We start from the raw sequence: 57671 nt of genomic DNA, 5'->3' as shown, positions 1-57671 counted from the left end.
CTCCAAATATATTTTTATCTTGCTTTCTTCTCTTTAAAAACTTCAAAGCAACTTGAGGGAACAAAGCATAACTCAGATAATCTTCTTCTTTCTCTACATATTGTTCCACTTCATCTTTGATATCATCCAAAATTGGATCTAATAAATCAGCTGGTCGGCAAGTAATTGGTTCCTCATCACCAATCGCTAACTCTTTTACCTTAGGATCAATCTCTGCTGGTGGCTTCCCATAATAGCCCTTAACATAAGATTTAACCTCATCAGGAATCACCTTATATCTTTCACCTAATAATACATTAAACACTGACTGTACACCTACAACTTGACTAGTAGGGGTTACTAATGGTGGATAACCTAACTCTTCTCTCACTTTTGGAATTTCATCTAATACATCTTGAATTCTATCTAATGAATCCTGTTCTTCCAACTGAGATACTAAATTAGACATCATTCCTCCTGGTACTTGATGAGAGAAAGTCTGCATATCAGTAATCTTAGTAACTCCACGATCATACCCTCTTTTTCTTCTTACTTGCTCAAAGTAACTATCTATATCAAATAACTGATCTAGCTCAAGTCCAGTATCATATTCTGTATCCTCTAGGATAGCAGTCATTGTCTCTACTGGTGGTTGCGAAGAACCAAAAGCTAAAGATGCAGTAGCAGTATCAACAATATCTACTCCAGCTTCAATTGCTTTTACATAGGTAGGCATTGCTAATCCACCAATATAATGACTATGTAATTGAATCGGTAAATCTATCTCTTCTTTTAATGCTGTTACTAGATCATACGCTTTATATGGTCTCAACAAACCCGCCATATCCTTAATACAGATAGAGTCAGCACCCATCTGCTCTAAAGTAACCGCATTTTCTACATAATGTTCAATCGTATGTACTGGGCTTACTGTATAGGATATAGTTGCTTGTGCATGTTTACCCGTCTCTTTTACTGCCTCCACAGCAGTCCTCATATTTCTGACATCATTCAATGCATCAAAAATTCTAAAAATATCTATTCCATTCTCGGCTGCTTTTTCGACAAATTTTCTGACTACATCATCAGGATAATGCTTATAGCCAACTACATTCTGTGCTCTTAATAACATCTGCAATGGAGTCTTAGTAATGTAATTATTTAATAACCTTAAACGCTCCCATGGATCTTCTTGTAAAAAACGCATGCAGACATCAAAAGTTGCTCCACCCCATACTTCAAAAGAATGATAACCTACTTCATCCATTTTCCCAACTATCGGTAGCATATCTTCAATTCTCATTCTAGTTGCCCATAGGGATTGATGAGCATCTCTTAATGTAGTATCTGTTATCTTAACCTTATTTTTCTTCATTCTTCTCCCTCCTATATTACTCACTTAATTAGATTTCTATAAATAACACACAATTTCCTCTTTTAAAAAAACATATTATTTTAATCAAACTAAAAGAAAAACCCAGGTTCGCGAACAATTCACCTGAGTTAAGCAATAAACTTATCTAATTATTATATATTATTTCTATCTATTTGTCAATTCATTCAGGTTTTTTCTCAATTATAGTCACATTTTCCAAACCAATTCCTGTACTATTAGAAACTATATCTCCTATCTTAGCTACATCCTGTTTTTGTAATCCTTCAGTAGCTATAATCAACTCTATTGAATTGTCATGTAAGAATGCTAAGCCATCATCATAACCTCTTGCTCTAATCATGCTCTCAATTCCCATCTCTTTCTCTATATTATTAGTTATTTTTAATAATCGCTCCTGTGCTTGAACCTTTAATTTATTGTCAGAATTAGGGTTGTTAATCATTTCCCGTAATAGATTAATCTGTTCACTACGAGCTTGATCCCTTTCCATTCTATATTCTACAAAAAAGTTCTGGTCATGACTCTTCTCCTCTGCAACACTAATTGCTAATTCTTCTTCTAGCTTATCAACCTCTTTTAATTGATCTTCACCCATTTCTTCATAATCTGTTGTCTCAATTTCAACTTCTTGCTTTGAAGAAACTTCAGCTAACTGCTCTTCTTCAGGAAGTTGATGAACTACAACAGCAGTTACCATCCCTACCCAAACCATTAACACTAAAAACCAACCAAATTTCTTTTTTAAATCTGATTTACCTATAATCATTATTATTCCCTACCTTCCTTTTGGTAATACAACAATTTTGTGACTAGCCACCCCTAACCCCCTTCTGATTGCCTGCATCAAATCTGCTTTAATATAAGAGTTTTGTGCTCCTTCAGCAACAACCAATACCCCTCTAATTTTAGGCCTAATCTCTTTTTCAACCAATGCTTCCTCTCCACTCCCCTTATTTAAAACAACTATCTCTTCCGTATCATCAGACTCAACTGTATTTCTAACCCCACCAGCATCATCCTCTTCTTTAACCTCTTGACTTGATTGTTGATAATCTCTAGCATATATATATTCTGAACCAGTATCTAATGTAACGTCAACAGCTACTTTTCCTACTCCTTGTACCTGGGATAAGATTGATGCCAATTTTTCTTCTAACTCCCGCTCTAAAGTCAAACCACCTTCAGAACTAGATTGCTGTTGTTCATAATCTTGATTTGAAACTTTAGACTCAGAGAGATCACTACCAAAATCGCCAAGCAACATCAAAAAGACTCCAACTAAGATAAATAAAACTAAGTAGCGAATAAATTTAAGCTGTGATCTACTTAAATTACTATTCAATATTTCTTTCAAGAATGAATTTTCAGATCCCATTTTTATCCTCCTTTATAAACTAATTCAAAGCTTGAATTGTAATTTATTATAAGCATCACCTCAACTGAAAAGCTCTTTAGTCAAGCTTAACTTCAACTTGATCTAAATTGAGACCATAAAAATTAGCAATCAATTCTTCCATGCTTTCTTCTTTCTGATCAAATTTAGGCTCCTTATCATCTTCAGACAAGTCAACATTGACTGGAGTTACTCCTGCTTTTCTACCCTTAATCACCACTTGCTCTAATTCATTTTCTTGATCTAAGGTTAATTCTACTGTAGGTTTAATTTGAAAATTAAATTCTATAAAAGATTCAATCTGCTTACTTAACCTTTGCTTATATTCTCCTTTTACTTGCTCATTTTGATCTCTTCTTAAACTTTCACCATCTTCTACAACTTCTTCAAAGGAAGGTCTTTGAATATTACTTAACTCTAAGCTCAATATCTGCTGAGGATAGCGGGCCAAACTTAAAATCGGATTCAATACTACTAAGATAATAAAAAAACCAATAATTACTTTGACAAACCTTTTCATTTGACCACTAGGCACTAACATTTGAATAAAATTAGCAAACAAGATAACTAAGACAATATTTCTAACCCATTCTCGTAACGGCTCCAATTTTTATCACCTCATCATTACACTAAAGTTAGCTACACCAACCAAGATTATGATTACTACAAAGAACATCAAACCGACTGCTGCTACTGAACCAAAGATTAATAAAAGACTATTTGCTAGCTTATCAAGACAACTGACTATTTTTTGATCACTGACCGGTTGAATAATCGCACCTGCTAATCGATAAATAAATGCCATAGCAATAATCTTAACTACCGATAAAGAACAAAAGATCAAAATAATAATTACACTAAAGACTCCTAAAGCATTCTTAATCAACAATGAACCACCAATAATCATATCTAAAGCACTAGATAAATAACCTCCTACAATTGGAACGAAACTACCTGTTAAGTACTTAGCAGTTCTAATCGTAACCCCATCACTGACTGTGCCAATTGTACCTTGAGTTACTATCGTTGCCATAAAAATAGTCATAACCACTCCTAAAACTCCCATGCTTAACTGTTTGAATAATCCAGCTAAACCTGTCACTTCAAACTCATCAGAAATATTATTGACTATATCCAAAATGGTTGCTAAAAATATTAAAGGAAAGACAACATTTCTAACCAAAGTACTTAAGGCACTGACAATCAAAAAGCTGATTGGATGAAACAAAGCAGCAGAAGTAACATTACCCATACTGACTAATAAAGACAATAGTAATGGTAAGATCGCTTGCATAATATCAACCATATTTGTAATTGCTTCTGTTCCAGTAGCTACTGCAATCTTAAAAGAGTTTAAAGCAATAATTACCAAAACAAGATAGACAATTCCATTAGCTAATTTACTGACCTCTTGTCCAGCAAAATTACCTTGAAAACTCTTTAAAATTGCTACAATCATTGCTAAAATAATCAACTGCCCAAGCAGAGTACTATTAGCTACTATCTCATCAAATAAATAATGCATTAACCCCCTAACAACCTCAAGTGACATACCAGAAATTCCTTCTTGTTGAAAAAGATCAATTATATTTCTAACCTCTAATTCAGGTAAATAATGACCTGCATCGCGGTTTAAATCATTGACTACCTCTTCTAATTCACCTAAATTCAAATTCTTCATTTGTTCTTCTATGATACTATCAGGCTCAATCAACTCACTAGCTATTGCTGGAGTAGAAATTAAAAGTAACAAAGTTAAACAAAGTAACAGAATAAATTTTTTCTTCATTTTCTCACGCCCTTATGGCAAAAGTTGGAGTATTGATTCTAAAATTGAGATCATAATCGGAACCCCTAAGACCATAATCATTATTTTTCCAGCAAATTCTATCTTAGAAGCTATAATATTCTCCCCGGCATCACGACAAATTTGAGCTCCAAATTCGGCTATATAAGCAATTCCAATTACTTTTAAGATTGTATTGACATAAACTAAATCTATATTTGCCTCCTCTGCTAACCTCCGCATTACATCAACAATCACCGCAATTCGATCAACCATCAAAATAAAGATGATTAAACCAACAACCAAACTTAACTGTAAAGCTAACTCTGGCCTATACTGCTTAACTACTATCGTAAATATTGTTCCAATTAGACCTAAGCCTACAACCTGGACAATCTCCATTCTACCCCCCCTCAAAAGCCAAAAATACTCCTCACACTAGTAAATAATTCATCAATTAATTGAATGATGACCATTAGAACAATAATCACCCCTACTAATGTTAACATCTGAGCCTGTTCTTCTTTATTAGCCTGTTTTAAGACCATGTTAAAGACGGAAATTAAAATTCCTAGACCAGCAATTTTAAAGACCAAATCTATATCCATCACTTAACCCCTTTCTTAACCCCAAATCAAGATTTAAAAGATTAAAATTACCACAAACAAACCAACTAACACTCCTAAATATCTCCAAAGTTTAACTTTTTGCTCTTTCTCTTCTACAGCTTGCTGATACAAGTTAGTTAATTTATGCTGGGCCAACCCTAAATGCTTCTGCTGATCTTGGCTTGCTGATTGGCCCAAATTATACCCTAAATTAATCAAAACCTCTTTATCCCTCTCACCCAAAGCTGTTTCAATAAATACTTGATCAATTGCTTCCTGCCATGCCTGTTGAGCAGTAGAACCCGATTCTAATTCTTTTTGTGCAACTGAAAATAACTCAGCAACTGAAGTAGATAAATTAGTAGCAATCTTAGCAAAAGCCTGTGGTAGTGGAGTCAAACCATAACTTATTTCAGTTTCTAGCATCTGTAAAGCTGTCTGCAACTCTTGCAACTCTTTTACTCGCAAAATAAACTGTTTGGCTATCACAAAACCAATTGCACCACTACTCATTATAATTAAGCTAGCTCCTATTAATCTCATCACTAGCCCTCCTTATCTTTTAATGATTTTTTCTATAGTTCCTGGCCCTGCTCTTCCACTTAAGATAATAATCCGTTTAAAAACATCTTCCCGCAACAGTTCTTTTAAATTCAGACGTGACCTAATATCTGCTAAATTGTTACCATGAATCGTTGTAATTACTCTAACTCCTGCATTAAGAGCTTCCCAAACTGCCTTAATATCTTCTTTAGAACCTATCTCATCCGTTACAATTAGATCTGGTGACATCGATCTGATCAATAACATCATCCCTTCAGCCTTAGGAGCTCGATCCAATAAATCTGTTCTCATTCCTAATCTATTCTGAGCTACCCCTTGATATGCACCACCAATCTCTGATCGTTCATCTACAACCCCTACCTTTAATCCCTTGAAGTTCAATTCAGAGACTCCATTACTGATCTGTCTAGTCAAATCTCTAATTAAAGTCGTCTTACCACATCGAGGGGGGGAAATGATTAATGTATTATAAATATCATCATTACCAGCAATAATCTGCCTAATTACTTCATCAGCTGCTCCAATAATTTCCTGGCATAGACGAATATTCAAACCTGAAATATGCTTAATCCGTTTGATTTGATTACTCTCTCTAATCACTTGACCTACTAGCCCGACTCGATGCCCACCTGGTAATGTTAGATAACCGGCCTTTAACTCTTCTTCAACTGTATATAATGAACTAGCTGTCATTAAATTTAGCGTATCTGTAATATCAGATGGAGTTACTTGGTAAGCCTGTCTAATATCTTCTTTGATTAAACCATGTTGATCTATAAATAATTCATCCTGTGTCAATTCTAAGACTAGCGGTTTGTTGGCCCTTAACCGAATCTCTACTAAATCAGTTAGCTTATTATCTGCTAAGTTAGTTAAAATTCTTCTCAACTGAGGAGCTAACACAGGTAAAATATTCTGTTTTAAGATCTTATTAACCTTATTTTTCATAAACAACACCCCTATTATCTAATCCTATTATTTTTATGGTAAATTTATGCAAGTAAAAAAAGAAAGTTGCCAAAAGGCAACTGAGGTTAATTGATATATAGCTTAAGTTTAAGTTCAAGTCTAAGTTTAAGTAAGACCTAAGCCCTTATGCTTTTAACGGTTGGCTTAGACTTAAACTCAACCTTAGACTTAAGCTATTTTGTAATAACGCTTCACTTTATAAGCATAAAAAACCAAGCTAGGTTTTAAACCCAGCTTGGTTGATATTAATTAACTCGCTCTATATATTCACCTGTTCTAGTATCTATTTTCAAAATATCCCCTGCTTCAATAAATAACGGCACTGAAACTTCAGTTCCCGTCTCTAAAGTAACCGTTTTAGAAGCTCCAGAAACAGTATTACCTGCTACTGCTGGAGGAGCATCTGCTACTGCTAACTCAACAAAAACAGGTACATCTACTCCAATTGGATTCCCTTGATATAACTGAATCTCAATATCAGAGTTTTCCTTAATAAACTTGGCGGCTTCCCCAATCTCTTCTTGATCTAAAGTAATCTGCTCATAAGTCTCTTTATCCATAAAGGTGTAATCTGTACCACCTTTATATAAAAATTGATAAGTCCTAGTCTCAATATGAGCTTTATTTACCTTCTCTCCAGCTCTAAATCGTTTATTCATTGTCTGGCCTGTCTCAATATTTTTCAGCTTTGTCTGTAAAAATGCTCCACCTTTCCCTGGTTTAACATGATCATAGTTGACTATTTTATACAAATCTCCATCCAATTCAATCGTTAAACCGGTTCGAAATTCATTAGTCGAAATCACTGATTCATCCTCCTTTATAAGCAATAATAATAATCTCCTTAATTATTATTCAGGATCTTAGCTAAAAAACCTGCAATAACCGACTAAACTACTATTAATTCCTTACTAAATTGATTCAAGATTTGACAACCATCTTCAGTAACAACTACTATATCTTCAATCCGAACTCCACCCCAATCAGGTAAATAAATTCCTGGTTCTACCGTTATTACCATCCCTGCCTCTAAAATTGTATCATCCTTGGGAGAGAATCTCGGCTCTTCATGGATCTCTAATCCAACAGAATGGCCTAATCCATGTCCAAAATAATCTCCATATCCTGCTTCAGTAATAATCTCACGAGCAATCTGATCAACAGCAGATGCTTTAACTCCCGGTTTGATCCCCTTAAGCGATTCCTGCTGAGCTTCCAAGACTGTATGATAAATCTCTTCTTGTTTTTCAGTTGGTTGATCTTTAATGGCTACCGTCCTTGTCATATCAGAGCAATAACCTTGATAAAGACATCCAAAATCAATCGTCAATAAATCACCAGCTTCAATCTTCTTCTCACTTGCTACTCCATGTGGTAGGGCAGAACGTTTACCAGAGGCAACAATAAAATCAAATGACTTTCCTCTTGCTCCTTTCTTTCGCAGTAAATACTCTAACTCAGCAGCAATTTCTCGCTCAATTACCCCTGGTTGTAACCTTGATTGAATTTCAGCAAAAACTTCTTCAGTAATTTGAACTGCTTCCTTTATTTTAGTTACTTCACTTTGCTCCTTCACCCTTCTTAATTCTTTAACCAAACCTTTCGTTGCTCTTAATTCTAGTTCAAATTCATCTTGATACTTTAAGTATTGATCATAAGTCTCATGCTCAGCTTCAAAACCTAACACTTCAATCTGCCGTTCAGTGACTAACTGATTCAACATCTCTAATTTAGAATCCTTAAATTCAATAATTTCATAATCTGTTGTTTCTGCTTGAGCTTGCTCAGTATAACGAAAATCAGTAATTAATAGTGCCTCTTGCTGACTAATCAATAAGCTACCAGCCGTTCCAGTAAATCCACTTAAATATCTCCTGTTAGCTGGATTGTTAACCAATAAGGCATCTAGTTCTTTCTCTGTTAATTTCGCTCTTAATCTTTCAATCCTAGCTTCCATTTAATTAATCACTCCTCACTAAAAACCTAACCTATTAATCTTAATACTTGCTGCAGGGCCAAAATATAACTACCAGCCCCAAAACCTGCAATCTGACCGGTTACAACAGGTGAGATGACTGATTTATGTCTAAATTCTTCTCGTTGATAAATATTACTTAAATGCACTTCAATAATCGGCACCTCAACTGCTGCTAAAGCATCACGAATGGCAATACTATAATGAGTATAGGCAGCAGGGTTGATAATAATTGCTTCTACTTCCTCTGCAATCGATTGCTGGATTCGATCTACTAAGTCCCCTTCACTATTGGACTGGAAGGTTTCTAGCTCAACATCATTCTCAGTGGCAATTTTTTTCAATTCTTCATTAATATCTGCTAAAGTTTGCAGTCCATAAACATCTGGCTCCCGAGTTCCCAATAGATTCAAATTTGGCCCGTGAAGGACTAAAATCATTTTTCATCACCCACCTTTAATTCCTGAGTAACCTCTTTGATTAAATTCTCTTCTAAATCACCAATAATCTCAACTTCTCCAATCTCTTTAGCTAAAATAAATCTAATCACTCCATCCTTAACCTTCTTATCCTTAGTTAAGGCCTGACAGATTTCATCTACTGACCATTGACTAAAAGAGATAGGCAGACCAAAGTTTTCGATCAATCTCTCTTGCCTAATCAGATCTGATTCATCTAACCAACCAATCCGATTAGCCAACTTAGCTGCTCCAACCATGCCAATCGCTACTCCTTCTCCATGACGATAATGCTGATAATGAGTAACCGCTTCTAAAGCATGCCCTAGTGTATGACCATAATTCAAGATTGCCCTTAAACCTCGTTCAGTCTCATCTTGGGCAACTACTGCTGCTTTAATCTGACAGGACAATTTAATTAAATGCTGTAGTGGCTGAGACTCTAAAGCTAAAATCTCCTTATAATTATCCTCTAAAAATGTAAAGAATTCTTCATCCCAGATGACACCATACTTAATAACTTCAGCTAAGCCAGCTTTTAATTCTCGCTCTTCTAAAGTTGATAGCACCTTAATATCTGCTACAACTAACTTAGGCTGATAAAAAGCTCCAATCAAATTCTTTCCTGCCGCATGATTGACTGCTACCTTACCACCAACACTACTATCAACCTGGGCCAACAATGTCGTAGGCACCTGGATAAAGTTAATCCCTCTCATATAAGTAGCCGCAATCAAGCCAGCTATATCACCGACTACTCCACCACCTAAAGCCAAAATTGAAGAGCTACGATCCAATCCAGCTGCTACTGCTTCATCATATAACTGTTGAGCAGTCTCTAATGATTTGTACTCTTCACCATCACCAATCTTAGCCACTTCAACTGTAAAACCAGCTTCTAGTAATGAATCTTTCACTTCCTGACCATATAAGCTATCGACTAAATCATTGGTAATGATCAATACTTTTGAACCTATCTCTAATTCAGTTAAGTAAGCACCTATATCTTTCAATAAGTCTTCCCCAACCTTGATTTGATAACTTCGTGCTCCTAGATCAACCTTTACTTCTTCCATAATCTCCCCCCTTAAAATCAGTGTACAGTTTACGGTTTACAGTTGACAGTTAAAAACATTAAATCGTTAAATTATTAAAGCCAAAACTAGTCTAACCCCTTGAATATATAATTTTTCAGAGTTCTTAAGTTCTTGATCTTGTAACTGTACACTGTACATTGTCAACTGTAAACTATATTGTGGCACTTTAAGTGCCACAATATTATAACTCCAACTGCTCAATTATCTCATCCACAACTTCAAGTAATGATAATCCAGTCGTATCAATCTGGTAAGGCGTACAATCATACTTATCCTTCCGCTCAGCCAACAACTGTTCAATCTTTGCCAATGGATCATCAACTTCTAACAGTGGTCGATTACCATCATGGCTAGTTCGCTTTAATATCTCCTCAGAAGTAGCAGTCAATAAGACTAAAGTCCCATTACTTCTTAAAGCCTCTAGATTCTCTTCTTTCAATACTACTCCTCCACCAGTTGCAATTACCTGCTTATCTTTACTAGCTATCTTTTTGGTAACTTCAGTCTCAACCTCTCTGAAATAATCTTCCCCTGCAGTAGCAAAAATTTGTGGTATCTCTAGACCTTCATACTCAACAATCTCTTGGTCCAAATCAACAAACTTATAACCTATTCGCTCTGCCAGCTTCCTACCTACTGAGCTCTTTCCTGTTCCCATAAATCCAATTAATGCTATATTCATCTTTATCTACCTCTGTTCCAAGATTGCTAAGTAATTATCATAATTCATCTTAGTCTCTTCTAAGCTATCTCCACCAAACTTTTCTAATAATGCTTTAGCCAACTCAACCGCTACTACAGCTTCACCTACAACACTAGCTGCAGGTACAGCAGTTACATCTGAGCGTTCAACACTTGCTTTAAACTCCTCTTTTGTCTCTAAATCAACCGATGATAGTGGTTGATATAATGTAGGAATCGGCTTCATAGCTGCCTTTAAGACAATCTCTTCTCCATTGCTGGTTCCACCTTCTATTCCCCCAGCATTATTTGAATTACGATAAAATCCATCTTGATAACCAATTTCATCGTGGACATTAGATCCATACCTCGCTCCAGCTTCAAAGCCTAAACCAACCTCTACTCCTTTAATAGCTTGAATACTAATCAATGCTTGGGCCAACTTCCCATCCAACTTCCGATCCCAGTGGACATGACTACCCAGACCGACAGGCAAAGCGTTGGCCCTGATTTCAAAGACTCCCCCTAAAGAATTTCCTTCTTCCTTACAGATATCAATCTCTTTGATCATCTCCTCTGTTGCTTGAGAGTCAATACATCTAACTGGAGATTGATCACTCTTATCCTTGATTTCAGAAAAACTGATCTCTTCCTCTTTAAGTTGAGCTTGACCTATTTGTAAGACATGGCTGACTATTTCAATTCCAAATTGCTGTAAAAACTTCTTAGCCACAGCTCCAATTGCTACTCTAACCGCCGTCTCTCTAGCGCTGGCCCGTTCTAAAATATTTCTAATATCAGTTTGATTATACTTTAAGCTACCTGCCAAATCAGCATGACCTGGGCGAGGCTTAGTCACCTTAGGAGCAACTGACTTGACCTTTTCTTCTTTCTTAATCGTTACCTCTTCTTGATCATAACCCGAATTACCAAATGGGGCCAACACCTGCTGCCAATTCTCCCAATCATCATTCTTAATTTGAAAGGTAATCGGACTACCTAATGTCTTTCCACCTCTAATTCCAGATAAAATCTCAATCTGATCAGTTTCTATCTTCATCCTTCCACCACGACCATATCCGCCCTGGCGTCTAGCCAATTCACGATCAATATCTTCCCGTGTCACCTCTAAATTTGCTGGAATACCTTCTAAAATTCCTGTAATTGCTTTCCCATGTGATTCACCTGCTGTCAAGTAACGAATTTTATACTCCTCCTTTTTACATCCAATAAATTTTTAATTAATTTTATCATTCTTTTCCTAAAAAATAAATGATTAATTCTAAAAATCAAAACTATACCGTTCATTATCCTGTTGAAGTATAAGTTGATCAGCAGAAATAGCTTCAACCTTAAAATCAGAAATTAGATCACCGACTTGAACCAACTCACTTTCTCCATTTAAATCTAATAAGACTAAACTTTTTTCTGCTCTACTTACAACTCCTAATACTTCTAGCTCTAACTCAAGTTCACTTCCATCCTTTAACTTAGTTCCTGAGTCATCTTGAGATTCCTCTTTAATTTTCTCTTCACTTTGATAACTAAATTCAGACTCAGACGCTTCTAGTGGATTCAAAAATGGACTCTCTCGCTCTAATTTTTCAATCCCATATAACTGATATAAATCGACTTCCTGTTGATGATTAATCTCTTCCTCATCCAGTTGGGCATCTAATTTGGGTCTACTTCTATCCTTTGTTTCCGTCACTACTTCAACTTCCTCTGAAAAAAAGAGTAAATTGATCCACAGTCCTATTGCCACTAAAACCAATCCAATTAAAACTATCAATTTCTTTGTAGAAGTTTCTTCAACCTCTTTAATTAATCTGGTTGTTAATTTCTCTAACACCTTACTCACCACTTTTTTATTGCAGAGCATAAATAATTAATAATAAATCCATCCTTAATTTATCTTCCTCTGTATCCTTTAACTTTAACTCTTCAATAGTCACTAACCTCTCCTGTTGCTCTAAACTCACAACAAACTCGATTAAATCTCTATAACCCCCAACAAAAGAAGCCTCTAAAGGCAGCTTAACTATCTGTTCATTTGTTAATTTATCATTTGATGTAAAATTAATTAAATTAATTTCAGACTTAGCTACCAGTTCTTCAAGCTTAGTTATAAATTCACTTAAGTTAATCTGAGACGGTAATAGAGTATGATCCTGCTCAACAAAATCACCTTCTTTAAATCGAGCTATTTTTTCTGTTTCTAATTTTAATTGCTGTTGTAAACTAGAAACTTCTCTATAATTGGCCCTAACATAACTTGCAATTCCATAATTAGCTATTAGCAAACCAATTAATAAGATTAAATAGATCTTCTTATTAACTACTAATAACTTCATTCTTTAACCTCTCCTTCAAGCTCTAATAAAATAGTTCCATCTGCTAACCTTTCAGTATCTAACAACTCAACTTGAGCAAAGAAAGGATATTTATTCAATCTACTAATCACTTTAAGTAGTTGTTGATCATCAGTTGCCTTAGCAGTAATTAAAAGCCTTTCTTCTGCAGTGATCACAAATTCTTCAATCCAGATCGAAGCAGGTATAATTAAATTAAGATCAGCAACAATCTGCCCGTAACTTAACAGTTGCTCAGCACCTACCTCTGCAATTACTTGCTGTCTCTGCTCTAGCCTTTCTAATTCAACTAAGGATAGCTCAACACTTTCCTCCTTAGTTTCCTCCAGCTCCTTTTGATATTCAACAACTAAAGAATTGCTATATAGCCCCCAGCCTAATACTGCAACTAATAGACAAGATAAAACAAGCAAGCTAACTCTTTTATACCTGTTATACCTTCTCTCTTTTTTTATCTTCAGCGGTAATAAATCAACCATTTTTTAATCCCCTCATTGCTAAACCTAAACTGACTGCTATTAAGACAAACTTATCACGTAAATAATGGCTAGCAAATCTTTCAGGATCAAAATCAATCATTGCTAGTTCTTTGCCTACCTCTACTTTGAATTGCAATTTCTGTTCTAAAAATTCTTTCAATCCTTTTAATTTTGCTCCTCCACCAGTTAAAATAATTCGTTGTTGAGTATTTTCTTCAAATTTTAATTGGTAATAATCGATCGCCCGTTTTACTTCCTTAAGCAGAGTTATTGAACTATTAGTTATCAATTCTGACTTAAATAAATTTTGCTTCTGTTTAACTCTTCTTGCTTCTCTTAAATTAATACTCTGCTCACTTTTAGCCTTAACTTCCTCAGAAAAATCTCTCCCCCCTACAGATAGAATACGCCTGAATTCAAGTTCACCTTGCTTAAAGACTATGAATTCAGTTTTATTTTTTCCTAAATCGAGCAAAATTAGATCATCCTTTGCTTGCTCTGGGCTAAATAAAATCCTTTGTAAAGCTAACGGCTCAATATCCACAGCCTTGACCTGCAAGCCAGCCCGTTCTATCAAATTAACATAATCTAATACAATCTCTTCCTTAATAGCTACTAACAGTAGTTCAACCTCCGTCTTCTTTTGTTCAATTATATGGTAATCTAAAACAATCTCCTCCCGAGAAAGTGGTAGATGATCTTCAGCTTCCCACTTAACTATCTCTGTTAATTCTTCTGACTCAACTTGTGGCAAGCTTAATTTTTTAACAAATAAATCACTACCTGACATAGCTATCACAACCTCTTGCCCTTGTAAATCATATTCAGTTACAAGCAACTCCAAAGCTTCTTCTAAAGCATCTTCTTCCTTAATTACTCCCTCTTGAATAGCACCTTCGGGTAACTTTTTGATAATACACTCCTGTAACTGAGGGACTTGAGAACCCCTTATTAACTGGGCCAACTTTACTGAATCATCCCCAATATCCAATCCTAACGATAATTTATTATTACTCCTTGACCACACCTTGCTTAACCTCCTAAATCTAAAACTATTCGTTGATTATACTTTTGCTCAGCTTGCTCAAGCTCTATCTCGACCTGCAATAAACCTGCTTCAACCGTAATTAGATCCTCTACTTGCTCATAGGTACCATCACCAATCCCTACCACTTCTTTTAACTCCTCTACCTCTGTATATCTGCCTTCTTGTTGACGATGATCAACTATTTCTTCAGCTGAAGTTTCACCAATCTCAGGTAAAGTCTGCAATACAGTCTGACAGGCAGTATTCAGATTAATCTTACCAGCTGACTCGACTGTGATATAATCCTTAATATCTTGATAGGTCGTCTGGCCGATACCGGTAAGCTTTAAAATCTCTGCTTGATCTTGATAAACACGATTATTAATTATCCTTTCTGCCAATATTTCACCAATCTCTGGTAATGATTCTAACATCTCTTGGCTATGTAGATTTAAATTAACTTGAGCAGCTTGATCTACAATCTCTACTATTTCATAATCAATCTTAACTACTTCATCATATAGTTTACTCTCAATCTTTTCTGTCCCTGCTACAGAAATTGCCGCCAACTCTTCTCTAGTCACTAATTGATTGCTCAACTGCTCTGTTAATTCTTCTATTACTTGATGAGCAGCTACTACTTCTAACCCTTCCTGCCAGTAATCTTCCTGAACCATCTGTCGATAATTAGCAGTAATCTGTAATTCATTAGTTACTAACTGTACAAATAAAGGGATTAAACTTCCGATCACAACCAAAATAACTATAACAAAGATGGTGATATATCCTTGCTCTCCTCTAACCATCGCTTTCACCCAATCTATCTATTGATCACTAGCCCTGTCTGTAACTCTCTTTCTAACTTATCTTTCTTGGCTACTAATTTAATAACTAATAAATCATCAGCCACCAATTCAAATTTCAGATCACTGATTCGATTACTGATCAAATTTAGATCATCATTATGGGCCAACCCTACTTCTGACTTGTAATAAATCTCTTGCTCAGCAAATTGCTGATCATAAAAAGAAATCCTTTGCTGTTCAACAGTAATTATCTGCTTAGCCGACCGTAAATTACTTACTATCTGGTTCATACTGACCCTCAACTCTTGTTGCAATTGCGAGTGTAAGTTACTATTCAGCCAAGTTGTAAGCAAAGTTCTATTGATTCCAATCAAGGCACCAATTAAAATCCCTAAGATTGAAATTACCACCATCATCTCTACTACAGTATAACCATCTTGTTTACTAATTAATCTATTCATTAGAATCAGCCTTCAACCAACCGCGAATTGAATGTCTCTAACTCTACTTTTAATTCATCCTGCCAATAAACTCTAATAAGTACCTGCTTTAAACCCTCTTCAATCTGTTCAACCTCAACTGTATACTGGTATTCACCAGTCTCATCTACTGGTTGATAAGAAGTAGTCTTCAACTCCTCAAATTCTTGCTTTCGCTCTTCTTCTAATTTTAATTGGGCCAACCCAACAGCTTCAGTAATCAGCGAAGTAGTAGCCAACTTTTCTGTAGTACTAGCTACCGTATTAGCTACTGGAATTAACAACACTCCAATGACTACAATCACTATTAGCAACTCAAGTACAGTAAATCCTTCTGTCTCAGACACCACTACACCCCTATTCTAAATTAAGCTCACCAGCATTAGAAGAATAGACTATCTTCCGTGTCCCATAATCCTCTAACTCAAGTTTAACTGCTCCATTATGTCCCGCTAGATTGCCTAATTTCTTAAAGAAGACAGCTCGCTCCGCATTAAAATTTTCCGTTATAAATTCGTTATATTCAGGCAACGTGACTTCTTTAATCGCTACTTTCTCCTCAAGCTCAACCTTTCTTATAACTTGAGGCTCTAACTTTCCTTCAACTACTAAATATTTATTCTCTGTCAGATCAAAGACGACTCCCCACACTTTTTGATTGATAACTGCCTGTTGGCGAGCCCATTTCAAATCACTGACTAATTGATTGATCGTAGTTTCTAATTCAAGATAAGCTAAATAGTTATTGAACTTAGGGCCAACTAAGAGTAACAACCCGCTCACAATTGCACAAACGACTAACAGTTCTACTAAGGTAAACCCCTGCTGTTGATTAATCTTCATTATTTTCTTCAATTAATCCCTTATCACTTTGATAATAATATTGTAATCCATCAATCTTAAATGAAATTTCAAATCCTTCAGTATCATCTAATAAAGAATAGGAAAAATTTTCGATATTTAAATCATCTAATGTAGCTAGATTGATATAATCCTCAATTTCACCATGTAAATCATTATAATCATCCTTATTATCTGGATAATCACCCTCGACCAAATAATGCATCTCTACCGCTTCTGCAATATTCGTAATCTGATTCAAAGCTACCTGCTTTTCTGCTTCTCCTTTAACTCCAGCAACTTGAGGTAGTGCTAAACTACTAAAAATTCCAATGATTGCAATAACGATCATCAATTCAATTAATGTAAACCCTTCATCATTATTAAAAAACTTCTTCATCCTTCTCGCCCCTTTAAAGATAATTAATCAAATTAAAGATAGGTAATAAGATCGATGTAATAACCCCAGCAACAATGACTGATAAGATTAAGATCAATACTGGCTCAGCTAACGAAGTAATTAACTCTAAGTCCGTCTCTAACTCCTGTTCATAATAATCTGCAACCTTAAGCAATACCCCTCCTAGCTGACCAGTCTCCTCTCCAACACTGACCATCTGCAATACCATCTCTGGCAATAGTCCGATACTTTCTAGAGCATTACGAAGACTGCCCCCTTCTTTTACCGTCTGTTGAACTCGTTTTAACTTTCGTTCAACTACCTTATTATTCACAATCTTTTCTATACTCACTAACGCTGGGAGCAGACTAACTCCATTCAATAATAAAGTCCCTAAGGTTCTTGTAATTCTAGTTACCATGATTTTTAAGATTAACTTATTAATTAAAGGTACTTTCAATAATAATCGATCTAATAAAAAACGTCCCTGCTTACTTTTAAAATAAATAACTGTGCTACTTACCAAAGTAGACAATCCTAGTAAGATGACCAGCCAGTATTCAGTCAAAATTTCTGTTATCTGTAATAAACTTCGGGTTATTAAAGGTAACTCTAAATTATAAGTAGCAAATACTTCTGTAAATAAAGGTAGTACAACATAAAAGATAAATACCAACAAGCCACAAGCAACAGCTAAAATAAAGAGTGGATAAGCTAAAATTGCTCGTAACTTCTTTCTAAGCTGTAGTTGCTTTTCAAAATAAGTTGCTAAATCAGTTACTACAGCAGCTAAGCAGTCCCCTTCCTCTCCGGCAGCAATCATATTAATTGCTAAATCGGGAAAGATATTAGAATGTCTCCCAACTGCAGTCGATAACATCTTACCTTGCTCCACATCTTCTCTAATCTGATTTATTATTGCACCTAAATTAGAATTAGTAAACTGTTCTGTTAAGAGTGCTAAAGAGCTTGCCAAAGGCAAGCCACTATCTATCATCGTAGCAAATTGACGCATGAAAGCAGTTAGGTCTTGATATGTTATTGTAGTAAATAATCTAGCCAAGATATTCTTGTTAACTTTATTCTTCTGCTCAGCTTCAAGATCAATAATATAATACCCTTCTTGCTTCAATCTTTTAGCTGCAACAGTTTCATCTTTAGCTTCTATACTACCCCTCTTTTTAGCCCCAGTTGCTGAGATAACTCGATAATTAAATAACTCCATCTAACTTGACACCTTAATTTCAGTTTTTACACGCGAAGTTACTCGCTTCACTTCTGCTAAAGTTGTTATTCCTGCTTTGGCTTTCTTGATTCCACTCTCAACTAGAGACTCCATTCCCTGCTCCAGAACGAACCTTTTTAGTTGAGTACTAGAAGCCCCTTCAGTAATCAACTCCCTTAAACTATGATCTAAGTTTAGAACTTCATAAATAACAGTCCGTCCCTGATAGCCTAGATAATTACACTCTAAGCAACCTGCCCCCCGATAAAAAGTCTCACCAACTGCCAGTTGCTCCTTAAAATAAAATTGCTCACTCTCAGCCCCCTGCAATCGATACTCTTCCTTACAATTATCACAAATCTTACGTACCAATCGTTGAGCTATAATTCCTACTACTGAAGAAGCAACTAAGAAATCCTCAACCCCCATCTCAATCAACCTAATCACAGAACTGACGGCATCATTAGTATGGATAGTACTTAAAACTAGATGCCCGGTTAATGATGACTGAATAGCTATTTTTGCTGTTTCATAATCCCTAATTTCTCCGACCATAATTATATCAGGATCTTGGCGTAAGATTGCCCGTAAACCTGTCGCAAAACCGAGATTAACTTTAGAGTTAATCTGAACTTGATTGATCCCTAACAACCGATATTCAACTGGATCTTCAATAGTAATGATATTACTGGTAGTAGAGTTTAACTGATTGATAATTGAATATAAAGTCGTCGTCTTACCGCTGCCTGTTGGCCCGGAAACTAAGATCATCCCATGTGATTGATTAATCATCCTTTTAAGCTTGGGAATTATTTGGCAACTAAAACCCAACTCCTCCAAGTCAAACAACAAATTTTGCTTATCTAGAATTCTGATTACTACTTTTTCCCCAGCTACAGTCGGTAAAATAGCAATTCTCAAATCAATCTGCCGTTCTTTATAACTCCACTTCTTTCTGCCATCTTGAGGTACCCTCTTGATAGCAATATCTAAATCAGCCATAATCTTAATTCTTGATACCAAAGCAGGCTGAAGCTTCTGCGGTAAAGTCAACACCTCTTGTAATAAACCATCAATTCGATATCTAACCCTCAATTTCTCTCCTACCACTTCAAAATGAATATCACTCACCTTAGCTTTAACTGCTTGATTAATGATCAGATCAACTATTTCTATCATTGATGCTAAAGCTAATTCATCTTTGTTAATATTAAAGTACTCTTCTTTTAATTCTAACTTGTCCAAGTCTTCAATAATTTCATTTTCAACTTCATAATGCCTGCCAAGTTCAGATTGTTCCATCATTCTATCCCACCTAGCTTCTAACTAATTTACTAGTATTTTATCTATATTTTGGAATATTATACATAATAATTTGCTTTTATTGACCCCAATACTAAACCCTGCATCTAAACTAGGATGCAGGGTTACTGATCTCGAATTATTCTGTTTCATTCTTTATATCAGCTACTTCCTGTTGCAGGTCTTTTACAATACTAACCAACTCTTTAATCTGCTCTCTTTCTTCTTTCAACTCATTATAAATCATAGCCATCTCTTGATCTGCTCGTCTACCTGACATATTTTCAACTAAACCAGACATCTTCTCTTTTCCATCATCCATCACTTGCGAAGCCATACCGCCAGCTGATAATGCTCCCTGCATCCCTTTAACTGCTACATTTCTGGCATTTTTCTTTAAAGTTGGCCCTAATAAATAAGTTGCAGCAGCTATTCCAATACCTAACACAAAGTTTTGAGTCCCAAATGGCTTTAAAAACTTCATCTTCTGCCTCCCCTCTTAACTTAGCTACCCTATTCTAGCTGATCATTAAACTCCTGTTCCATAAAATCATCTTCTAAGTCAAGATCTTCTGCAAAGAAGTCCTGGTTGCCCTTCATATTCTCATATTGAGCTTCTGCTATAATATCTTCAACCTCTTCTTTGAAATTATATGCCGCTTCCTTAGTCAAATCTGCAGCACTAAATACTTGACTAGTAGTCGATACCGCAGCTTTTCTAATTGGCTTTTTTAGTTTCTTCAGTCCACAAAAAGTAGCAACTCCATATACTATACCTAAAGGAATCATTTAACCCCCCCCGTTTCGATTCACAATTTATAATTAAATTCAAACTGGCAAACTCAAAAGATTTAAAGTCTTTTAACGTCCAAACATAAACACTTTGGTTATTGCTTTAACAATTCCTTTTTCCTGATACTTTTCGCTCAAATTAGTAGTTTCAGACCACAGTTTTTTGATATATTCTCTCCAAATATTGATAACCTCTTTTCTTTCTTCGGGATTCTCTTTGATATATTTAAAACTAGTTAATAAGTTTTCTTTAACCAATCTAATTGTTTGATTTAAATCACCAGTTATCTTTTCTTTCATTTATAATCCTCCCTCACAACTCTTATAGTGTATAGTTGATAATTGATAGTGGATAGTTAAAACCTTTTAAATTAACTTTTGCTCTTAATAGAATAACAACTGAAAGTTGATCTATATTGATATATAGCTTAAGTTTAAGGCTGAGTCTGAGGTTAAGTCAACCACTAAAAACATAAGGGTTTAGCTCTTACTTAGACTTAGACTTAAACTTAAACTTAATTCTAATTTACTCAGGCTTAAACTTAACCATTCTATACTATTTGATAGTATAAACTAAAAAAAATAAAATATTCAATCATGGCTTCCAGGAAAATATTACTTATGATTTTCCTGCTTCTAACTCTATTTCTGTGTATTCAAATACCAATCTAGGTAATACTACTTGATAAGAAAGTAGGGAAAGGAGTGACTACATTATTAATGAAGAAAACTCAGTTGTTTACCAACCAAATATTGTTTCTTATCTACCAGGTCGAATCCGCTTTAAATGCAAGGAAATTAAACAAAATAACTCTTTAGCCCAAAAAATCAAGCAATTATTGCTTAAGCTTAGTGGTATTAATCGAATAACAACTAACATCTATAGCCACTCTATCCTAATCTATTATCAGCCTAATCAAGTTTCAGCCAAAGCAATTATTAAAAAATTGAGTTATCTACTAATAAAATATAAAAATTTAAAAGAAAGAAAAGTAATTAATCATGTCGCTCCTACCTTAGAACAAGATTCAGTTGAGACAACTAAAACTTCTAGTGAAATACCTAAACAGAAAGAATGGTATAAACTAACCCTACAACAAATCATCAAAACTTTAAATAGTGATCCTGAGCAAGGATTAAAACCAGAACAAGCCCAACAAATAATTGAAAATCTAGGGCCAAACCAATTCAACCAACAGAAAAAAAAGGGCTTTTGGCGACTATTCTTAGACCAATTTAAAGATTTTATCATCAAATTACTATTAGGAGCCAGCCTTACTTCTTTTCTATTAGGCCAATTTGGTGATGCTTTAATCATCTTAGCTATTACAATTTTAGAAGCATTATTAGGGTCATGGCAAGAATTTAAAGCCAATAAATCATTAGCTTCTTTACAGAAATATTCTGAAACAGAAACTAAAGTAACTAGAAATAATAAAACAAGAAGTATCGATTCTAAAAGATTAGTCCCAGGTGATATTATCTCTTTGGAAACAGGAGATATCGTCCCCGCTGATGCTCGATTGATTGATAGCTCTAATTTAAAAATCAATGAATCAACCTTAACCGGAGAATCAGAAGCTATCTCTAAAACCCATAAGATTGACTATACATCCACTAGGCCATTAGCAGACAGAAAGAATATGGCCTTTATGGGTACAAGTATTGTTAAAGGAAGGGCAAAAGCTATTGTAGTAGCTACAGGTAACCATACCCAGATGGGTTATATCTCTCAAAAGGTTAATACATCTGAGCAACAATCTACTCCTTTAGAAAGAGATTTGGAGCAATTGGCTAAAAATATTACTTGCTCTTGTTTAGCTATTTGTAGTGGAATTGTAATTACCGGTCTCTTAACTGGTCAACCATTAATCCAGATGATCAAGACAGGACTAGGTTTAGCTATTGGGGCTATTCCAGAAGGATTGGCCACAGTCTTGACTATCTCTTTGGCTTTTGGAGTTAAAAAAATAGCAGAAAAAGGAGCTATCGTAAAACAACTATCTGCCACTGAAAATCTAAGCTGTACCGATATTATTTGTACAGACAAAACAGGAACTTTAACTACAGGACAGATGACTGTAACAGAAGTCCAAACTATCAATCATAAGTATAAAATTACAGGTAGAGGCTATTCTACTACAGGGGAATTTTATTGTAATCAAGAAACTATCAACCCTCAACACCAACAAGATTTAAAACAACTATTAACCATAGGTTCATTATGTAATAACACATCATATGAAAAGAATGATGACTCTTTAAAGATTATTGGTGACCCTACTGAAGGCGCTCTGCGGGTATTAGCTCAAAAAGCAGATTTAGAGATTGCAGATTTAGATTGTTATACCCGCGAAGAAGAGATTGCTTTTGATTCAGAAGCAAAAAAAATGACAGTTATTTGCCAAGATGACTCTAATAACTATTCAATCAATGTTAAAGGGGCACCAGATGTCATCCTTGCCAAATGCTCCAAAATTTTTGATGGAGAGCAAGTCAGAAAATTAACTACAAAAGATAGGAAAAAGATAACTGAGCAAGTACAAGAAATGGGTAATAAAGCGCTGAGGGTAATGGGCTTTGCTTACAAAAAATTAGATTATAAACCAACTACTGATCATATAATTGAGGAAAATCTGGTTTTTGTAGGCTTAACAGGTATGATCGATCCTCCTCGTCCTAAAGTTAAGGATGCAATTAAGCAATGCCATCAAGCAGGAATTAAAGTAATAATGATTACTGGAGATCATAAACGAACAGCAAAAGCTATTGGTAAAAAACTTAATTTATTAGAATCAACCAAAAAAAATCAGATCTTGACGGGCCAACAATTAGACAATCTCTCTGATCAACAATTAGCTGACAGAATTGATAAGATTTCAATCTTTGCCCGGACATCACCTCAACAGAAGCTACGAATTGTTAAGACCTTAAAGAAGAAAGGTCATGTAGTTACTATGACAGGTGATGGGGTCAATGATGCTCCGGCCATCAAAGAAGCAGATATCGGTATTGCTATGGGCCAAACTGGAACTGATATAGCCCAAGAATCATCAGCTATTGTCTTAACTGATGACAATTTCACTACAATTGTAGATGCCATTAAAGAGGGCAGAAGTATCAGCAGTAATATTAAAAGGTTCTTAAAATATGTTTTAGCTGGAAATATTGGCGAAGCGATTGCTATTTTCACTGCTGCACTTTTAGGTTTGCCACCACCTTTAATTGCTAGTCAATTGTTACTGATCAACTTTATTACCGAAGGCTTCCCCGCCTTATCATTAGGGATTGAACCAGCAGATCAAAATAATATGAAACAGCCACCAAGAGATGGACAACAGAGTATTCTTGATCAGAATCTCTTATCAGAGATACTATTTAAAGGCTTCTTATTGGGAACTAGTACAGCGGGCTTATATCTAACTAACTACTTTACTACCGGCAATCTGACCAAAGCTAGCACCCTTGCTTATGCTAACTTAGTAATTAATCAAATGATCCATGTTTTTCAATGTAGGAATAAACCGATTAAAGCCAATAAGTATATAGTCCCAGCAGTTACAACCTCTTGTTTACTGTTGCTGATCAGCATTTATTTTTCACCATTAATGCAACTTTTCGGTACTGTACCTTTACAGTTGATTGATTGGATTATTATTCTATCTATCTCTGGCTTAATCAATTTAATTCACTCTACTCCGCGACAAGATATAACTCAACCTACAACTACTTGCTAATTAAAACTTACCTCTCTCAAAAAAAAGTACTCCTGCAATTGCAGGAGTGCTTTTTATTTTAAACTGTCTTTATCCTTTAAAAATAACTCTCTTTCTTGAGCAGTCAACTCAGTAAAATCTTCTTTAGTAACTTGATCATTCTCTAACATCTCCTTTAATAAAGGCCCTAATAAGTATCCTGCTAAACTTAAACCTACCGAAAATAAGATACCTTTACCGCTCAATAAGTTGAATATTTTCTTGATCAAGATCAACTCCTTCACTTTTGTCATCTACAATAGATTTAGGATCAATCTGCAAAATTCTTGCACTATTTAAAATAGCTAGAATTGAGTTTAAGGTACTTAAACTCTTAGCTAAAAATGGGTTGATAGCACCAAAGAGAGCAATTGAACCAAGCAATAGGCTAAACCCTTGGCCCACAACTATATTGAATCTTATCTGACGGTAACTTTCTTCTGATAAAACTAATAATTTAGAAAGCAAGTTCAAATCTTTATCTAACAAAATACAATCTGCTGAAGCTACTACTTCCTTACATTCAGATTGATTAAATGTCAGACCCAAATCAGATCTCTCCATAGCAGCTAAATCATTTATTCCATCCCCTAGCATAATAGTATTTCTATTTTTGTTAATAATCTGATCCATTTTATCTTGAGCTGTCAGCTCTCCATGATATTCTTCTATCTCTAATTGATGAGCAATATGCTCTACATTTGCTATCCTATCTCCACTTAATAATTCTACTTTCATTCCTCTTCTCTTCAACTGAGCAATAACTTCCTTACTTCCAGAACACAACTGCTCTCTTAATCTTACCTTACCTATTAGTTTATCAGCAGTACCTATATCAACTATCAAATATTGACCTACAAATTTTAATTCCTTGACCAACAATAATTCAGCATTCTTAGCAGGTGTCATTGAAGTAATCCGATCCTGTTCAACCAAATCAAACCTTTGTTGACAGACCAACTTTAAATCTTCGTAACAATAAGCATCATCACTCAATTCCATCTCTACTACTTCTAATCTTCCTGAGGTCAATGTTCCAGTCTTATCGAATACAATATTATCAACCGTTATGATCTTTTCAACTTTATTAACATCTTTTAACATAATATTATTCTTTAATAATAACTTGGCATACTTAGCTAACCCAGCATTTAAAGCGACCTCGGTTGCACTAGGAGACATTATTAATAACACACTCAACGGGCCAACCAAAGCTCCTGTGATTAGATAGCTACAGATTGCTAAACTAAAAACAGTATACAAGGATTGCTGTTGATAAGTGTCAACCTCTTCTCGCAACTGCATCTTTACTTGCTCTGACTTAACTTCTCGCTCAATTGAAACTTGATCAACTTCCACCTTTATTTCTCCAGCTAAAAGAAGCATCCCCTGAGCAACTTTGGCCCCTTCCTTTAGCTCTTTTACTTCTGGTTGCCCAGTTCGATAACTAAGGCTTACAATAGCAGTTCCTTCCTTAATAGTGCCTGTAACCAAGATCATTTCTTCTTCATAAAATGAAAGAAGATCACCACTTTCTACTTCTTTTAATGGTAATAAGTATTCTTGTTGCTTATGGTTATACCAGACTAATTCCAAACGATTTCGATCACTTCTTAATAAGACCTGTTGTAACTGTAAATTAGAATATTCTCCAATCAAAGAGGTAATCGATTTTAAAAATAAAAAGACTAATCCTGTACTCTCCCTTAACAAGGTCAACAAAATCCCTGACCAGATAAGTAAGTCATCAGCAAACTCTGTAATAGACTGATTCATTCTTTGATAAATTTTATTTAAAGTTGGATAACTACTGACTAGGCTCACAATTGCAGCACCTATTAAAAAGGTTAAATTCTTGTTTAAAATAGATTTCCCCCATAACAAACCTTTAATCTTGTAGAACAAAAAGATTCCAGCAAATAAAAAAGTCTTATCTCGAGCAGCAAGAAAGTTCCTCTGGGCCTGATAATAATCTGTATAATATTCATGTAAGTAACTTAAATAATCATCAACCTCAAAATCTTTAATCGCTCCTACTACGTCTTCCCTAGTTAACTTCTTTCGCTCATACTCAACCACTAAAGTAGCAATTACTGGGTTGGCCCTTACCTTCTTAATACCAGTCAGCCCTCGCAAATATATTTCCATAATCTCTGCTGATTGATCATCTTTATACAATTCAGCTATTTTTAATCTAATTCGACCAGGTACAAAGCTTAAAATTTTCATTTTTCTAAACACCTATTGCTAGTTTAAACCGATTAATTTAATTCTATTCTTTTTTATCTTACCTCTTTGAATTCTAAATAAAAAAGTTGCCTCCGGCAACTCAGTTTAAGTCTAAGTTTGAGTCTAAGTAACCCATTTAAAAACCGTAAAACTAAAAAGTTATCCACACTCCCATAATTTCCTAAATAAAAAATAGAGGCCAACTTTTTAAGTTGGCCTCTACAAGTATTATTCATTACTTAATTATCTTCTTAGCTGTTGACTTAACCTCAACCTTAAACTTAAGCTAGGTAGTTATTTAATATAACTTACTACTTCAGATAAATCCTTTCGGGAAGTCCTTGGCCCTAATTTTTCTTTTGGATAGCCTACAGTAATAAAAGAATAGATTCTAAGAGGAGAGTTAAGATTTAAAATCTCTTCCGCTTTCTTCTCATTAAAAGCCCCAATCCAGCAAGTTCCTAACCCTAAAGTTGGTGCCGTTAATAATATATTTTGAATTGCTGCTGCAGTATCCTGAATTATATATAAATCCTTCCCTCGTTCTCCATACTTATCAACTATTTTAGTGTGATTTCCACAGACTGCAATCAATTTAGGAGTTCCTTTAGACATCCAAGTAGCATTATAAGCAGACATAGTCTCTTCTATTAATTGCTCTATAATCTCTTGATTCTCAATTACCTTAAATCTCCATGGCTGAGAATTACCTGCACTAGGGGCCAACACTCCTGCCTCCAATAATCGTTCAATCTTCTCTGGTTCCACTTCTTTGTCTTTATATTTTCTAATACTTCTTCTTTGCTGCAAAAAATCAAAGATATCTGTTGTACACATATTAATCCCCTCCTTTAGTTAATAATCATTCTATAAAAATCTACAATTTCCTTGTTTTGAGCCATTGGTATATCTACCAATTAAGTAAATATTAAATATCTTTTGACATTTTACCTTCAAGATTACTTACTGCTTGATTAATCTCTTGGTTTAATTTAATAATATTTTGGTTAATCTCCTCAATGTTTTGTACTAAACCTTGTGATTCTTCAGCTAACTCCTTGACCTCATTTGCTACAACTGAAAAGCCCCTTCCTTCCTTACCAGCTCTAGCAGCCTCAATTGAAGCATTGATAGCCAAAATATTTAGATTCTTAGTTACCTGCTCTACTTGGTTTATAGAATTGCTAATATCTAAAGAATTATCGTCTATAGAATTATAAATTCCTGTTAATTGAGTAGTTACAGATTCTAATAAACTATGTTGATTTCTTTTATACATCTCAATAATATAATAGAGTAAATAAGAACTTTCCCCACTGATCAACTCCTGCTCATCTCTCATATTCTCTTTTACTTTAGCCAATACCTGATCAGAATTAGTCACCTCAACAATCAAATCAATCTGTCGATCATTGATTATATCCATCATCTCCGTAGTATGATTAACTCCTACTTCTTGGGCCAACTCTATCCCTGGAGCAGTCAAATCTATATCTGCAATCTGCTTAACATTTATAAAATCGAGATCTATAAAGATCCTTAATAACTCAGCTCCAACCTCTCCAGCTCCGATAATCCCTATATTTATTTCATGATGCTCCACCTCTGAAACCATTTTTAAACTCCTCCTTTAATTAAACAAATTAATTTCTAATTTCCAATTGAGATAAAATAGCATCCTTCATAGTTTCAACGTCTGCTTCTTGGCCAGTCCAAATTTCAAATGCAATTGCTCCTTGATAAATAAGCATCCCTAAACCACTAACAGTCTTTACTCCCAACTTTTTAGCCCTTTTTAGTAATACAGTCTCCACAGGATTATATACCAGATCAGTTACCAAAGAAGCTTTTTCTATTAATTCATCTCCTATAACCGGTTCTACATCAATTTGAGGATACATTCCAATTGGAGTAGTATCAACAATTAAATCAAGCTTAGGTAAATTATTCTTCAAGTATTCCTCTTCTAACCTTAATGCTTCTACCTTAGATAAATTCAATTTTTCTTCAAGATTGCTTGCTAAATTAGCTGCAGTTTCAAAAGTACGGTTAGCTACATATAATTCATCCGCCCCCTCTAAACCCAACTGAAAAGCAACAGCCTTAGCAGCACCACCTGCACCGATGATTAAGATTTTCTTGCCTTGAGCACTAAATCCTACTTCTTCAGCTAAAGCCCTAACAAACCCTTGTCCATCTGTATTGTGTCCGATCAATCTTCCCTCTTTATTTTCAATCGTATTAACTGCCCCAATTAATTCAGCTTCCTTAGACAGATCATCTAAGTTATTTATAACTGCTTCCTTATGAGGAATAGTAACATTAACTCCCTTGATTCCTAAAGCTCTAATCCCCTCTAATGCTTCTTTAACCTCTTCAGACTTAACCTGAAAAGCTAAGTAACGATAATTTAAACCTAATTTCTCCAAAACAGCATTATGCATTAATGGCGATTTGGAATGTTCAACTGGATCCCCTAACAAACCTACTAATTTAGTAGAACTATTAATCATAACTCCTCACACCTTCCTTGACAGCAGTTTGACTTAATCCAGAGTTTGCTTTTATATTATCACTAACCAAATAATTACTATATATATATGTTAAGGAAATAGCTAAAAGAATCCTTGTTCCCAACATAATTACTCCCCTACCACCAATAGCAATAAATAATAATGTATCTTCTATAACTGCATGACAGATTGCTAAAAATATACCCAAACTCATCAATTCTTCTGTTGAAAGTTTATCCTCATCTACAATTCTAATGATTACTCCCGCTCCATATGTAATCCCAAAAATTTGAGAAACAATTAAAGGTAAACCAGCTTCTGATGGCAAATTAAAGTACTTTAAAACAGGAGTGAATAATTGTGAAACCTTATCTAAAATTCCTAATTCATCTGCTAGTTCAATTCCAATTAATAACGGAAAAATAATCTTAGCAATATCCGTTAACATATCTAAATTACCTACTAACATATCCCTAAACATCGCTGACCAATCCATACTAATCCTCCTATAGTGACTTATAGTATTAAGTTTAAAATAATTCCTACTGCTAAAGAGGCTACTATTCTTAGTATAATTAAAGTTAAAACATTAACCCGCATCTTCTTCATTACAGCCCCTTCTATAATTAAACTATGGGCCAACCCTAACATAGTACCCAAAATTGTAATCTCTCTAATTCCTAACTGCAAACCTGAAATTGCTCCTATAGCTGCATATAGATTTAAAAAGTATCCGGTCAATAACACAACCACAGCCTCTCCTGATAATCCAAACAGCTGCATCATCGGACTAAAAATCCCAGCTAAATAATCAATTATACCAAAATGTCTAAAAAAAGTTACTAAGACATAAACTGGAACAATTACTTTTATTAAATCAAGATAAGTAATAAAAGCCTTTTTAAACCCCCGTTTTAGAGCATTAGATAAATCAATCATATCAAGCTAACTCCTCCTTCAAAACTTTTAATCTTTAATATGAAATACTTCAATACAAACCACCAAAAGTCCTTGCTCAAAGAAAAAATAGTAGTGACTATCTACTACTATCATTCATATTTTAATTCTAGCTTTTTCTTGCACTTAATATAGCTGCTATAAAAGCCGTAACAGGAATCGAGATTATCAAACCAATACTACCTGTAATCCCTCGTACAAATTCTGTAGCTATAATATCCATATTAATAATTCTCATCCAATGCATCTCTACACCCAATAACAATAATAATAAAGGTATTGCACTACCTACATAAGCTAGTAATAATGTATTGGCCATAGTTCCCATAATATCACGCCCTACATTCAATCCCCCAATCATTAAGCTATGAACCCTCAAGGAAGGGTTACTATTACTGATTTCAGAAATAGCTGATGCCACAGACATACTAACATCTGTAACCGCCCCTAAAGAACCAACTATTATTCCTGCAAATAACAACCCTCTAATATTTATATCCTGCTCCAAATTAAATAACATCATAGCCTCTTCACTATTAAAACCGGTCAAATGTGATACTTCTCCCACCCACAAAGTCAAAATACCAGCTATTGCCACCCCAGTAGCCGTACCTATAATTGCTGCTACAGACTTTTCATTAAATCCCCCAATAATCAATAAACTAGGGATGATAATTATAATTGCAGAAATAGAAGTTATAAAGATAGGATCATAACCTCTTAATAATAATGGTAACATAAACCTAGCAATAATCACTCCAGCAAAGGCTAAGGTTATAATCGTCTTCAAACCAGCCTTTCCTCCAACTAACAGCAATAATAACAAAAATATAGCAGTTAAATAAAATAACCCTCGATCCCGAGCAACATCATGTAACTGAATCTGATCAACTCGCCCATTTGTATCCCTTGAAACCAAGATCACATCTTGTTTTTCTTCTAAATAAAGACTTAAATATGTACTTCCTTTTTCATAATTATTAGTAACAGTTATTCTTTCTCCACGATGTGGGCCAGTCGTTATCACTACCTCCGCCTTTTGTTGAATCATCCTAGAATACTCATCATGTACAAACTCTTGAACAGATAAAACTTTACCTCGATAGTACTCCTCAAACTGCTCTTCAATATCTCTAGCATGAGTAATATTATCTATCCCAATAGATAATATCAAGCTCAACAGAATCAATATCAATAATAATTTCTTTGAGAATTGAAACATAATCCTCACTCCCTTAAACTAAATAAATTTAAACCTTTAATGACCAACTAAACAAAAATCATTATTTTCATCCTGAAGGATGAAAATAATGATTTTAATCAGCCACATATAATACAATTTTATTAAGTTTAAATTTATTTAAGTACAAAAAAATAATTACTCAGGAATTGATATTCATTCTCAAATAACACCTTAAAAAATGACTGCTGCTAATTAACAATCTTCACAATAGCCATAAAATTTAATACTATGTTCTGTTACTGAAAAATTATACCCTTTCTCTAAATCAGCCTCAAAATCTTCTAAAATTTGATCATTAAATTCAATTACTGTTCCACAATCAATACAGATTAAATGGTGATGATGCTCATCATTATTTCCTTCCAACTCATAACGCCGACAATTATCATCAAAATTCAACTGCTGAACAATACCTAACTCACCAAACAACTCCAAAGTTCGATAAACTGTTGCTAAACCAATTCCATTATCTTGTTGCTTAACAATATTATAAATCTCTTCAGCACTTAAATGCTCCCCTTCATTATCCGTTAAAATCTGCAAAATCAAATCTCGTTGAGCAGTTAATTTATAATTATTTGTAGCCAAAATATTCTTTAACTCCTGCCTCTTCTTTTCCATATTTTCACCTACTAACTAATGATTATTTTCACATTAATTATATCTTATCAACAAACTAATGTCAACTTGACAAAAATAAGACCAAGCTTGAACTGAACTTTAATATCCCAACTCAAACTTGGCCTAAACCTATCCTAGTAATTTAAAAATAACATTCGAAATCTTGTCAAGTATGTCATAAAACTTAGCACTGATAATTTCAGATAACTCACTTCCCCATCCATCATTATCAATTCCAATAGTCAACATCAACAACTCTTTTAAATTAGTAGGATCTTTAGGTTTAATCTTCAAATAATCTAACTCACCTGGTTTAACTAGTTCTCGCATCGTATCTAAAACTAAAATTTTTTCTGCTTTAATCGTCTGTAAAATCTCAAATAGATCTTCACCAGTCTCTCCAGCATTAATAAACAATACATCTAATTTCTCAGAAAAAGTATTCTTTAACTTCTCCACCAGATGAATAGTAACACCTTTATCCTTTTTTCTTACATCTCCCAAACCGACTACGGCTAATTTGCAGAACATAATATCACCAACTTTTATGCCCTTTTGCTATCATTATCTTCAATTAGCCGGAATTTTATTCATCAAAAAATTGGATATTTAGTGGCACTTTGCCACTAAATATCAGTTGACAGTGAACAGTTGACGGTTGACAGTTAAAACCTTAAATCCAAAACCACTCTAAAGCTTTTTATGGATTTTAAGCCTTTTAGATTTTTTCTATCCACTGTAAACTGTACCTACGGGTCTTTATCAAGACCCTTCGTGAAACCCATACAAACCATATCCACCGTAAACTGTCAACTCAATTATGTGGCACTTTTGTGCCACATAATTGTAATTCACTCCTGATCAAGTTCCTCAATTGCTTTCAAAGCAGCTACTTGCCCTTCCCCGGTTGCTTTAGATATCTGTAATGGTCGTCCTATACAATCTCCCGCTGCATAGACTCCTTCGACATTAGTCTTAAATTCCTGATCTACCTTGATGTACTTTCCATCTAGCTCTAATCCTGGTACTATTTCTGTAGGAGGTACAGTCTCTCTTAAAATAAATATTCCATCAACCTCATATTCTTGCCGATCTGTCTGGACCTTATTAGCAAGGTCTTCTCCAGTTATCTCTTTGACTTCCTCTCTAACTACCTTAATTCTATCATCTAAATTCTTAATCTCCTTATACTGGGGAATATAATAAACAGTTTCACAGATATCTGCTAAAAAGTTTGCTTCATCTTCATGATGAGCACTATCACTGATCACCAATACTTCTTTATCCTTATATAACCTTCCATCACATGTTGCACAATAACTGACCCCTTGTCCTACATAATCAGCCTCTCCTTCAATCTTGGCTTCCTGAACAACCCCTATCGCCAAAATCAACTTCTTGACCTGATAACTTTCTCCATTAGTTGTCAGCATCAGCTGATCACCCATCGGAAATGCCTGAACAACCTTTTCTTTGATAATTGGAATCTCTAAATCTTTAATATGAGAGATAAATTGCTCTGCTAACTCTTCTCCGCTGACTTGACTGAAACCGAGATAATTATCCACATGGGGAGCCCATTCGATCTTTTTAGCTAATTGACTACTTTCAAAAATAACAACATCTTTATCTCGAGCTTTAGCATTGATTGCTGCCGACATTCCAGCCGGGCCAGCACCGACAATTGCAATTTCATAATTTTCTGTTGACATACTAATCACCTCAAATTTTATTCTAATTAAGTGTCAGTGTGAGTAATGAGTGTCAGTTAAAATCAAGAACTTTAAAAGGTTTTGAACTAAAAGGATTGGAGTTTATGCTTTTTCACTCACACAGCCACTGACACTCACACTATTACTTATTCTATAACCAATTGAGCCCGTTGGTTAAAGAATGTCCGATAACCTAACTGCACCAGCAAAATCACCGTTAAAGAAACACTACCTAAAATCCCTAACATAATCGCAATCTGATAAGCAATCGCTGTTACAGGAGAAACACCAGATAAGATCTGACCGGTCATCATCCCTGGTAAGAATACAATCCCCATCCCCATCATTGAATTAATTGTTGGTAATAGAGCGGCAGTAAAAGCTTCATTAACAATCTCTTTAGTTGCTCTTTTAGGAGTCACTCCCATCATTAATGTTGCTTCAATCTGCTCTCGATTATCCTTGATTCCTGTAATTAATCTTTCTACTCCTAGAGAAACTCCCGTCATCGAATTACCAACCAACATTCCAGAGATCGGAATGAAGTATCTTGGCTCATACCACGGATCCAAACCAATAACTATCAATAAAAAATAAAACATACTGATTATTGTCCCAACAAACATAGAAAGAGCTATAATCTTTTTTAACTTCAAGCTAATTCGTTGTTTAACCCTTTGATAAATATTATTAACTGCAAAAATCTCCATCACCAAGATTACTAAGATGGTAAATAAGTAATTATCCTGCTCAAAAATATAGGTCAATACATATCCAACTAAAACCAGTTGAATTGTCATCCGCACTGTTGCTAAAATAATCTCTTGCTCCCTATCTATCTTCCTAATTCTAACTATAACTAATAAAATCAGAACAAATATGTAAGCAGCTACTAACTGCCAAATCTGCAAGTCAATAATCCCTTCCACAATTATTCCTCCTTAGCCACTTTACCATTTTTAATAGTAATAACTTTATCTCCATACTCTTGAGCTATACTTTTAGAATGAGTAATCATAACCAATGTCTTTCCTTCCTGTTTCACATATTTTACTAAATTTTCTATTACTTCTTGTTCTGTCTGTTGATCTAAGGAAGCAGAAGGCTCATCTAATAATAAAACTTCAGGATCTAATAATAAAATCCGGGCCAACGATAACCGCTGTTTTTCACCTCCTGATAAATTCTTTACTTCAGCTGCTAACTCTTTATCCAATTTAACTATTTCTAATATCGAACTTAACTGTTTTAACTGAGGTACAGATTGTTCAATTAGCTCAAAGCCAACCTCTAAATTATCCTGAAGTGTCTCAGGATAAACAACTGGCTTTTGTGATAACATCAACACCTCTCTTCGTAACTGAATCGGATCAATCTCTTCAACATCTCGTCCTTGATAAAATACTTGACCACTGTCAGCACTGTTTAAATTATTTAATAATTTAAGTAATGTCGATTTTCCAGCCCCACTCGGGCCAACAATACATGAAACCTGCTTAGCTGGTAATTTTAAACTCTCAATCTGTAATATGTCCTTATACCTTACTTGCTTTAAAGTAAACATAATAATTCCTCCATCTATTTCTTTTCCAGTTGCTGATTGCTTATATAAATCTTCTGGATTAAGATTAAAAATCCTCTTCTAATAAAGCTAAAACCTTAGTATCTTATGCAAGATACTAAGGTTTTTTAATTATTCTTTAGAGTCTTTATTGTCAGCTTCATCAAGATTGATATCCTCTTCAATCCCTCTAGCTGCAGATTTAAATTCACTGATTCCTTTCCCTAAAGCCTCTCCAATCTCCGGCAACTTGCTTGGCCCAAAAATCACCAAAGCAATCACTAAAATCAAGATCAACTCTGTTGGCCCTAATCCAAACATATTTTCCCTCCTTAATTAATTTTGCTACCAGCTAAATCATTTAACTTAAAGACTACATTACTCAACTTATAGTAATATTATCTCATATTTCACTACATATTGTAAATATAAAATTATAATTAACCCGTGAACTACTCCCAGATGAATCAGGGAGCTTCGTTGGTCACAAAATCGTTAAGACAATTATACAAATAGTTCGTATAATCTAGATTAAGTTACCCAACTGGCAGATATATTCTGCATAAGCACAAATACATCAATGATCAACACCACTACTCCTATCTGTAATAATTACAGACTCAGAGATACTTTTGAATTAAGCTATTTTAAATTTATTATCTATCCATTTATAAGTTGAAGGATTAGATAAATTACCTATTGGTAACTTTCTTTTAAGATGTTTACGCATTATATTAAAAGCTCCTACGCTATCAGCATTATAAGTAGAATTATAATCTTCATCTACATATAAACCACGATATTTACGATTTGATCTTTTAGCATATTTTTTAGTAACCTTTTTAGAATGAGGACTGCATTGGCTTGTATAATGTTCTTTTTGTTTAGTAATAGAGATACCACTTTTAGCAAGTTTATATTTTAAGAGTTTATATATTTTAGCGAAAGGTAGTTTATGAATTTTTTGATTGGTCTTTTTACCAAAGTTAGTATCTTTACGAACATTCTTTAAATCCCCTACAATTACCTTAGAAATATTGTTTTCTATACAATAATCTACAATAGTCTTAGTCGCAGCATGAAGTAAATGATCTAGCTTTCTTCTACGTTTACGATAAAGATTTTTAATTCGCTTAGTACTAGCAGGTTTTTTATTATTTCTATTTTGTTGAGCATTGGCTATACTTTGATAATGTGATATAGTTTTATCAAAATACCTGTTGATTGATAACCATTGTTTTCCTGATATAATAAAAGAGTTTTCATTACAATTATCATAACAAGTCATTAGATTAGAAATACCCAAGTCTATACTTAGATAGTTACCATTATCTTTAATTGGCTCAACGTTAGGAATATCAACTATAATACTAACTTTATAAGTGTTATCTTTAAGTGGTTTAAACTCCATCTGCTTAACCTTAGTATCTTTATTAATGGGCAGAAATTTCGGTATTTCTAACCAAATATATTTATCATCAATAGAATACTTTTCTTGCAGATAGCCTTTTAATTGTTTAGGTATAGATAATCTAAACTTATTATCTATAAATTTAAAACCATTATTCAAATAACGCACATTATACTTAGAATCTTTTGGTTTATAATAAGGAGGCTTGGGTTTATCTTCTAAATCACCTTTTTTATACTTATCTATTAGCTTATAAAATGATTTCCAGGATTTATCTAAGATTTTAAGAGTTTCTTGTGCTGATTGACTAGGTAAATTTTTATACCAAAAGTTAGTCTTTAGTTCTTTCTTTTGTTTATACCAATTTGGATAATCCTCTCCACTATCTTTAGTCCAATTATGACGTTCATAATTACCTATATTAAATAATCTAGCACTTGCATAACTTAAACAACCTATAATTATTTGCTGTCTTTTATTTGGCTTATAGATATAATTATGAGCTAACTTCATAACTTTCACCTCCTCTCAATAATATTATCAAGCTAAGCAATTATTTATCTTTTTGATTTTCAATGTATTTAGTAACTGTTTCTTCTGAAATATTGCCTACTGTTTCAAGATAATAAGATTTATTCCATAAATGACCTTTGTATAGCTTTTTTCTTAAACTAGAATATTCTTTTAATAATAATCTACCACTTATACCTTTACACATCTTAACAATATAAGAAGGAGATACTTTAGGGTGTGCACTAATAAACAAATGACAATGATCAGGCATTATCTCCATTGTTTTAATAATAAACTCTTTATCTTCAGCTATCTGATAAAGTAACTCTTTAAACCTAGTTTCTATTTCATCAACAAGCACTTCTCTTCTATATTTTGTAGTAAAAACTATGTGATAACCCACATTATAAACACAGGTTCTTGCATGTACTATGTTTTGTTTTTTCATTATTAACACCTCACATATAGTATAGTATAAAAAGTTACCAAATGCAATAAATATAAGGGTTTTACTTTATACATATAGTCTATGTAATAAATAAAAAAATATTCTCTTCATCTAAAAGATAATATTTTTACCAAATTCATCACCCATATGAATAAGGGTGGGTTCTTTGGAAGGGCTCCTAAAAATTAATTTGAGAACCCTCAAGGGTTCTCAAATTAATTCAACTGCCTGCTGATTTTCTATTTTTTGATTAATCCCTTCTAAACTTTTTCCCAAATTACTTTCAATTGTTGCTACCATTGCTCCCTCCACTAATGGGGCTTCACTAACAGTTACAGCCTCATACCCTTCCAAACTCAACAGCTCCAAAGCCATTTTGGAGTTGATCAATGAACTACCAACATCACCAATAATAATCACACCTTCTTCAGAATAAACATGCTTTACCGCCTCTATAATCTCATCTATCTCTGTTCCTATCCTCCCATCTTTAGTGCCCCCAACAGCTATTAAAGGTATCTGCCGTGGGATTAACTCTTGACTCAACTCTTTAATCCCTTGGGCTATTTTATAACTATGGGACACGACTACTATCCCAACCATTCTTTTCCCCCTCCAAAAGAAGATTTAATTCTTCAAAACTCAATTAAATCATTTTCAGTAAAGCTTATAATATAAATATTTTACAACTTAGTATATTATTCATACTAAATAAATTTTTAGAGGGAACTAGTCAATCTCCTTACTTCTTAGCCAAATCTCGTGTAGCTACTACATTTACTTCGGTATCAAGAATATTCTCAATTACTACATCACCTAATTTAACAGGAGCTTGCAGTTCAACTTTAGCTAACTCCTTCATTGCCACCTCTAATAACTCTTTAGGAATTGCTTCTTCAGTCTTGACTGGAACTAAAGGTAAAACTCCTCCTGTAACCCTAACAGTTGTTGGCAATACTCGAGTTGGATTAAAGTATTCATTCCTAACATACTTCTTTCCTTTGGGGCAACGGTTTCCTTCTATACTTTTAATCTCATCTTCAACAACCTCAAATTCTACATCACACCCTACCGGGCAACTAATACAAGTAATTAGCTCCTGCTTCATTATGCTCCCTCCTCTACAATCTCGATCTCAATTTGATTGCTCTTTAAATCATCTATCATCTTCTCTGGTAGTGGTAAAGTAATCATCTCTGCTGGTTTAATAACTCGCTCTTTTTTACTGAACAGCTCCTGCTCCCCATCCTTAATAATTACTCTAGCATTCTCCAGCGGTCTTTTGCCTCTTAAATAAAGATCAACCCTCTTTCTATTATCTACTTTATCTGTAATCCTTTGTGGTACAACATAACTTACATCATCACCTGCTCTTACCTCTATCCTTTCCTCTCTTTTCGCAATCTTATCTTGTAAGAAATAAGCTGCCGTCTTACCAGCTAACTTACTCTCTTCAGTTACATAATCTACTAAATCATGGACATGAAGTACATTCCCACAAGCATAAACCCCTTCTATATTTGTCTCTCGACCTTCATTAACTGTTGGCCCGTTAGTCTTAGCATCTAATTCTACACCTAACTCAGTTGACAGTTCATTTTCTGGAATCAACCCTACTGATAATAATAAAGTATCACACTCTATAAAATACTCTGTACCAGGAATAGGTCTTAAATTCTGATCAACCTTAGAAACTGTAACCCCTTCTACCCGCTCTTTCCCATGGATCTTAGTTACAGTCTGACTCAACCTTAGAGGAATATCGAAATCATCTAAACACTGAATAATATTACGAGTCAATCCACCTGAAAATGGCATTATCTCTAAGACAGCTTCTACTTCTGCCCCTTCTAAGTGCATTCTTCGAGCCATAATCAACCCAATATCACCTGAACCTACAATTACAGCCTTCTTGCCAGGTAGATAACCTTCCATGTTAATATACCTTTGAGCAGTACCAGCACTGAAGACTCCCGCTGGCCTACTTCCTGGAATCCCAATTGCCTCCCTTGTCCTTTCTCGACATCCCATAGCCAAGATTACAGCTTGAGCATCAATCTCTAGCATACCCTCTGTTGAATTAATAGCATAAACCATCTTCTCTGGAGTTACTTCTAAAACCATTGTATTTAACTTAATCTCAATCCCTCTATCAGCTACACTCTCCATAAACCGCTGAGCATACTCTGGCCCAGTCAACTCCTCACCAAAATGGTGTAACCCAAATCCATTATGAATACATTGTTGTAAGATTCCACCCAATTCAAAATCACGTTCAATAATTAAAATATCTCTAATCCCTTGATCATAAGCTTCTTGAGCTGCTGCCAGTCCTGCTGGCCCACCACCGATCACAACTAAATCATAACTTTGCTTATTCACTATCGCTCACCTCTTTTTGTAAAGATTCTTTTGCTGGTTCTACTAATAACTGCGAACCCTGCCCTTCCAATTTCACTTCCGTTGGTTCAATCCCTAACTCTTCAGCCAATATCTCTACAACCTTCGGCTCACAAAATCCACCTTGACACCTTCCAGCACCTGGTCTGACCCTTCTTTTTACTGCATTGACTGTTCTAGCCCCGATTGGCCCTCTGATTGCATCAATTATTTCACCCTTAGTTATACTTTCACAACGGCAAATAATCTCACCATAGTCCTCATTCCCCTCTAGCAACTTGGCCCGTTCTTGATGGGACAGATGTCTGAATCTAGGTATCCCTTGATGCTCAGGATTAAAATCTGGATCTAGCTCTAACTCATCATATTCCTTCTCAACAATCCCTGCTACCATCTCTGCAATTGCAGGTGCAGACGCTAAACCTGGTGATTGAATTCCTGCCACATTAATAAATCCTTCTACCTTTTCACTAGCTTCAATCAAAAAATCTTCTGTCTCTTTAATTGCTGCCCGTAAACCTGAAAACTGCTTAATAACTCCGCTCATTCCCAAATCAGGAATCGTCTTTTGAGCCCCGCTCATTACTTCATCTAATCCCTCTCTAGTATTAGCAAGATCACTCTTATCTTCTACTTCCTCAGCATTAGGGCCAATCAACAAGTTCACTTCATCAGTAGGAGTAATTACTATCCCCTTACTGACTTCAGTCGGTACAGGAAAGATAGTATGATTAACATCTAGATCTAACTTCTTATCATATAAATAATACTCACCCTTACGTGGAGTGATCTCAAAATCATCGATCCCTACCATATTAGCTATCTTATCAGAGTATAATCCTGCAGCATTAATCACTAACTCTGCCTCGATATCACCTTGAGCTGTCCTTACTAATTTATAATTACCTTGCTCTTTAATATCCAATACCTCTGCTTCTAATAATACCTCCACCCCATTCTCAACTGCATTTTCAGCAAATGCCACAGTCAATTCAAAAGGATTGACTATCCCAGCAGTTGGAGCATATAAAGCAGCTATTGCATCAGGACTTAAATTTGGTTCTAACTTAAATAACTCTTCTCTTTTCAAAATTTCTAAGTCGGGAACGCCATTTTGTTGGCCATTCTCCAATAACTCTTCTAATTTAGCTAGCTCCGCTTCCTTCTTAGCCACAACTAATGCCCCTATCCATTCAATTGGAACATCCAACTCTTTTTCAAGTTGATGATAAAGCTCATTTCCTCTAACATTTAATTTACCCTTAAGTGTATTAAAATCTGCATTAAATCCAGCATGTAATAAAGCGGTATTAGCCTTACTCGTACCCGTACAGACATCAGCCTCTTTCTCCACTAAAGTTACATCTAATTTATATTTTGCTAATTCACGAGCAATAGCAGTTCCTACTACTCCTCCCCCAATGATTAATACTTCAGTCTCCTTTTTCAAAATCAATTCCTCCCTTATTTTATATTATTAAACCTTGCTTTATTAGATTCAATTGATATTTAGTGTCACTTCGTGACACAGCCGTCAGCTATCAGCTATGAGTCGTGAGCAGATATGGTTTTTATGGTTTTCACGAAAAGTCTTGATTTTTGAGACTTGAAGGAGTTCAAAACCATAAAAACCAGTCCTTATTTTATCATGAAATCCAAACTACAGGTTTTAACCTGTAGTCCCTCCACCATCATGAAATCCCGCCACAGGTTAAAACCTGTGGCTCTTACCTTTAATAAACTTTGATTTAACAACGACCGCCATACGTTAAAACATATGGCTAATTTCTGTTTCACGGGCAGGCACGGAGACCTGCCCCTACAAAATTATTTTCACTCACACTCCCACACACAACTGACACAATATTGTGCTTCATTATTTTAAAAGAAAAACACCACACCCTAAGAAGCTAAGTAGACAGACTACCCCCTAGTTCCTAGAATGTGGCATCTCATTTTATTCTCACCACTGTAAAGATTATGCAATTTTAAAATCAAAATCACTCTAAATCTAAATCTTTTTTAACGATTTTAAGCTTTTAGAATTTCACTCTTTCCTAGTCACTAATCACCAATTACAAATTACTAGTAACTATTACTCAGCATCCTCCCAAGCTTTGGCCCGTTCAACTGCTTTCTTCCAACCAGCATATAATTTTTCCTGTTCCTCTGCGTCCATCTTAGGCTCAAACTGACAATCAACCTTTCTTTTAGCCAGAATTTCATCTTTATCTTCCCAGTAGCCAACTGCTAATCCTGCTAAATAAGCAGCACCCAATGCAGTCGTCTCCGTAATCTCAGGTCGCTCAACAGTAGAATCTAAAATATCTGCCTGAAATTGCATCAAAAAGTCGTTAGCACAAGCACCACCATCAACCTTCAAATCCTTTAACTCCAAACCAGAATCAGCCTTCATCGCTTCTAGTACATCCTTAGTTTGATAAGCTAAAGATTCTAAAGTAGCCCTAATCATATGATTTCTATTTGTCCCTCTCGTCAAACCTACAATTGCTCCCCGAGCATACATATCCCAATAAGGAGCTCCTAAGCCAGTAAAAGCAGGTACTACATAAACACCATCAGTCCCATCAACCTTAGTAGCAAAATACTCAGAATCAGCTGACTCATTAATCAAATTTAACTCATCTCTTAACCACTGTACAGCTGCTCCGGCAATAAAGACACTACCTTCTAAAGCATAATTAATCTCTCCATTAAGCCCCCAAGCAATCGTTGTCAATAGACCATTTTCAGAGGTTACTGCTTCTGTACCTGTATTCAATAGTAAGAAGCATCCCGTTCCATAAGTATTCTTAGCCATTCCCTTTTCAAAACAGCCTTGCCCAAAAGTAGCAGCCTGTTGATCTCCAGCTATCCCTGCAATCGGTATCTCTTCACCAAAAAATTGCGAATCACTCGTCTTTCCATAAATCTCACTACTTGATTTAACCTCAGGTAACATTGATTTAGGAATCTCTAATATATCTAATAACTCATCATCCCACTCAAGCTGATGAATATTATAAATTAATGTTCTAGAAGCATTGGTATAATCAGTTACATGAACCTCGCCACCAGTTAACCTCCAAATCAACCAACTATCAATCGTTCCAAATCTCAACTTACCTGCTTTAGCTTTCTCTCTAGCTCCTTCGACATTATCTAAAATCCATTTAATCTTAGTCCCTGAAAAGTAGGCATCCACTACCAAACCAGTTTTGGCCCGGATCTGCTCTTCTAGCCCCTCTTCCTTTAATTGATCACAAATATTAGCAGTCCTTCTATCCTGCCAGACAATAGCATTATGAATCGGCTTGCCAGTCTCTACATCCCAGACAACAGTCGTCTCTCGCTGATTAGTAATCCCAATTCCTGCTATCTGCTCAGCTCTAATGTCCTCTTCACCTAACACGTCAGCTACTACTCCAATAGTCGTACCCCAAATTTCATTAGCATCATGCTCAACCCAACCTGGCTGAGGATAAATCTGTTTAAACTCCTTTTGAGCTACATTAACAATTTCTCCATCATGATCAAAAATTATTGCCCTCGAACTGGTCGTCCCTTGATCTATAGCCAAAATATAATCTTCCATCTCTCATCCTCTCCTCTCTACTCTAATAGTTTATACAGATTCAGCAACTTTTACTGTTTCAGAAGAATCAACTTTTTCCTTTTGTTTAACTTCAGGCAAATAAGCTCTTACACACTTTTTATAAATAATAGCACCTAGTGGACCACCTAATAACGGGCCAACAATCGGTACCCAAAAATAGAAATTCTGTTCAGTAAAAGGAGTTACACCCCAACCAGCCACTGCCGTAAATAATTTAGGGCCAAAATCTCTAGCTGGATTAATAGCAAAACCAGTCAATGTTCCACCAATACCACCAATTGCTGCTACCAATAATCCAATCCCGACAGCAGCTCCTAGACCTTTTGGTGCTGTACTATTCAAAGGCTCAGTCATAGCCATTACTCCCATTAATAATATTGCAGTCAAAATCAACTCAATCATCATCGCTCGTGGATTAGAGATATTCTGCTGAGCAATTGTATGAAAAATCGTCATATTTCCTGCTGTCTTTTCTACAAATTGTTCGGCATAGATAAAGTAAGCTCCCGCTGCTCCTAAAAAAGCACCAATTGTCTGAGCAATAGAGTAAGGAATTACCTTTCTCCAAGGAAAATCACCAACAACAGCTAATGAAACTGATACTGCCGGATTAATATGAGCACCGGAAACACCACCAGTAATATAAATTGCCATTGTTACACCTAAACCCCATAACAAAGATAAAGCCCACCAACTAATATCAGCTTGCATCAAGACCACATTAGCTACTACACCTGCTCCGAAAAAAAGTAAGATAGCTGTTCCCAATACCTCAGATAAACACTCACCAACTAAATTTTCCTGTTTCATAACTCTCCTCCTCCATTTCATTTATTTTTATTCTGCCTTTATTTTTATATAACTTATTAACTTATACTAAAGGTATCGCAATAAACAGTTTTCAATAAAAAAACCCTACCTCTCCATTAAGATACACTCTGCCCCTAAATAGAGTCCTAAACAGATTAGCACCTTAATGGTTAGATAGGGTTTTCTCATATTCTCAATCCCAAAACTAACCAAACTTATTTTTAATTTTAAAACTTATCTTAGTTATATTTTATAACTTAATTTATTTTTTGTCAAGGATAATATTAAAATTTTCAGACAAATAGTTATTCAAATTCTTTTTCCCATAATCTTTTACTACTTGTTGAAACAGCTAAAATCCCCGAATCTAAAACAAAATCTAACTCTTTTTGATTTCTAATCAACCCCCCCGCAATAATTGGTTGCTCTAATTTATCAGTTAACTCATCAGATATATGCGGAAATACTAAACCAGGTAAAACCTCTACCAAATCAGGATTGGAACTTTTAATAATACTAATTCCACTATCAAAAGCAGAAGAATCAAGAATAAAAAGCCTCTGAATAGTAATCAAACCACACTTTTTAGCCTCTCTAATCAAATAACTCTTAGTAGTAACTATACCGTCAATTCCAACTTCCTCAGCTAAATATTTCATTCCATATTTATCCTTACCAATCCCTTTCACTAAATCAATATGTAAAAAAACAAGTTTGTCTAATTCAATAGCAGCTGCAACAATCTCAGGTAAACTAAAAATATCTCCTCCTAAGATAAAAATAGCAGCTACCTTCTCTTTAGGAACTGCTTCTAGATCAGATAAATCTTTAACTGCTGCAATAACAGGTCTTTTTTCTAATATATACTCAAAATATGACATCAATTATCTACCCCTAAATTATTAGTAATCAAAATTATATCATAGCTGATTAACTTTTGCAAAACAGCCCTTTTCTTAAATCAAAAAATCCTCTCTTCTGATTTAGAAGACAGGAATAATTAAAAAATGGTGCCGGGGGTCGGACTCGAACCGACACGGGCACGAAAGTCCCATCGGATTTTAAGTCCGATGCGTCTGCCAATTCCGCCACCCCGGCATATATTTAGTTGACAGTTTAAAGTGTACAATTTACAGTTGAAACCATAAGGTTTAAAAGAACTTGACCTTAGTTATTCATTATTAATTGTAAACTGTTAACTGATTTAAATTGGAGGTGGCACCCAGATTTGAACTGGGGATAGAGGATTTGCAGTCCTCGGCCTTACCACTTGGCTATGCCACCAGGTTAGTTCAGTTAATAGATAATAGTTAATAATGAATAGTTGTAAAAGCAGTTAACAACTAATACTGAATAGTTAAATTCTTTTATTTTCAACTATTCTCTATTCACTCTTCACTATTCATTGCTTTTTAATGGTACCCCTTCGAGTTTTAAAAAGCAAAAACTCTTCGTGGATGAAGTACGTATATCTTTCTTGTTATATTAATCTATTTAAGATTTGTTTGGTAGCTTCAAGTCAAATTATTGGTACCCCCAAGGGGATTCGAACCCCTGTCGCCAGGATGAAAACCTGGTATCCTAGGCCACTAGACGATGGGGGCCTAAGTTCAGTTAATAGATAATAATTGAAATCTTAAAATCAAATTCTTTTAAGTCCTTGAATTACAACTATTCTCTATTCTATATTCACTGTTATCTGTTTTAATTGGTGAGCCATGGAGGAGTTGAACCTCCGACACCCTGATTAAAAGTCAGGTGCTCTACCAGCTGAGCTAATGGCCCTTAGAACTTATAATTATCACTTCCGACAGTTATAAATCATATAATATTTCGAATGAATTGTCAAGGCCTAAAGCGAATTTTTATAGCAAATTTCACTGATTCATTAGAACACCCAAAAAAGGAATTTCTGATAAAAAAGTTTTATATAATTGACTATAACTTTCAGCCCCATAGACAGCCTTAACTAACTCTTCTAGAAGCCACTTTCTTTTTGTTGTGATTTTATGAATTTTACCAGGAGCCATAAAGAATAATTTACTCAGTAATTTAGATTTCTTAAATTCAGGTACCATTTCCTGATTGATCAATTGAGTATAGTTATCTAAAGAACCACCTTCCACTAAATTATTAATAATTACTTGACTGGCTACTTTACCACTCTTTAATGCATAAAAGATCCCTTCTCCAGATAAAGGATCTGCCAGCCCTGCTGCATCTCCCACTAGCAAACAAGAGTCATCATTTAACCTTCTTTTAACCCCTCCTACTGGTATTGGATGCCCTTTAGCCTTTATTTCCTGATAGCCAGTTATCTTCTCACCAACTAAGTACTTTTTCAAACTTTCTTTCAAACTCACTCCAGTTTTATAACTTCCTATACCTACTGATAAACAATCCTGTTTAGGAAAGATCCAACCATATCCTTTGCTCACTATCCCATAATCTAAATTTATTTTACCCCTTTGCTCAGCTAATCGGTCACCAGCAACCTTTAATTCTTTTTCATAAGCTACTGCATATTCTAAATCCGTAACTAGATTGAATCTATCAGCTACTAAACTGTTTACTCCATCTGCACCAACTATAATCTTAGCAGTAAATAATTCATCTGCTGTATTAACTTCAACTTTATCTTCAGCTACTACTATATTCTCTACTTCACAATTAGCCCTTACTGTTGCACCAACTTCTTTAGCCTTGTCTACTAAAAAGTTGTCTAATTTATCCCTCATTGTCATAAAAACAACAGGTTTTTTTAAACTTAATTCTATTGGTTGCTCTAGGTTATAAGAGAAAACCACTTGATTAATCCTATCTTCAATTACTTCAGTTAAATCAAACTCCGTTAATAAACTCCTTGTCTTTAAAGTTATTCCACCACCACATGCTTTATAACGAGGTAGTTCTTCTTTTTCTAATATTAAGACATCTATACCAGCTTGGGCCAAATTATAAGCAGTAAATGCTCCCGCTGGCCCTGCTCCTACAATTATTACATCAAACTTCATTGCCTTCCCTCCTTCACCTTCATTAAAAATTCAACTTAATTAATCTAATCATTTGAGCCATATATTTATATATATTCATTAATTGTGACAATTTTCCTTTAATCATTTTAAATTAAAGCATAAATAATAAGATCTAGCAATATTGCTAGATCTTATTATTTAATTACAAAAATATAATTTAATTAAAATCAAATCTGCCCTAAAGATAAGACCAATATCATATAATTGATATTTTTCCAGTTGAGGATTTATCTTTTTAGCTTTTTTTACAAACAAACGTAACTCTTCTATTAGATGGAGTGAATTAAACTTGTTTAAATCTAAATAACGATTAATCGTTAATAGATTATTATTCATCGCTCCCCCTCCTTAAACTCCCATATATTATAATATGCAGTAGCATCAATTTTTGTGAATATTAATTAAAAGAAAAAAAGAGTACTAGAAAATCTAGTACTCTTCTAAAGATCAACTCCTAACTATCGATTACTTTAATTAAACAAATTGAAATCAGATACTCCGTATCTAACTTTGTATTATGACAAAAGATAAACTAACCTATACTTGAGCTCAATACCTATTAAATACCTTCTAATTTAATCCAAGCAATAAAAAATTAAACTTTGATGTTTTACCATTTTCTGATAAAATGATAATAAGAGCTACATGAAAATACAATTTCAATTGAAAGTGAGAGGAGCCAAATAAATGTTTAAAAAGATAATAGGCAATTGGAGTGCAAATCATTGATGAATAAAATGAAAAGTGAAAATAAAATAATATTAATCTATCTATTATTCGGATTGGGTTGGATCTTATTTTCGGATCGTTTATTAGTTATGTTAGTAACAGACCAAGAAATAATTAATTATTTACAGAGTATTAAAGGCTCTTTATATGTAATACTGACCGGTATTATTTTTTACTATTTAATGCATCAACCTTTTGAAAAACTAAGGACTAATCAGAAAGAATTAGAAATTAAAACAGAAGAATTACAAGCCAAATATAAAGAAATTAAGGAATATAATCATGAAATAACAGCCTTAAATCAAGAACTAGAAACTTCTTATAAAGAAATGGATAGAGTGGTTAAAGATTTAGAAAAGTTAATTAATCTCATTTCCATCTTAGATAACTCTTTAATTAAAGAAAAAGATAAGTTTTTATCTAAATTGTTCAATATCGCTTTTGAATTAGTCCCCGAAGCAGACTATGGAGCTGCTTATCTTTACGAAGAAGGCTACGTCAAATTTCTTTCTACTATTGGCCATGATCTCTCTAAATTAAAAGAAACTCCAGTTCGTAAAGAAGTATTTACCGATAATAATCAAGAAATTATTATCACTGAAAACTTAAAAGAATTCTTATTTCAAGATTTAGTTTTAGAATTGAATGAAAATCTTAAAAAGGGACTGCGACCCATCAAAAAAACAATCATCCTAAACTTAACTTACGAAGATATAGAAGTAGGAGGTATTAATCTTGATATTTCTGAAGATAACAATCAAGACTTTAGCCTTAAAACTAAAAAAATATTGCAGGCTCTAAAAAGTCTAGCTACTGCTTTTTTCAATATTCAAAAACATAATAAACTACAGCAAAATTTCCAGCAAGAAATTATTATTTCATTTGCTCAGATGTTAGAATTGCATGATGATTATACTAAAAACCATTCTCAAAATGTAGCTAATATAGCAGCTAAAATAGCCAAAGTAATGGATTTATCCTCAAGAGTAGTTGATCAGGTTTATTGGACAGGCTTAATTCATGATATTGGCAAAACAATAGTTCCTAAACATATTCTAAATAAAAAAGGAAGCTTAACTGACCAAGAATATGAATTAGTAAAAAAGCATCCGTATTGGGGATATCTTACTCTATCTAACTCAGAAGAGCTAAAGGAGATAGCTACTTATGTTTTAAGTCACCATGAACGCTGGGATGGCAAAGGCTACCCAAACGGTTTAGAAGAAGAACAAATTCCTTTAGTCTCCCAAATTGTCTCTATTGCTGATGCCTGGGATGCAATGCGAACCAATAGATCATATCGAGAAAAATTAACTAAAAAAGAGGCAATCCAAGAAATTAAATCAAATCAAGGCCAACAGTTTTCCCCAACAGTTACAAAAACCTTTCTAGAAATTATAGATCAGTTTGATCAAATTCATAGTTAACTTTCATTAAAATAAAAAATTAAAAATTATCTCATCTGAAATTCCTGCTGGATTCCAGTAAATAGCATTAATATCATCAGCTATCGAAACAAAAGTCCCTCCCTTTCCTAAAGGCCCCTACACAAGCATAGGTAGTATTACTTAAAAAATCATAATTATAAATGACAATAATGATATATTTTTTAATAGCCCCCTCCTTATAGATAAATAAGCCATTCAATTAATACTAAATTTAATATAGGGTAAAATATATCACAGGAGGTGAAATAAATGCTTACACCTATTTTAGAAGAAATTGAACAAAAACTTAAGCTTAGCAAATCTAGAAGAGATAGACAAACATTAATTAATGTTTTAGAAGTTGGATATGTTTGGGACATATTAACTAGTAGATATCAAACATTAGAAAATACTAAAGTTTTTTTAGGAATTGTTCAAGATTCTGATTTGAAATTTCTTCTCGAACAAGGAAAAAAATTTTTAACCAAAGAAATTAAAAGATTAGAAAAAATATGTTCAGATTTTGGTATTCCTACAGTAAAAAAGCCTGCTGAAAATTCTCTAAGCGTCTTTGATATTGAAGTTGTATCAGATGAATATATTTATACACATATTTTAGCAGGACTACAATCCTTTTTACCTACCCTCGTAACTGCTTTTTCTCACTCAATTTCATCAATGATTAGGACAACTTTTCAAGAGTTTTTAACAGAAGAATTAAATTTATATGGTAATTTCTTAGAATATGGAATGATGAAAGGCTGGGTCAAAGCACCACCTGCATATAGAAGTTAATCAAAAGCTTCTAGGGTGTTGGCCCTAGGAGCCAATACTATTAATCAAAAGAAAAAAGAGCACTAGAAAATCTAGTACCCTTCTAAAGTAAACTTTTAGTTAGCTTATTAACAGCTTTTTTTCAATTCTTGATACATATGAACGGGATATATCCATCTTTTCTGCAATCTCTCTTTGGGTTCTCTTTTTTCCATCTTTCAACCCATACCTTAATTCTAATACTCTCCTTTCTCTAAGATCAAGCTCAGTTAATTTGTCATATAACTTCTCTTCTTCCAATACCAATTCTACTTCATCACTGACAATATCAATTGCTGTTCCTAAAATATCAATTAATCTAATCTCATTTCCTTCCTTATCTGAACCAATAGGCTCATGCATCAACTTTTCATTCTTCAATTTTCTAGTTCGTCTTAAATGCATTAGTATCTCATTCTCAATACAACGTGCTGCATAAGTTGCCAACTTAGTATTTTTATCAGGATCAAAACTATCGATTGCTTTAATCAAACCAATCGAACCAATTGAAATCAGATCCTCATTATCGAACTTTGTATTAACTAACTTAGTATTATGACAAAAAACAAGCTAGATATATAATCGATATAACAATCTGGGGCCAACATACTTAGACCTATTAAGCATCTTTGGCCCTATTCCTCTACAAACCCACTACTGAAATCAGAAGATCTATATATTAATTATAATTCACCTCTTGAATCATCCAACTATCAGTATCATTCACTAAAGTTACAACATAATCAAAATCCCTATTATAAGCCTCTCCACCCCACTCTGTCTCAGGATAATATCTAGTAGTAATTAATTGAACTCTTACTGTCTCATTATTCTGCTCTATTACCTCACTCTCTTCAACTACTTCATGAGTAGGAAAAGCTACTTCACCTTCTCCACCTCTATCAATATCTCTCAACTTTTCAATATATTCTTCTATTTCTTCTTCTGAAACAAAGTTGCTTAAATTATAATTTAAAACAGAGATTATTTGTTCAAAACTTTCTTCATCTCTTTCTGTTAACCTATCTATGTTAATCCAACTATTATAAGCACTCTGAAAGGATGAACGTATCTCTAACTCTAATTGATAGGCTAGCAAAGATAGATCAGGCTCTTCTAAACCCGATATCCCATGCTCAACATTATCTTCCTCTATAGGTGCTGGAGCTTCTTCACATCCTGCTACAATAACTGTCATCAATAACAGTATAACCAATAAATGAAGATAGATAGTTCTTATTCTCATAATTTATCTCCTTTCAATTTAAATATTATCATCTTTTTTATAAGCCTAAACTCAATACCTGTTAAGCACCTTTGCCCTATTCCTTAATTTCAATTAAAGAAATTTATTTTTCTTCTAAATTTAAATTGGATAATCTTTTAAATACTTCTGCTGTAACAAGACCATAAATCGCTGCACCAATCAGATTTGATACAGTTGCATTAAAAGTATTTTCCGCCAGATTAGGAACCTGAAAAATAATTGAAATAGCATATATCGTAAACCATACAGAAATACCATAAATAAAGCCTTTAATTAAATATCTTTTTGTACCTAATCGTATAATTAAAACCGAAAACAAAATTCCTAATATTCCAGTAAAAAAGAGTTGACCAAGTTGAGCGAAAATAGCTTCTGCTAAATTTTCCGAAAACCTCCCATAAATCATCATTGCTCCCCATTCTAGATATAATTCGTCTTCCCAATTTAATAAAAAAACTACAATATAATCTTTGATATTCATTGCTATTCCACCAATTAATCCTGCCACAAATCCAGCTACAGTTTTATCTTGCAAATTATTCATCCTTTCTATATTTAAACCTAAAACTTCCTTTCTAAGTTATGTATTGCAAAAAAATAACTATTCCTCTAAAAGTCCACTACCATATTTAACAATTATAAAAGCAGTTAAACTCCCTATTATTAAATGAGCAACTATTTGAGAAAGGTTTGTAATTAAATCATCTGGATTAATATAGGTAATCTCTAAGCTCATTACTATGCCATATATAGCTACCCAATAAAATAAACCTACCATCACGCCTTTAAAAATATAATTCTCTTTTCCTGTAAAATATAAAAGATACATAATAATTATACCCATTATAGAAGCCATAAAATAATCGGTAACTGCCCCAGGGATTAGTGAACCTAATGTATTAATTCTATCTTTAGAAATATACGATGAAGATGCCATGTGCCAAGTCGTATATTTGATAACATCAAAAAAATACAACCCAAAAATGAACGCATTTTTAAATATATTAGCTATCATACCAGCCACAGCTCCAAAGGTAAGTTTATCTTTTAACTCTATCATTTATTAAACACTCCCTTCTTAATAACCCTCAAAAGCTATTTTGCTTAATCACAACCAATAATATACATTATTGGTACCTGATCAAATAACACAAATAAAGAAAGTTCCCAGAGCCTAAACTCAACCCATGTTAAACAAGTTAAACATCTTTGGCTCATTTTCTTAAATTCTGTTAAACAAGTTTAACCAAACCTAAAGGAGTGATTTTAATGTCAAAAATTATTTCTGTTGACTATGGTCGATCCACAGTTAAAAGTGTAGCTGGCTTTGGCCTGGAAGAACAATTATTAATTCCATCGGTAGTATCTTATGATCATCAAATAGTAGATACTAAAGCAGAATCTACCCCAGCAACTAACTTAGAGAATAATCCATTAAATTTCTTAAAAGCAAAGATCAATGGAAGGGAATTAGCAGTAGGTAAAGTAGCCCAAGATGCTGAATATAATCTTAACACTACAAACTATGATGATATAGATGATCAGAAAACTAATGATTTAATCTTAACCTCCATTGCTCTGCTCGTTGGGCCAACTACTAGCTACACTAAAATCAATTTAATTACTACCCTCTCTGTCGATCAATACAATATTAAAAAGGATGACTTTGCTAACAGATTTGAGGACAAGCACTTTAAAATTAAGCTTTATGATTACCTGAAGGGCCAATACACTACAACTAAGTTCTATATTGATAATGTCATAGTTAATAGACAGGGCTTTTCTGCCTTCATGCATTATATTCTAAACCAACAAGGTAATATCCAAACTTCTAAATCTGATATTCTAGATTATACTGTTGGAGTAATCGATCTAGGTAAGTACAGTATAGACCCTTTCTTCTGTGATAGTTTAGATCCAATCTCGATGAGAAATGAAACTGACAGGATTCCAGGCATGAATAAAGCTTTTAGAAATATACAGTCCAGGCTGATAAAAGAGCATGATATTAGACCACAGCTCTATAAGGTGCAGAAGAATTTAGAGTTGAATAAGGAGTTTAGAAAGAACGGGCAGCCGATAGAGATAACTGATATCTTAAACTCAGAATATGAACAACTAGCAGCCAATACGGTAGGCAATATAAAGAATAAGCTTGATATGTCACTAACTGAAGTGGATAAATGGCTTATTTGTGGTGGTGGAGCTAACTCGGGAAAATTGTTGGCCCGGCTGTCCAATGAACTGGAAAGGGAATTAGAAGTAATCTCTGAGCCACGGTTGGCCAACGCTTTAGGAGGGTTGAAAATTGGGCAAAGACAATTTAGAGAAAACTAAAGGAATTCGATTAAAGGGTAAGCGGTTGGAATGGTGGGAGAATACTCCTGGTGTAGCTGATAAGGTTAGGAAATTTATTGATAAACAGATCAAAGAAGATAATTGTTTAGAACAAATTAAAAAAGCTCCTCCTGAGTTGTTGGAGGAGTTTAGAAAATTAATAGAAAAATTAGAAAAGAGGAAAAAAACAGAACATAAAACAGATGAGAATAAAGTTGAAGAAATGAAACTCAAAATAAATAGCTTAATTAATTTTTAAATATATCTGACAAATAATCTTTAATAAAAAAATTTAGAGGGCTAGCTCTAACACCTATGAAGTTTACTTTGCTTTATTTCATCTTTTTATCATCATCATTTAAATGAATACTAACATGTAAAGGTGTAGATTTACCTGCAAATTCACCTTTTATTATCCAAAACAATCTATTTATAAAAGTAACTCCATAATAAGAGAATCCACCTATTGTTATAATTGCTTGGAAACTTATTATCTTTCCTAAATAAGGAAACGATCTAAGTAATTTATATAATTGAGCTACATCTGAATTCACTTCTAAAAAAAGATTATCAATAAAAATACCAGTTAATATTCCTAAAGCTATAAAAATTGAAATAAGTATTGATCTTACTATTGATACATCTATAGCTAAATCTTCGTTCTCTATATCAACTAATTTAATTAATAACAATTCACTCCCATATTTTAAAAAAGCTAATATCAATATACCTAAAAAATAAATAGGAATAGCCGGATCCCAAAAAACACTTAAAAAACCAAAGCTTAAAGTTGTTTTTTTAATTCTTTTTTTATTTGAATTTATTTCTTCTTTTATCTGTCGAGAAATAAGGGAAACATATCCTAAAAATTCATTTTTTATTCTATGCATAAAACTCTCCTCTTCATCACAATCTGTGCTTTGTTTTATATTATGACTCTCTCCCTTAAATGATGAAAAAGTTTTATGCATAATCACATCAGAATGATGTGGTTGCTCTTTTAAACTATGATATTCTTTTCTTTTTTCTTGTATCTCTCTCCAAGCATCTAGAGTTGAAATTAATTCTTCTTCATAAATCAAATGATCCCATTGTTCTTCAGAAAAATAAACATTATCTTTCAAATCTATAGTACAAACCTCTTCATTTTCTCTTATTATTATATTGCCTTGATTTTCTTTGAAATCTGTTTTATTTTCTTCATCCAATATAATATCTAATGCATCATTAGTTACATCTTTTAGTTTTTCTAGATATTTAATCGCTTCGAAAACTGGGAGATCACATTTATAGTTAGAGCCTATCTGATTAGACATAGATAATCACCCCTTTAATTTACAAACTTTATAAATATCAATTAATAAAAAATTAAACTGTTATTAAATTTAAAACTTTTTTACTTTTATTATATGAATTATAAAATTCAGCTTTTATTTCAGCAGCTTCAGGTATTTCTTTATCATAATGTATATTAAAATGAGCTTTTACAAAATTAGAGACTTTTTTGGCATCTACAGCTTTTAAATTAACAATAATTTTATAGCCTTCAAAATTTAAAGTAAAATCAGGGGAAAAACTTATAACTTTTGCTTTTAATCCATTTTCAAATAAAGAATTGTTTTTCATAAACAGCTTTTTAAATATTTTGCCGGCTTCTACATTTTCATTAAATTTAGCTACTCCATCAATATTAAATCCATAACCCACTATTTTAGCATTATTAACAGCTTTACTTAAAATGACAGAGACTTCACTAAAATATTCAAGTGGCCAATTTTCAATACAAGTAATTTCTAAAAGACCATCCTCACCTTGAGTTGGAGATAAGTCTATATGTAAACGACGATTATCATATCGTGCTTGAATTTTAAAACCATTTTCATCTGATAATTTAACTAAAAATCTATTCCCTGGTAAATCTATAAAATCTATATCTTCATCTAATTTATCAGCAATATAATTTCTAGAAATTTTAGAAGTTTTAATTTCATCAAAAACTACAGTTAAGTTAATTCGATCAAGTTGATGCCATTTCATAATATAATCTCCCCCTCAATTTAATTATAAAATTTAACACTCATAATTTTCCATTAATATAATTAGTATATCATTAATTTTACTAAATTTATCCTATAAAGTCAAATAATCAATTTGAAAGCTGATATCAAATTTTTACAGGTAAAGCTTTTGACTCCTCTTTCAAGAAATTAATACTTGATCTTTATAAAATATCAAAACCCTATAGAGTACACAGTTAAAAAATCTACCCTATAAGGTATATTTTACAACGCCCTAGGAGCTAATGTTATCCTCTGGATCCCACTCTCGATCCAGTCTTTTCTCTTCTCTTAAATCACCAATAACCTTCTTTCCAAAATTATCTTTCTGTTCCAACTCAATATCAAACTCTACATCTTTACGATGATCAGGAGCCTGATCCTGTTGGCCCTACCCAATCACTCCCAACAGCCTGATTAATATCTCGAATTAAAACATCAATAACAGGACTTGTATATTTTTTTAATCCTACCATCAATTTTTGTGAATATTAATTAATCTAATCTCCATCTTAAACTTTTAAATTCCAGCAAATTTATACGTAACCCCAAATTGATGAGTGTCTTCTAAATCTTCTCCTAAAAAGACATAATCAAATCCAAAATCCCCATATTCATAACCTGCCCCCAACGTTAAATTTCCTAAATAAGCTCCTCCTCTAACGTATAACTTTTCCTCTTCAGAATCTAATATCTCTAATCCAGTTAGTTGAGTAAGCTCTATTTCACTGCCAAAAGAAACTTGTCTGTCTAGTTCATCAGTAAAATCATAGATTGAAAAAGCAAATATCAGGGAATCAGTTGGCTGATAAGATAAACTTGGACGTACATTTCTAACATATGATAATTTTTGTCCATATACCTCAAATTCTGTTTCAAAAACATCTTGAATTAAAAGACCCGCTGATAACCGCTCCGTAGGTTGATATAATAAACTTAAATCAACTGCTACACTTGAATCAGAGTCAGAATCTGTATACTTTTCACCGATTAGCTCATCAGCTTCAAATATCTTTCCTTCAAATGTTTCCTCTCTACCCATAGTCATATGCCGAATATTAGCTCCTACAGATAATCCACTTAATTGAAGTTCTTCAGAAAGATCTTTAGCAATAGAAAGTATTAACCAGTCAGTACTCTGTTCTACTTCTAAAGCTCCATCAAACTCTATAGTATCACCATCAGACTCAAATTCTTCATTATAAGGGCCATCATAAAGCAATACTCCTTCTCCAATATAACCTAGTCCAAAACTTAAACCTAATTCGTCAAAAGTCCTCGCTGTACCAATAAAATCATCATAATTAATTTTATCACGGTTATTCAATGTTCTAGTATATGTAGCTTCTTCATAACCTTCTATCTGCGTTAACCCTGCTGGATTCCAGTAAATAGCATTAACATCATCAGCTACCGAAACAAAAGCCCCTCCCATTCCTAAAGGTCTAGCTCCTACACAAGCATAGGTAGTATTACTTAAAAAAACTATACTTATGAATAATATAGACAGTATCACTAGCGTTGCATCGTTTTTTATAAAAAGTTCTTGAAAAAATAAAACTCCTTTGATTAAATGGATACGTACCCGC

The 57671-nt window shown here is 33.9% G+C and carries 67 protein-coding genes and 4 tRNA genes (1 of these 71 running past the window's edge); 5 read left to right on the top strand and 66 right to left on the bottom strand.

All coding sequences use genetic code 11. From position 1 onward, the window contains the following. From accB to MWH28_RS08930, 30 genes are all read right to left on the bottom strand, one after another. Positions 1 to 1354 carry the 5' portion of an acetyl-CoA carboxylase biotin carboxyl carrier protein gene (gene accB, locus MWH28_RS09075; protein ID WP_248619039.1) on the bottom strand. 512 nt of this gene lie to the left of the window's left edge, so only the first 1354 of its 1866 coding nucleotides appear in the window; its start codon is at positions 1352 to 1354; its stop codon lies off the left edge, out of view. A 181-nt stretch (positions 1355 to 1535) separates the two neighbouring features. Continuing rightward, a complete protein-coding gene (locus MWH28_RS09070) occupies positions 1536 to 2141 on the bottom strand; it encodes a SpoIIIAH-like family protein (RefSeq protein WP_248619038.1) in 606 nt (201 codons plus the stop codon). 9 nt (positions 2142 to 2150) lie between these two features. Next, complete coding sequence (locus tag MWH28_RS09065; RefSeq protein ID WP_248619037.1) at positions 2151 to 2750, bottom strand: hypothetical protein; 600 nt, start codon at positions 2748 to 2750, stop codon at positions 2151 to 2153. Positions 2751 to 2826: 76 nt separating this feature from the next. Continuing rightward, positions 2827 to 3375 (bottom strand): stage III sporulation protein AF, encoded by a 549-nt coding sequence (gene spoIIIAF / locus MWH28_RS09060; protein ID WP_248619036.1) that lies wholly within the window; start codon positions 3373 to 3375, stop codon positions 2827 to 2829. A gap of 6 nt (positions 3376 to 3381) precedes the next feature. After that, positions 3382 to 4557, bottom strand: a complete 1176-nt coding sequence (gene spoIIIAE, locus MWH28_RS09055) for a stage III sporulation protein AE (protein WP_248619035.1) — start codon at positions 4555 to 4557, stop codon at positions 3382 to 3384. Between the two features lie 12 nt (positions 4558 to 4569). Next, positions 4570 to 4956 (bottom strand): stage III sporulation protein AD, encoded by a 387-nt coding sequence (spoIIIAD, locus tag MWH28_RS09050; protein ID WP_282580185.1) that lies wholly within the window; start codon positions 4954 to 4956, stop codon positions 4570 to 4572. Between the two features lie 11 nt (positions 4957 to 4967). After that, positions 4968 to 5162 (bottom strand): stage III sporulation protein AC, encoded by a 195-nt coding sequence (spoIIIAC, locus tag MWH28_RS09040; RefSeq protein ID WP_248619034.1) that lies wholly within the window; start codon positions 5160 to 5162, stop codon positions 4968 to 4970. 33 nt (positions 5163 to 5195) lie between these two features. Further along, the gene (spoIIIAB, locus tag MWH28_RS09035; RefSeq protein ID WP_248619033.1) at positions 5196 to 5705 is read right to left on the bottom strand and encodes a stage III sporulation protein SpoIIIAB; all 510 of its coding nucleotides are present in this window, start codon (positions 5703 to 5705) and stop codon (positions 5196 to 5198) included. A 12-nt stretch (positions 5706 to 5717) separates the two neighbouring features. Then, positions 5718 to 6674 carry a stage III sporulation protein AA gene (gene spoIIIAA / locus MWH28_RS09030; RefSeq protein WP_248619032.1) on the bottom strand — a complete coding sequence of 319 codons (957 nt, stop codon included), beginning with the start codon at positions 6672 to 6674 and terminating at the stop codon, positions 5718 to 5720. 266 nt (positions 6675 to 6940) lie between these two features. After that, positions 6941 to 7501 (bottom strand): elongation factor P, encoded by a 561-nt coding sequence (gene efp / locus MWH28_RS09025; protein ID WP_248619031.1) that lies wholly within the window; start codon positions 7499 to 7501, stop codon positions 6941 to 6943. A gap of 83 nt (positions 7502 to 7584) precedes the next feature. Then, positions 7585 to 8652, bottom strand: a complete 1068-nt coding sequence (locus tag MWH28_RS09020) for a M24 family metallopeptidase (protein WP_248619030.1) — start codon at positions 8650 to 8652, stop codon at positions 7585 to 7587. 26 nt (positions 8653 to 8678) lie between these two features. Continuing rightward, positions 8679 to 9110 carry a type II 3-dehydroquinate dehydratase gene (aroQ, locus tag MWH28_RS09015; protein ID WP_248619029.1) on the bottom strand — a complete coding sequence of 144 codons (432 nt, stop codon included), beginning with the start codon at positions 9108 to 9110 and terminating at the stop codon, positions 8679 to 8681. Continuing rightward, positions 9107 to 10204 carry a 3-dehydroquinate synthase gene (aroB, locus tag MWH28_RS09010; protein ID WP_248619028.1) on the bottom strand — a complete coding sequence of 366 codons (1098 nt, stop codon included), beginning with the start codon at positions 10202 to 10204 and terminating at the stop codon, positions 9107 to 9109. The genes aroQ and aroB overlap by 4 nt, the downstream gene beginning before the upstream one ends. A gap of 66 nt (positions 10205 to 10270) precedes the next feature. Further along, positions 10271 to 10402, bottom strand: a complete 132-nt coding sequence (locus MWH28_RS12895; RefSeq protein WP_282580183.1) for a hypothetical protein — start codon at positions 10400 to 10402, stop codon at positions 10271 to 10273. Between the two features lie 4 nt (positions 10403 to 10406). Further along, positions 10407 to 10907 carry a shikimate kinase gene (locus MWH28_RS09005; RefSeq protein ID WP_248619027.1) on the bottom strand — a complete coding sequence of 167 codons (501 nt, stop codon included), beginning with the start codon at positions 10905 to 10907 and terminating at the stop codon, positions 10407 to 10409. Between the two features lie 6 nt (positions 10908 to 10913). Next, the gene (gene aroC / locus MWH28_RS09000; RefSeq protein ID WP_248619077.1) at positions 10914 to 12110 is read right to left on the bottom strand and encodes a chorismate synthase; all 1197 of its coding nucleotides are present in this window, start codon (positions 12108 to 12110) and stop codon (positions 10914 to 10916) included. A 78-nt stretch (positions 12111 to 12188) separates the two neighbouring features. After that, on the bottom strand, positions 12189 to 12758 hold the full coding sequence (locus tag MWH28_RS08995) for a hypothetical protein (RefSeq protein ID WP_248619026.1): 570 nt from the start codon (positions 12756 to 12758) through the stop codon (positions 12189 to 12191). A gap of 16 nt (positions 12759 to 12774) precedes the next feature. After that, entirely contained in the window at positions 12775 to 13260 is a 486-nt protein-coding gene (gene pilO / locus MWH28_RS08990) for a type 4a pilus biogenesis protein PilO (RefSeq protein WP_248619025.1), read from the bottom strand. Then, entirely contained in the window at positions 13257 to 13757 is a 501-nt protein-coding gene (locus MWH28_RS08985) for a PilN domain-containing protein (protein WP_248619024.1), read from the bottom strand. The genes pilO and MWH28_RS08985 overlap by 4 nt, the downstream gene beginning before the upstream one ends. Beyond that, positions 13750 to 14784 carry a type IV pilus assembly protein PilM gene (pilM, locus tag MWH28_RS08980; RefSeq protein WP_248619023.1) on the bottom strand — a complete coding sequence of 345 codons (1035 nt, stop codon included), beginning with the start codon at positions 14782 to 14784 and terminating at the stop codon, positions 13750 to 13752. The genes MWH28_RS08985 and pilM overlap by 8 nt, the downstream gene beginning before the upstream one ends. A 5-nt stretch (positions 14785 to 14789) precedes the next feature. Beyond that, a complete protein-coding gene (locus tag MWH28_RS08975; protein WP_248619022.1) occupies positions 14790 to 15590 on the bottom strand; it encodes a helix-hairpin-helix domain-containing protein in 801 nt (266 codons plus the stop codon). A 14-nt stretch (positions 15591 to 15604) separates the two neighbouring features. Further along, positions 15605 to 16051, bottom strand: a complete 447-nt coding sequence (locus tag MWH28_RS08970; protein WP_248619021.1) for a PulJ/GspJ family protein — start codon at positions 16049 to 16051, stop codon at positions 15605 to 15607. 5 nt (positions 16052 to 16056) lie between these two features. Beyond that, a complete protein-coding gene (locus tag MWH28_RS08965) occupies positions 16057 to 16416 on the bottom strand; it encodes a type II secretion system protein (RefSeq protein WP_248619020.1) in 360 nt (119 codons plus the stop codon). A gap of 10 nt (positions 16417 to 16426) precedes the next feature. Next, positions 16427 to 16912 carry a GspH/FimT family pseudopilin gene (locus MWH28_RS08960; RefSeq protein ID WP_248619019.1) on the bottom strand — a complete coding sequence of 162 codons (486 nt, stop codon included), beginning with the start codon at positions 16910 to 16912 and terminating at the stop codon, positions 16427 to 16429. Then, positions 16902 to 17309 (bottom strand): type II secretion system protein, encoded by a 408-nt coding sequence (locus MWH28_RS08955; protein ID WP_248619018.1) that lies wholly within the window; start codon positions 17307 to 17309, stop codon positions 16902 to 16904. Before MWH28_RS08955 ends, MWH28_RS08960 begins: the two co-directional genes overlap by 11 nt. A 13-nt stretch (positions 17310 to 17322) precedes the next feature. Continuing rightward, the gene (locus MWH28_RS08950) at positions 17323 to 18534 is read right to left on the bottom strand and encodes a type II secretion system F family protein (protein WP_248619017.1); all 1212 of its coding nucleotides are present in this window, start codon (positions 18532 to 18534) and stop codon (positions 17323 to 17325) included. After that, on the bottom strand, positions 18535 to 19836 hold the full coding sequence (locus MWH28_RS08945) for a GspE/PulE family protein (RefSeq protein ID WP_248619016.1): 1302 nt from the start codon (positions 19834 to 19836) through the stop codon (positions 18535 to 18537). A gap of 139 nt (positions 19837 to 19975) precedes the next feature. After that, a complete protein-coding gene (locus MWH28_RS08940; RefSeq protein WP_248619015.1) occupies positions 19976 to 20320 on the bottom strand; it encodes a hypothetical protein in 345 nt (114 codons plus the stop codon). Positions 20321 to 20349: 29 nt separating this feature from the next. Continuing rightward, a complete protein-coding gene (locus MWH28_RS08935) occupies positions 20350 to 20625 on the bottom strand; it encodes a DUF1490 family protein (protein WP_248619014.1) in 276 nt (91 codons plus the stop codon). 72 nt (positions 20626 to 20697) lie between these two features. Beyond that, positions 20698 to 20928 carry a hypothetical protein gene (locus MWH28_RS08930; RefSeq protein ID WP_248619013.1) on the bottom strand — a complete coding sequence of 77 codons (231 nt, stop codon included), beginning with the start codon at positions 20926 to 20928 and terminating at the stop codon, positions 20698 to 20700. Between the two features lie 413 nt (positions 20929 to 21341). Here MWH28_RS08930 and MWH28_RS08925 point away from each other — a divergent pair, with 413 nt between their 5' ends. Beyond that, complete coding sequence (locus MWH28_RS08925; protein ID WP_345894766.1) at positions 21342 to 24365, top strand: cation-translocating P-type ATPase; 3024 nt, start codon at positions 21342 to 21344, stop codon at positions 24363 to 24365. 53 nt (positions 24366 to 24418) lie between these two features. Here the strand turns inward: MWH28_RS08925 and MWH28_RS08920 are convergent, their stop codons facing one another. The 29 genes from MWH28_RS08920 to MWH28_RS08780 all read right to left on the bottom strand — a co-directional run bounded on the left by MWH28_RS08920 (position 24419) and on the right by MWH28_RS08780 (position 47788). Beyond that, positions 24419 to 24613: a hypothetical protein gene (locus MWH28_RS08920; RefSeq protein WP_248619012.1), complete on the bottom strand. Its 195-nt coding sequence runs from the start codon at positions 24611 to 24613 to the stop codon at positions 24419 to 24421. Then, positions 24579 to 26612 carry an HAD-IC family P-type ATPase gene (locus MWH28_RS08915; protein WP_248619011.1) on the bottom strand — a complete coding sequence of 678 codons (2034 nt, stop codon included), beginning with the start codon at positions 26610 to 26612 and terminating at the stop codon, positions 24579 to 24581. Before MWH28_RS08915 ends, MWH28_RS08920 begins: the two co-directional genes overlap by 35 nt. A 294-nt stretch (positions 26613 to 26906) precedes the next feature. Further along, entirely contained in the window at positions 26907 to 27449 is a 543-nt protein-coding gene (locus MWH28_RS08910) for a nitroreductase family protein (RefSeq protein ID WP_248619010.1), read from the bottom strand. 91 nt (positions 27450 to 27540) lie between these two features. Continuing rightward, positions 27541 to 28227 (bottom strand): methyl-accepting chemotaxis protein, encoded by a 687-nt coding sequence (locus MWH28_RS08905; RefSeq protein ID WP_248619009.1) that lies wholly within the window; start codon positions 28225 to 28227, stop codon positions 27541 to 27543. Positions 28228 to 28255: 28 nt separating this feature from the next. Then, a complete protein-coding gene (gene aroE, locus MWH28_RS08900) occupies positions 28256 to 29125 on the bottom strand; it encodes a shikimate dehydrogenase (protein ID WP_248619008.1) in 870 nt (289 codons plus the stop codon). After that, a complete protein-coding gene (locus MWH28_RS08895; protein ID WP_248619007.1) occupies positions 29118 to 29621 on the bottom strand; it encodes a nucleoside recognition domain-containing protein in 504 nt (167 codons plus the stop codon). The genes aroE and MWH28_RS08895 overlap by 8 nt, the downstream gene beginning before the upstream one ends. 20 nt (positions 29622 to 29641) lie before the next feature. Further along, complete coding sequence (locus MWH28_RS08890) at positions 29642 to 30064, bottom strand: nucleoside recognition domain-containing protein (protein WP_248619006.1); 423 nt, start codon at positions 30062 to 30064, stop codon at positions 29642 to 29644. A 127-nt stretch (positions 30065 to 30191) separates the two neighbouring features. Then, a complete protein-coding gene (locus MWH28_RS08885; protein WP_248619005.1) occupies positions 30192 to 31304 on the bottom strand; it encodes a YibE/F family protein in 1113 nt (370 codons plus the stop codon). Between the two features lie 213 nt (positions 31305 to 31517). Beyond that, positions 31518 to 31946, bottom strand: coding sequence for a Fur family transcriptional regulator (locus MWH28_RS08880; protein ID WP_248619004.1), 429 nt, complete (start codon positions 31944 to 31946; stop codon positions 31518 to 31520). Positions 31947 to 32075: 129 nt separating this feature from the next. Continuing rightward, positions 32076 to 32477, bottom strand: a complete 402-nt coding sequence (locus MWH28_RS08875; protein WP_248619003.1) for a hypothetical protein — start codon at positions 32475 to 32477, stop codon at positions 32076 to 32078. Between the two features lie 320 nt (positions 32478 to 32797). Beyond that, positions 32798 to 33658 (bottom strand): NAD(P)/FAD-dependent oxidoreductase, encoded by an 861-nt coding sequence (locus tag MWH28_RS08870; RefSeq protein WP_248619002.1) that lies wholly within the window; start codon positions 33656 to 33658, stop codon positions 32798 to 32800. Positions 33659 to 33804: 146 nt separating this feature from the next. Continuing rightward, positions 33805 to 34587, bottom strand: a complete 783-nt coding sequence (locus MWH28_RS08865) for an ABC transporter permease (protein WP_248619001.1) — start codon at positions 34585 to 34587, stop codon at positions 33805 to 33807. Positions 34588 to 34589: 2 nt separating this feature from the next. After that, positions 34590 to 35222 carry an ABC transporter ATP-binding protein gene (locus MWH28_RS08860; RefSeq protein WP_248619000.1) on the bottom strand — a complete coding sequence of 211 codons (633 nt, stop codon included), beginning with the start codon at positions 35220 to 35222 and terminating at the stop codon, positions 34590 to 34592. Positions 35223 to 35351: 129 nt separating this feature from the next. Beyond that, positions 35352 to 35540, bottom strand: a complete 189-nt coding sequence (locus MWH28_RS08855; RefSeq protein ID WP_248618999.1) for a twin-arginine translocase TatA/TatE family subunit — start codon at positions 35538 to 35540, stop codon at positions 35352 to 35354. A gap of 316 nt (positions 35541 to 35856) precedes the next feature. Next, complete coding sequence (locus tag MWH28_RS08850; RefSeq protein WP_248618998.1) at positions 35857 to 37143, bottom strand: RNA-guided endonuclease InsQ/TnpB family protein; 1287 nt, start codon at positions 37141 to 37143, stop codon at positions 35857 to 35859. A gap of 40 nt (positions 37144 to 37183) precedes the next feature. Next, positions 37184 to 37591, bottom strand: a complete 408-nt coding sequence (tnpA, locus tag MWH28_RS08845; RefSeq protein ID WP_248618997.1) for an IS200/IS605 family transposase — start codon at positions 37589 to 37591, stop codon at positions 37184 to 37186. A 210-nt stretch (positions 37592 to 37801) separates the two neighbouring features. Beyond that, positions 37802 to 38194: a dihydroxyacetone kinase phosphoryl donor subunit DhaM gene (gene dhaM, locus MWH28_RS08840; protein WP_248618996.1), complete on the bottom strand. Its 393-nt coding sequence runs from the start codon at positions 38192 to 38194 to the stop codon at positions 37802 to 37804. A gap of 139 nt (positions 38195 to 38333) precedes the next feature. Continuing rightward, positions 38334 to 38699, bottom strand: a complete 366-nt coding sequence (locus tag MWH28_RS08835) for a DUF1667 domain-containing protein (protein ID WP_282580181.1) — start codon at positions 38697 to 38699, stop codon at positions 38334 to 38336. Then, the gene (locus MWH28_RS08830) at positions 38699 to 39973 is read right to left on the bottom strand and encodes an NAD(P)/FAD-dependent oxidoreductase (protein ID WP_248618995.1); all 1275 of its coding nucleotides are present in this window, start codon (positions 39971 to 39973) and stop codon (positions 38699 to 38701) included. The genes MWH28_RS08835 and MWH28_RS08830 overlap by 1 nt, the downstream gene beginning before the upstream one ends. Beyond that, positions 39966 to 41441, bottom strand: coding sequence for an NAD(P)/FAD-dependent oxidoreductase (locus tag MWH28_RS08825; protein ID WP_248618994.1), 1476 nt, complete (start codon positions 41439 to 41441; stop codon positions 39966 to 39968). The genes MWH28_RS08830 and MWH28_RS08825 overlap by 8 nt, the downstream gene beginning before the upstream one ends. Positions 41442 to 42086: 645 nt before the next feature. Then, a complete protein-coding gene (glpK, locus tag MWH28_RS08820; RefSeq protein WP_248618993.1) occupies positions 42087 to 43586 on the bottom strand; it encodes a glycerol kinase GlpK in 1500 nt (499 codons plus the stop codon). A 30-nt stretch (positions 43587 to 43616) separates the two neighbouring features. Then, positions 43617 to 44417, bottom strand: coding sequence for an MIP family channel protein (locus tag MWH28_RS08815; RefSeq protein WP_248618992.1), 801 nt, complete (start codon positions 44415 to 44417; stop codon positions 43617 to 43619). Positions 44418 to 44722: 305 nt separating this feature from the next. Continuing rightward, positions 44723 to 45298, bottom strand: a complete 576-nt coding sequence (locus MWH28_RS08810) for a glycerol-3-phosphate responsive antiterminator (RefSeq protein WP_248618991.1) — start codon at positions 45296 to 45298, stop codon at positions 44723 to 44725. Between the two features lie 127 nt (positions 45299 to 45425). Further along, positions 45426 to 45515, bottom strand: a tRNA-Leu gene (locus MWH28_RS08805). A gap of 112 nt (positions 45516 to 45627) precedes the next feature. After that, positions 45628 to 45701 (bottom strand) — tRNA-Cys (locus MWH28_RS08800). 244 nt (positions 45702 to 45945) lie between these two features. Further along, positions 45946 to 46021: transfer RNA gene (locus MWH28_RS08795), tRNA-Glu, on the bottom strand. Between the two features lie 105 nt (positions 46022 to 46126). Then, positions 46127 to 46202, bottom strand: a tRNA-Lys gene (locus tag MWH28_RS08790). Between the two features lie 92 nt (positions 46203 to 46294). Then, complete coding sequence (locus MWH28_RS08785; protein WP_248618990.1) at positions 46295 to 47431, bottom strand: geranylgeranyl reductase family protein; 1137 nt, start codon at positions 47429 to 47431, stop codon at positions 46295 to 46297. 159 nt (positions 47432 to 47590) lie between these two features. Next, positions 47591 to 47788 (bottom strand): hypothetical protein, encoded by a 198-nt coding sequence (locus MWH28_RS08780; protein ID WP_248618989.1) that lies wholly within the window; start codon positions 47786 to 47788, stop codon positions 47591 to 47593. A 392-nt stretch (positions 47789 to 48180) separates the two neighbouring features. Here MWH28_RS08780 and MWH28_RS08775 point away from each other — a divergent pair, with 392 nt between their 5' ends. Both MWH28_RS08775 and MWH28_RS08770 read left to right on the top strand, forming a co-directional pair. After that, entirely contained in the window at positions 48181 to 49608 is a 1428-nt protein-coding gene (locus MWH28_RS08775; RefSeq protein WP_248618988.1) for an HD-GYP domain-containing protein, read from the top strand. A 270-nt stretch (positions 49609 to 49878) separates the two neighbouring features. Continuing rightward, positions 49879 to 50403, top strand: a complete 525-nt coding sequence (locus MWH28_RS08770; RefSeq protein ID WP_248618987.1) for a DUF3231 family protein — start codon at positions 49879 to 49881, stop codon at positions 50401 to 50403. Positions 50404 to 50502: 99 nt separating this feature from the next. On the opposite strand, the gene MWH28_RS08765 is transcribed toward MWH28_RS08770, so the two are convergent. The 4 genes from MWH28_RS08765 to MWH28_RS08750 all read right to left on the bottom strand — a co-directional run bounded on the left by MWH28_RS08765 (position 50503) and on the right by MWH28_RS08750 (position 52748). Then, the gene (locus tag MWH28_RS08765; RefSeq protein WP_248618986.1) at positions 50503 to 50913 is read right to left on the bottom strand and encodes a sigma-70 family RNA polymerase sigma factor; all 411 of its coding nucleotides are present in this window, start codon (positions 50911 to 50913) and stop codon (positions 50503 to 50505) included. A gap of 187 nt (positions 50914 to 51100) precedes the next feature. Beyond that, the gene (locus MWH28_RS08760; protein WP_248618985.1) at positions 51101 to 51667 is read right to left on the bottom strand and encodes a hypothetical protein; all 567 of its coding nucleotides are present in this window, start codon (positions 51665 to 51667) and stop codon (positions 51101 to 51103) included. Between the two features lie 103 nt (positions 51668 to 51770). Next, positions 51771 to 52223, bottom strand: a complete 453-nt coding sequence (locus MWH28_RS08755; protein ID WP_248618984.1) for a DUF6789 family protein — start codon at positions 52221 to 52223, stop codon at positions 51771 to 51773. A gap of 66 nt (positions 52224 to 52289) precedes the next feature. Continuing rightward, positions 52290 to 52748 (bottom strand): hypothetical protein, encoded by a 459-nt coding sequence (locus MWH28_RS08750; protein ID WP_248618983.1) that lies wholly within the window; start codon positions 52746 to 52748, stop codon positions 52290 to 52292. Between the two features lie 209 nt (positions 52749 to 52957). Between MWH28_RS08750 and MWH28_RS08745 the strand changes: the two genes are divergently transcribed. Both MWH28_RS08745 and MWH28_RS08740 read left to right on the top strand, forming a co-directional pair. Further along, the gene (locus tag MWH28_RS08745; protein ID WP_248618982.1) at positions 52958 to 54025 is read left to right on the top strand and encodes a ParM/StbA family protein; all 1068 of its coding nucleotides are present in this window, start codon (positions 52958 to 52960) and stop codon (positions 54023 to 54025) included. After that, entirely contained in the window at positions 53997 to 54284 is a 288-nt protein-coding gene (locus tag MWH28_RS08740) for a hypothetical protein (protein ID WP_248618981.1), read from the top strand. Before MWH28_RS08745 ends, MWH28_RS08740 begins: the two co-directional genes overlap by 29 nt. A 73-nt stretch (positions 54285 to 54357) precedes the next feature. On the opposite strand, the gene MWH28_RS08735 is transcribed toward MWH28_RS08740, so the two are convergent. The 3 genes from MWH28_RS08735 to MWH28_RS08725 form a co-directional block, all read right to left on the bottom strand. Next, a complete protein-coding gene (locus MWH28_RS08735) occupies positions 54358 to 55341 on the bottom strand; it encodes a hypothetical protein (protein WP_248618980.1) in 984 nt (327 codons plus the stop codon). Positions 55342 to 55393: 52 nt separating this feature from the next. Then, the gene (locus tag MWH28_RS08730) at positions 55394 to 56062 is read right to left on the bottom strand and encodes a hypothetical protein (protein ID WP_248618979.1); all 669 of its coding nucleotides are present in this window, start codon (positions 56060 to 56062) and stop codon (positions 55394 to 55396) included. Between the two features lie 540 nt (positions 56063 to 56602). After that, on the bottom strand, positions 56603 to 57671 hold a 1069-nt coding region (locus MWH28_RS08725), incomplete at its 5' end, for a PorV/PorQ family protein (protein WP_248618978.1).

Source organism: Natroniella sulfidigena (genome assembly GCF_023223645.1).
GTDB lineage: Bacteria > Bacillota > Halanaerobiia > Halobacteroidales > Halobacteroidaceae > Natroniella > Natroniella sulfidigena.
The sequence above is the reverse complement of the archived record's forward strand: the minus strand, read 5'-3'. Positions and strand labels throughout refer to the sequence as shown.

Excerpts from the sequence above, each read along its gene's own strand:
- spoIIIAC (WP_248619034.1), bottom strand. The coding sequence starts at position 5,162 with ATGGATATAGATTTGGTCTTTAAAATTGCTGGTCTAGGAATTTTAATT.
- MWH28_RS09005 (WP_248619027.1), bottom strand. The coding sequence starts at position 10,907 with ATGAATATAGCATTAATTGGATTTATGGGAACAGGAAAGAGCTCAGTA.
- MWH28_RS08885 (WP_248619005.1), bottom strand. The coding sequence starts at position 31,304 with ATGTTTCAATTCTCAAAGAAATTATTATTGATATTGATTCTGTTGAGC.
- MWH28_RS08960 (WP_248619019.1), bottom strand. The coding sequence starts at position 16,912 with ATGAAGATTAATCAACAGCAGGGGTTTACCTTAGTAGAACTGTTAGTC.
- MWH28_RS08955 (WP_248619018.1), bottom strand. The coding sequence starts at position 17,309 with ATGAAGAAGTTTTTTAATAATGATGAAGGGTTTACATTAATTGAATTG.
- MWH28_RS08815 (WP_248618992.1), bottom strand. The coding sequence starts at position 44,417 with ATGAAACAGGAAAATTTAGTTGGTGAGTGTTTATCTGAGGTATTGGGA.
- pilO (WP_248619025.1), bottom strand. The coding sequence starts at position 13,260 with ATGAAGTTATTAGTAGTTAATAAGAAGATCTATTTAATCTTATTAATT.
- dhaM (WP_248618996.1), bottom strand. The coding sequence starts at position 38,194 with ATGGTTGGGATAGTAGTCGTGTCCCATAGTTATAAAATAGCCCAAGGG.
- MWH28_RS08770 (WP_248618987.1), top strand. The coding sequence starts at position 49,879 with ATGCTTACACCTATTTTAGAAGAAATTGAACAAAAACTTAAGCTTAGC.
- MWH28_RS08875 (WP_248619003.1), bottom strand. The coding sequence starts at position 32,477 with ATGTTCTGCAAATTAGCCGTAGTCGGTTTGGGAGATGTAAGAAAAAAG.
- MWH28_RS08850 (WP_248618998.1), bottom strand. The coding sequence starts at position 37,143 with ATGAAGTTAGCTCATAATTATATCTATAAGCCAAATAAAAGACAGCAA.
- MWH28_RS08945 (WP_248619016.1), bottom strand. The coding sequence starts at position 19,836 with ATGGAACAATCTGAACTTGGCAGGCATTATGAAGTTGAAAATGAAATT.
- MWH28_RS08890 (WP_248619006.1), bottom strand. The coding sequence starts at position 30,064 with ATGATTGATTTATCTAATGCTCTAAAACGGGGGTTTAAAAAGGCTTTT.
- MWH28_RS08750 (WP_248618983.1), bottom strand. The coding sequence starts at position 52,748 with ATGATAGAGTTAAAAGATAAACTTACCTTTGGAGCTGTGGCTGGTATG.
- MWH28_RS08880 (WP_248619004.1), bottom strand. The coding sequence starts at position 31,946 with ATGGAAAAGAAGAGGCAGGAGTTAAAGAATATTTTGGCTACAAATAAT.
- MWH28_RS08785 (WP_248618990.1), bottom strand. The coding sequence starts at position 47,431 with ATGAAGTTTGATGTAATAATTGTAGGAGCAGGGCCAGCGGGAGCATTT.
- MWH28_RS08870 (WP_248619002.1), bottom strand. The coding sequence starts at position 33,658 with ATGTCAACAGAAAATTATGAAATTGCAATTGTCGGTGCTGGCCCGGCT.
- MWH28_RS09065 (WP_248619037.1), bottom strand. The coding sequence starts at position 2,750 with ATGGGATCTGAAAATTCATTCTTGAAAGAAATATTGAATAGTAATTTA.
- MWH28_RS08895 (WP_248619007.1), bottom strand. The coding sequence starts at position 29,621 with ATGGATTGGTCAGCGATGTTTAGGGATATGTTAGTAGGTAATTTAGAT.
- MWH28_RS08930 (WP_248619013.1), bottom strand. The coding sequence starts at position 20,928 with ATGAAAGAAAAGATAACTGGTGATTTAAATCAAACAATTAGATTGGTT.
- spoIIIAD (WP_282580185.1), bottom strand. The coding sequence starts at position 4,956 with ATGGAGATTGTCCAGGTTGTAGGCTTAGGTCTAATTGGAACAATATTT.
- MWH28_RS08975 (WP_248619022.1), bottom strand. The coding sequence starts at position 15,590 with ATGGTTAGAGGAGAGCAAGGATATATCACCATCTTTGTTATAGTTATT.
- MWH28_RS08915 (WP_248619011.1), bottom strand. The coding sequence starts at position 26,612 with ATGAAAATTTTAAGCTTTGTACCTGGTCGAATTAGATTAAAAATAGCT.
- MWH28_RS09070 (WP_248619038.1), bottom strand. The coding sequence starts at position 2,141 with ATGATTATAGGTAAATCAGATTTAAAAAAGAAATTTGGTTGGTTTTTA.
- MWH28_RS08780 (WP_248618989.1), bottom strand. The coding sequence starts at position 47,788 with ATGAATAATAATCTATTAACGATTAATCGTTATTTAGATTTAAACAAG.
- MWH28_RS08940 (WP_248619015.1), bottom strand. The coding sequence starts at position 20,320 with ATGAAGTTTTTAAAGCCATTTGGGACTCAAAACTTTGTGTTAGGTATT.
- MWH28_RS08950 (WP_248619017.1), bottom strand. The coding sequence starts at position 18,534 with ATGGAGTTATTTAATTATCGAGTTATCTCAGCAACTGGGGCTAAAAAG.
- MWH28_RS08935 (WP_248619014.1), bottom strand. The coding sequence starts at position 20,625 with ATGATTCCTTTAGGTATAGTATATGGAGTTGCTACTTTTTGTGGACTG.
- glpK (WP_248618993.1), bottom strand. The coding sequence starts at position 43,586 with ATGGAAGATTATATTTTGGCTATAGATCAAGGGACGACCAGTTCGAGG.
- aroE (WP_248619008.1), bottom strand. The coding sequence starts at position 29,125 with ATGATTAATAGTTCTACTAAATTAGTAGGTTTGTTAGGGGATCCAGTT.
- MWH28_RS08810 (WP_248618991.1), bottom strand. The coding sequence starts at position 45,298 with ATGTCATATTTTGAGTATATATTAGAAAAAAGACCTGTTATTGCAGCA.
- MWH28_RS08970 (WP_248619021.1), bottom strand. The coding sequence starts at position 16,051 with ATGAATAGATTAATTAGTAAACAAGATGGTTATACTGTAGTAGAGATG.
- aroB (WP_248619028.1), bottom strand. The coding sequence starts at position 10,204 with ATGGAAGAAGTAAAGGTTGATCTAGGAGCACGAAGTTATCAAATCAAG.
- MWH28_RS08835 (WP_282580181.1), bottom strand. The coding sequence starts at position 38,699 with ATGAAGCAGGAGCTAATTACTTGTATTAGTTGCCCGGTAGGGTGTGAT.
- tnpA (WP_248618997.1), bottom strand. The coding sequence starts at position 37,591 with ATGAAAAAACAAAACATAGTACATGCAAGAACCTGTGTTTATAATGTG.
- MWH28_RS08730 (WP_248618979.1), bottom strand. The coding sequence starts at position 56,062 with ATGAAATGGCATCAACTTGATCGAATTAACTTAACTGTAGTTTTTGAT.
- aroQ (WP_248619029.1), bottom strand. The coding sequence starts at position 9,110 with ATGATTTTAGTCCTTCACGGGCCAAATTTGAATCTATTGGGAACTCGG.
- MWH28_RS08775 (WP_248618988.1), top strand. The coding sequence starts at position 48,181 with ATGAATAAAATGAAAAGTGAAAATAAAATAATATTAATCTATCTATTA.
- MWH28_RS09020 (WP_248619030.1), bottom strand. The coding sequence starts at position 8,652 with ATGGAAGCTAGGATTGAAAGATTAAGAGCGAAATTAACAGAGAAAGAA.
- spoIIIAE (WP_248619035.1), bottom strand. The coding sequence starts at position 4,557 with ATGAAGAAAAAATTTATTCTGTTACTTTGTTTAACTTTGTTACTTTTA.
- spoIIIAA (WP_248619032.1), bottom strand. The coding sequence starts at position 6,674 with ATGAAAAATAAGGTTAATAAGATCTTAAAACAGAATATTTTACCTGTG.
- spoIIIAB (WP_248619033.1), bottom strand. The coding sequence starts at position 5,705 with ATGAGATTAATAGGAGCTAGCTTAATTATAATGAGTAGTGGTGCAATT.
- MWH28_RS08855 (WP_248618999.1), bottom strand. The coding sequence starts at position 35,540 with ATGTTTGGATTAGGGCCAACAGAGTTGATCTTGATTTTAGTGATTGCT.
- MWH28_RS08735 (WP_248618980.1), bottom strand. The coding sequence starts at position 55,341 with ATGTCTAATCAGATAGGCTCTAACTATAAATGTGATCTCCCAGTTTTC.
- MWH28_RS08905 (WP_248619009.1), bottom strand. The coding sequence starts at position 28,227 with ATGGTTTCAGAGGTGGAGCATCATGAAATAAATATAGGGATTATCGGA.
- MWH28_RS08745 (WP_248618982.1), top strand. The coding sequence starts at position 52,958 with ATGTCAAAAATTATTTCTGTTGACTATGGTCGATCCACAGTTAAAAGT.
- MWH28_RS08760 (WP_248618985.1), bottom strand. The coding sequence starts at position 51,667 with ATGAGAATAAGAACTATCTATCTTCATTTATTGGTTATACTGTTATTG.
- MWH28_RS08910 (WP_248619010.1), bottom strand. The coding sequence starts at position 27,449 with ATGTGTACAACAGATATCTTTGATTTTTTGCAGCAAAGAAGAAGTATT.
- MWH28_RS08985 (WP_248619024.1), bottom strand. The coding sequence starts at position 13,757 with ATGGTTGATTTATTACCGCTGAAGATAAAAAAAGAGAGAAGGTATAAC.
- MWH28_RS08860 (WP_248619000.1), bottom strand. The coding sequence starts at position 35,222 with ATGTTTACTTTAAAGCAAGTAAGGTATAAGGACATATTACAGATTGAG.